Raw genomic sequence first — 54,489 nt, 5'->3', positions numbered from 1 at the left:
CCTCTCGGCGCTGCAGCACCGCTCGAGCGACAAGTTCCTGACCGGCCAGTTCGTCGCTCCGAACTACGGCCGCCCCGAGCGGTCGACACCCGGCATCACCCTGACCACCGTGCAGGACTGCTGGAACTACCACATCGGGCGAGTGCAGACCGCGACGGGCGAGTCCCCCGCACTCGTCGGCTTCGACCTCACGAACCGCACGTTCGACAAGAGCGGCACGGCGACGACCGCCGCCAACATGCCCAGCGACAGCAACATCCTGGCGCCCTCGAAGGCGCACGCGGCGAACGGAGGCGTCGTCACGCTGAGCTGGCACGCCTCGAACCCCTGGACCGCGGAGGACGCGTGGTCGCGCATCCCGTCCGGGCACACCCTGTCCGAGGCGTACACGCCGGGCACCGCCGCCTACCGCGAGTACATGCAGTGGCTCACCGGGGTCGGCGACATCCTCCAGCGCTACTCGGACGCCGGCGTGCCGGTGGTCTGGCGTCCGTTCCACGAGATGAACGGGACCTCGTTCTGGTGGGGCTACCACGCCAGCGGCGCGGCTCCGGCGGCCCAGTACACGGCGCTGTGGAAGCACATGTACGACTACCTGACCGTGCAGCGCGGGCTGACGAACGTCCTCTGGGCGTGGTCCCCCAACAGCGGCACGGCGTTCGGCCGGGCGATCACCGACCGCTACCCGGGCGACGCCTACGTCGACGTGCTGGGGCACGAGCGCTACTGGAGGGAGCTGACCGACACCGCCCGGTACGACTGGATGATCCAGAAGAACAAGGTGATCCTGTTCACCGAGGCGGGGCAGACCACCGGCACGTCCGCACCGTGGGACACCACCCAGATGCTCCGGGAGGTCCGCGGCCGCTTCCCGAAGGTCGTCGGCGCGATGAACTGGATGAAGACGACCGTCGACTACAGCATCATCGGCAACCTCAACGCGTCGGCCTACATGAACGACCCGCTCAGCCTGACCCTGGACGAGATGCCGGGCCGGATCACGGACAGCGCCGCTCCGACGGTCCTCTACAGCGGAGTCTGGACGCACTCCGCCGACGCGGGCTACTACTCCGGCACCAAGTCGGTCTCGAACCGCGCCGGAGCGCGGGCGGCGCTCACCTTCACCGGGACCTCGGTGTCGGTCTGGGGGCGGACGCTCTCGTCGAAGGGCGGGAAGTTCGATCTCTGGATCGACGGCCGCCTCCACCAGGCGAACATCACCACCACCGCTGCGACGACGCAGTTCGGCGTGAAGCTCGCCGAGGTCACGGGTCTGACCGCGGGGACGCACACCGTCGAGGTGCGGCTGTCGAATCCGCTCGGCTACGTCGGCTTCGACTACTTCGGGGTGAAGTGAGGGCGCCGGCACTCATCCGAGCCCGCGGAGCTGCGCGGCGAAGACCGCGAGCGAGCGGTCGACCTCGGGCAGCGACGGCGTGCGGTTGAGGTGGCCGTGCGGCATGCCCGCCGCGAGGTACCCCGTCGCGGCGACGCCCGCCTCGGCCAGCTGGCGCAGGAGCAGCTCGGCCGAGCCGCGGAGCTCGTCGAACTCGCTCACCATCACCGTGACCGGCGGGAGCCCGGCGAGCGGGGCTGCTCCGGGCAGGGCGTCGGCCGGCAGATCGGAGAGGCGGCCGACGTAGTTCTGCACCATGGCCTCGATGCTCGAGGCCGGGAAGCGCATCGCGGCCGGCAGCGTCAGGAGCTCGCGCACGACGTCGTCGTCGACGGTCGGATTCGGGAAGTGCGCGAAGGGGTAGGCGAGGAGGACGTGGTCGGGACCGGGCGCCCCGGCGTCGCGCTCGCGGAGCGCGGTGGCGAGGGCGAGAGCGGCACCGGCGCTGGCCCCGCCGATCGCGACGGGGTGCTCGCGAGGGGTCTCGGCGCGCAGCTGCCGCCACGCGGCGTGCACGTCGTCGAGCGGCACGGGGTAGCGGGTGCTCTCGCCCGCGAGCCGGTAGCCGACCGAGACGACGCGGGCGCCCGAGCGGCCGGCGAGCTCGGCCGAGACGACGTGCGACTCCGGCATGTCGAGGTCGCCCGCGGCGAACCCGCCGCCGTGCACCCAGAGCAGTGCCCGACCCGACGGCTCGGCGGGCTCGTAGACCCGCAGCGGAACGGGGCCGTGCGGGCCCTCGATCCCGGCGTCCGAGACGCTCACGCCCTCCGAGAGCGTCCACGGCGCGGGATCCACGGCGAACTCGGCGAGGCGGGCCGCCTGCTCCGGATCCAGCGGATCGGTGACGCCCTCGAGCAGGTGCACGCGGGCGGCGAGGTACGGGTCGAGCGGCACGGGCGCCTCCAGGTCGTGGGTACGCCGACACGCTACCGAGCGCGGCGCTCCAGCAGGACCACCCCGTCGAGCAGCACTCCCTCGTGGCCGTCGGGCCCGGAGGCGGTGCGCTCGCGCGTCCCGACGACGCGCTCGATCCAGTCGGCGGGGTCGAAGGCGAGTTCGGCGAGCTCCTCCTCGGGCGAGGGCAGGTGCTGCACGGGATGCCTGTGGCCCGACCAGGGCGGAGGGGCGGCGTGCGTGACGATCGCGAGGCGGCCGCCGGGAGCGACGAGGTCGCCCGCGCGCCGCAGGATCGACGTGCGCGGCAGCTCGACCATCGAGTGGAGGAAGCTCGCGCTGACGAGGTCGAAGGCGCCCTCGACGGGCCAGTCCGCGCCCAGGTCGGCCTGGCGGAACTCGACGGCGAGGCCGCGGCGCTCCGCCTCCTCGCGGGCGCGGGCCAGCGCGGTCTCGGCGAGGTCGAGGCCGGTGACGCTCCAGCCCTGCTCGGCGAGCCAGAGGGCGTCGCCCCCCTCGCCGCAGCCCAGATCGAGAGCGCGGCCGGGAGGCAGGTCCTGGACGAGGTCGACGAGCGCGGCGTTGGGCCGGCCCGACCAGATGCGGTCGGAGTCGGCGTAGCGAGCCTCCCAGTGGTCGCGTGCGGTGGTCATCGCGGTTCCTTCCGTCGTCGTCGAGGATGCCGGGTGCGGGGCGGCGGGGCGAGCGGCCGTGCCGGAACAGCAGGAGTCGCCTCCCCGGAAGGGGTTCCCCGACGCCGAGGGCGCCGATTAGCGTCGAGCCATGGCCCTCCGACTCGAAGAGATCATCGTCGACTGCACCGACTTCCGGATGCTCGGGCACTGGTGGCAGGAGGCGCTCGGCTGGGACGTCGTGGACGAGGACGACGAGGGCATCGAGCTGCTCGCTCCGTCCGGCCGCGGGCCGAGCCTGCTGTTCCTGGACGTCCCGGAGCGCAAGAGCGTCAAGAACCGCCTGCACCTGGACTTCGTGCCGGACGACCAGGAGGCCGAGGTCGCGCGACTGATCGCGGCGGGCGCCTCCCGGGTCGACGTCGGCCAGGGCGAGCAGTCCTGGGTCGTGCTCGCGGATCCCGAGGGGAACGAGTTCTGCATCCTCGGCGCGAGGGAGTGACGAGGCCTCACTCCATGCTTCCGCATGAAGAGTTGCTCAGAAGTCAAGGGTAGAACGAGCGTTCTCCGCCCCCTAGCATCGGTGCGAACCACCCCGGACGGGTGGCGCCGAGTCGAGGGAGAGACCGTGAACGCGTACGAAGGGCCCGTGGCGGCCGTGGGTGCGTCGCAGGCGCAGCAGCAGCGCGAGATGCTCGTCGGGCGCGTGCTCGCCTCGCGCGGCGCCGGGCTCTACGCCTACGCCTACCGGCTCACGCTGTCGGAGTCGGCGGCCGGCGCCGCCCTGCAGAACGCGGCCGTCACCCTGCGCAGCGGCTCGCCGCAGGTCGTCGACGAGGCGTCAGCGCTCGAGCTCGCGCGCACCGAGATCGGCCGGGCGAGCCTGGAGCGCGGCGCGCAGACGGCGGCCGTCGTCGCTCCGCCCCGACTGCACGACGAGGACCTGCTCCGCTCGGGCTTCCACCGCCGCCTGCACGCGCTGCCCACCCTGCAGCGGCAGTGCTGGCTGCTGCGCCACACCGGCGGCCACGATCTCGAGGCGATCGCGGCGATCCTCGGGATCGCGCCGGAGCAGGTGCGCTCCTCGCTCGCCGCCGCCGCGTGCGCGCTGGTCGAGGGGGAGCTCGCGGAGGCGGAGGGCGCCGAGTAGGCGCTCCCCCGCCTCCCACGAGGGGCCCGAGAGGCGCCGGGTCGAGCCGGCGGCACCCCTCAGGCGCTCAGGACCCGGGGACGCGCCCCGGGAAGTGCGTCAGTCGAGGTACTCGATGTCGTCCCACGGCTCCTGGACGTCGCCCGTGTCGCGGTCGTCGTCCGGCACGTCGTGGTCCTCGAAGATCACCGGCACACCGGGCGAGACCAGCGCGCTGACCTGACGGTTGCCCACCACCACGAAATCGACCATGCCACCACCGGCCCGGGACGCCTCGGTCGTCGACTGCTTGAGCCCGGCGACATCCGCTCCCTGCGAGAGCCCGTAGGTCTTGCCGTCGATCGTGACGGTGGTTCGGATCATCAGGTGGCGCTCCTCGTATCGGTCGTGTCGAGACTACGAACAGGGCGGAACCCGCTCCAGGCCTTGCGGACGGCGCCCGGGACTGGCACGGGACGCGGGTCGGACGGGCGGCGGCGGGAGGATGAGCGGATGATCCGGCTCCTCCGCCTGCTCCGGCACCTGCTCGCCGCCCGCCTCGGCGATGTCGGCGCGAGTCTCCTCGCCGCCGCTCTCGACCGCGCCGCCGCGCACGACCCGCGTGCGACCGTCGCGCACGATCCGCTCGCGTGGCACTCCGCCGCCCCTCGCGTCAACGGGGGCGCGGCGGGCGAGGAGCGCGACGTAGCGTTGCCCGCGAACCGCACGATCCGACACGACCGCAAGGAGGATCCGATGACAGACAAGACCACGCCCGATGACGCTCCCGACACCGAGACCGTCGACCCGGAGCACGTCGACCCCGAGACCGCGACCGACCCCGAGGGCGACCCGGTCGAGAACCCGTCCGGCTGACGCCCGCTCGTCACGGGAGCCCCGACGCCGCTCCGGCGCCTCGGGGCTTCCGTGCGTCCGGGAGGTGATCACGCCGGTGGGCACTTCCTGCTGCTCCACGGGCCTCGACGCCGCGAAGAGCGCCCGACGGCGGCCCGAGAGGTCAGGCCGACTCGACGTAGCGGCCGAAGCGGCGGTCGCGGGCCAGCAGGGCCTCGCGGGCGGAGTCGCGACGCACGTCGTGCACGCGCAGCACGACGAGCAGGTGGTCGCCCGCGTCGTGCACCTGCTCGAGGGAGCACTCGAGGTGCAGCGCGGCTCCGTCGATCGTCACGGCTCCCGCCTCCGAGGCGGTCCACGCGACTCCGGCGAACCGGCCCGCCCGATCGCGCGACGCGATCCGCAGCACCGCGGCGTCCTGATCGGAGCCCAGCACCGAGACTCCGAGACGCGCTGCGCCGGCCAGGTGCGGCCACGTGCTCGAGGAGCGCTGCACCGCGATCGTGCAGAGCGGCGGATCGAAGCTGACGCCGAGGGCCAGGGTCGCCACGACCATGCCGACCGGGGCGCCGTCGACGAGGGCGGCGACCGCGGCGACCGGAGTCGGGACCGCGCGATGGGGCTGCACCGGTGCGTCCAGGAGGGTCACCGCGCCTCGCCCACTCGGAACGCGGAACCGGGGTGCCCGGCGGGCAGCGTCGGCACGTCGCGTCCGAGGATCCGCTCGCGCATCGATCCGGAGCGGGGCGTCCCGGGCAGCATCCCGCGCTCGCGCAGCAGCGGCATCACCTGCTCGGCGACGTCGCGGTAGGTCTCCCACGAGCCGTAGGTGTACTCGATCAGGAAGCCGTCGACATCGGTGCGGTCGACGATCTCCTGCAGCTGATCGGCGACCGACTCCGCGGTGCCGGTGACCCGCATGCCCCCGATCGAGGAGGTGATCACGTCGAGGATCTCGGCGACGGTCGGGCTGTACTCGGGCTGCTGGAACATCGCCAGCATGGTCTGCCCGACCTCGGTGGTCACCTCGGCGAGGGTCGCGTCGAGCGGGAACGACATCAGGTCGACTCCGCTCCAGCCCATGAACAGCGCGGCGGCGGCCTCGCGCGAGGGTGTCGCGTCGAGCTCGGCCCGCAGGCGCACGGCCTCCTCCTCCGTGTCGCCGACGATGATCGAGACGGAGGGGATGACCGTGATGTGCCGAGGGTCGCGGCCGTTCGCCTCGGCCCGCGCCCGCAGGTCGGCGACGGTGGCGGCGGCCTTGCCGAGGTCGCGGTCCTGGATGAAGACGCATTCGCCGTACCGGCCGGCGAAGGCGCGGCCGGCCGAGGAGGTGCCCGCCTGCAGCAGCAGCGGCGTGCGCTGCACCGACGGGATCGCCGGGAAGTAGCCGTCGTAGCGGAAGTACTCCCCCTCGTGGGTGATGCGGTGCACCTTGGCGGGGTCGGCGAAGGTGCGGGTCGCCTTGTCGTAGACGACGGCGTCGTCCTCCCACGCGCCCTCCCAGAGCTTCAGGCACAGCTCGACGAACTCGGTGGCGCGGCGGTAGCGCTCGTCGTGGGGCGTGATTCCGTCGTGCCCGAGGAGCTTGGTGAGCGCGACCTGGTTGTCGGAGGTGACGATGTTCCAGGCGATGCGGCCCTTGGTCAGGTGGTCGAGCGTCGTGAAGGTGCGGGCGTGAGGTAGGGCTGCTGCGCGGTGGTGGACGCGGTGACGACGAAGCCGAGGCGGTCGACGGTCGCCGCGAGCCCGCTGACGAGGGCGAGCGGGTCGTGCACGGGGACCTGCACGGCCTCGCGGATCACGACCTCGGGCACGTCGTCGCCGCTCATCGGATAGCCGAGCGCCTCGGCGAGGAAGAGGAAGTCGAAGCCGGCGTCCTCGAGCTTCCGCGCGAGGTCCTGCCAGTACTCGAGGGTCGCGAATCCGCTGGTGTCGCCGCGGGGGTGGTGCCAGGCGTTGCTGATGAAGTTCGGCGTGAACTCCTCGAACGCGCCGAGGAAGATCTGCTTGGTCACGGTGCTGCCCTTCGATGGCGATCGGATGCTCCCGATCGGAGGGCTGATAACCTCGCGTTATCAACACGGCGATGATAACCAGCAGTAATCATCCGCCGCAAGAGCGCACCACCCCGGAGGACCGATGAGCGACGACGCCGCGGAGGCACCCGCCCTCGCCTCCGAGATCGGCGCGCTCGTGCGCGCCCTGCGCACCTCCCGCGGCCTCTCGATGCGGGCGCTCGCGGTCGAGGCCGGCGTCTCGCAGCCGTTCCTCTCGAAGCTCGAGAACGGCCGGCTGCTGCCGAGCCTGTCGACCCTCTACGCGCTGGCCGCGGCGTTCGACGTGCCTCCGGCCGAGCTGGTGCCGGCGATCGCGTCCTCCGACGACACGACACCGGAGGCGCACCTGCGCGCGAGCGACGCACCGCACGCCCCGCGCGCGCGGCTGGTCGCGGGGGGACCCGGGCGCCGGACGGAGGCGTACCTCTTCACCGCGCAGCCGGGACAGTCCGACGACGTCGACTTCGCGCATCCGGGCGAGGAGTTCGTCTTCGTGACCGAGGGAGCCGCCGTGCTCACCTACGCCGACGGCGCCTCGCGCACGGTGTCGGCGGGCGAGTCGATCACGATCGAGACGACGAGGCCGCACCGGTGGTCGGTGCCGGCCGACGCGGCGGGGGCGGCGCGCTACCTGCTGGTGACGACGCACTCCGGCTGAGGGCTCCACGCGCGCGAGACCGCGAGATGCCACTCCGGTACGCCTGGGACGGCGTGTCGTGCACCGGAGCGGCATCTCGCGGGGGCTGACCCAGGGGTCAGCGGCAGCGCGTCGCCGCCGACTCGATCGAGATCACGGCGGAGGCGGGCTCGCCGGCGACCGTGCCGCGCACGTCGACCGTGAGCGAGAAGGCCGGCACCGAGCGCAGCGGAGTGGGCACCGTCATCGACGCGGACGTGCCCGCGGACAGCGACGGCAGCGTCGCGCTGCCGTAGGGGGTGCGCACCGAGAGGGCGACCCGGTCGGTGCCGCCGTTGGCGGCCCTCACCGAGATCACGGCCTTGCCCGACGCGCACGTGGCGGTGGCGCTCAGGCCCACGCGCAGCGCGTTCTCGAGGGCGCCGAGGGAGTCGCGGAGGTCGCGCTCGGCGGCGTCCACGTCGGCCTGCGTCGCGGCGGATCCGGCGAGCACGACCGCGGCGATCGCGCGGCTCTCGTCGAGACGCGCCAGCGACTCCTCCGTCCACGCGGCGCGGTCGACCGCATCCGCCTCGGCGAGCGCCGCCTCCAGGGCGGTGGTGTCGGCCGTCGACTCCGCGGTGTCGGCGACGAGGCGCACGTCGTCGAGGACGCCCCACGCTCCGCCGGTCAGCGCGAACTCGGCGGCGATCTCGACCACGCCGTCCTCGCCGACCACGACGGGGACCGTCGTGGTCGAGAAGGAGCTCCACGTCGTCAGCTCCAGCGGGGCGCTGGTCGTGCCCGCGGAGGTGGTCGCGCTCAGGGTGCGGACGTCGCTCGCCGGGCTGTTGGTGCCCTGCGTGGTCGCCTGCAGCGTGTACGCGCCGGCCGGGACCCCGGTGATCGTCTGGCGCGCCGAGGTCTCGTAGGCGGTGCCGTTCCAGAAGGTGACCGCGAAGCCGCCCTCGGCGGCGTCACCGGTCTGCGTGCGCGCGGCGGGGCCGGTGAAGGTCCACGCCGACGTGTCCGCGTCCTCGAAGCCGGGGTTCTGCACGAGGTTCGGAGCGACGACCACGACGGTCGCCGACACGTCGAGTCCCGAGTCCGTGCGGCCGGGGATCGTGTACTCGCCGGGTCCGCGGATCCAGGAGGCGGCTCCGCTCCACGTGACCGCGGGCGTCTCGACCGAGCCGTCGTTGAAGTTCACCGACACGGCGGCCGGCAGCGCGACCGGCTCGCCGTCGACGACGGTCAGCTCGACCGCGTCCACTCCGGTGACCGCGCGGGGCGCGACCGCTCCGGTGTCGACGTAGCGGAAGGTGCTGAGCGACTCCAGCGGCGTGCCGTCGGCGGCGAAGAGGGCCTGGTTGTCCCAGCCGGAGCCGCCGAAGTCGTCGCCCACGTGCACGGGGTCGTAGGGGGCGGCGAAGCTCGTGGCCCAGCCGGAGCCGTCGCGCTCCCAGAGCACGCGGTTCTGCTCGACGTCGCTCGCGGGGCCGACGGGCAGCCAGGCCGGCTCCCAGTAGTAGACGCCGATGCCGGCGTCGCCCACCGCGTGCACCGCGGCGATCACGTCGCGCAGCGCGGTGGCCTGGCCCTGCACGCTGATCGGGTAGTCGTCGGTGACGGTGCTCTCGTCGATGACGTTGGGGTAGCCGTCGCCGTCCTCGAGGGTGTGCGCCCACGAGGTCTCGGCGACCATGACCTTCTTGCCGTAGGTGTCGGCGATCTGCGACAGCGAGGCGGTGAGGTTCTCGGGGCTGCCGTGCCAGAACGGGTAGTAGGAGCTCGCGAAGACGTCGTAGTCGACGTCGAAGCGGTCCAGGCCCGCGGCGACGGCGGAGTAGCGGCCCGGCGTCTCGGGGTTGGTGAAGTGCACGGCGACCTGCGCCTCGGGCAGCACTTCGCGGACCGCGGAGCTGCCGGCCGAGAAGAGCCCGGCGAGGGTCGCGTCCATGTCGGTCGCGCGCGGGTGTAGCCGGCCATGCCATTGTTGGTCTCGTTGCCGATCTGGACCATGTCGACGTCGACGCCGGCGTCCTCGAAGCGCTGCAGCGACTCGGCCGTGTAGTCGTGCAGCGCGGTGGTGAGCTCGGGAGCGGCGAGGCCGGCCCAGGCCTTCGGCGCCAGCTGGCGAGCGGGGTCGGCCCAGAAATCGGAGTAGTGGAAGTCGACGAGCAGGCCCAGGCCCGCGGCCGTGGCGCGCTCGCCGATCTCGATCGCGCGGTCGACGTCGACGTCGCCGGCGCCGTAGCCGTTGCCGTCGGCATCGAACGGGTCGTTCCAGACCCGGACGCGGACCGAGGTGATGCCCTCATCGGCGAGGACGTCGAAGACGTCGGCCTCCTGACCCGACCCGTCGCGGAAGACGACTCCGCTCTCCTCGAGCGACAGGATGCTCGAGATGTCGGCGCCCTTGATGAAGTCGGCCGGGAGGCCGTCGACCTTCTCGACGAAGATCCCGGCGTCGACCGGGCCCTCCGCGGCGGAGGCGCTGGTCGCTCCGACGCCGGCGAAGGTGCCGAGGAGCGTGGAGACCGCGGCGACGGCGGCGGTGCCGACGGCCCTCCTGGTGCGTGCAGACATGCGTGTCCTTTCGTGGTGCATCCGCCGCCGGGCCCTCGTGCCGACCGCCGCGCACACGGAGGCGGAGGGAGGGAGGGGCCCGGTCGGGCGGGGTGGGATGGTGGCGCTCGGAGCGCTCACGGGGCCTGCGGAGCCCGCAACGGCGGGATCGAGGCGGATCAGTGCGGCGTGGTTCTCCTTTGAACTGTGTGCGCTCCCAGTCTGCGGAGGCGCTCAGGAGCCGTCAAGACGGTTCGGCACAACCGGCCTGCGTCAATTCGCCTGTGCGTGACTGGGAGCGAGCACAGGTCGACGGGTCGAGCGCCGGGGCGCCGCCCACCCGGCTCATGGGATGATCACCCCGGGGCGGCGAGAGGGATGACGATGGGCCAGCTGATCTACGGAGTCGCTCCGGCGGTCGAGATCGACGACCGCGCACTGCGGCACGTCGAAGCGGTCATCATCTCGAAGCTGCGCCGCAACGAGAGCTTCTCGTTCCACTGGGACGGCGAGCCGGACGTCGGCGAGGACGTCACGCGCGCCGAGAGCGGCCGCCACGGCAGCGTCTGGGTGTCGAAGAGCTCCTCGCTCTACTTCAGCTACGACTCCCCCGGGGGGGAGCCGCTGAACCGCGCGTGGATCGACCTGCTGCTGCGCTCGGCACTGTCGCCGGCCGGACTGCGCGTACTGCCCGAGCCGAAGGCCTGAGGCGGGTCGCCTCGCCGCCGCTTCTCCAGAAGTCGCGGTAACGGCGCGCGTTCACCGCAACTCGCGCGGGAACGGAGGCGGCCCTCCCCGCCGCTTCTCCAAAAGTTGCGGTAACCGCGCGCGCTCACCGCAACTTCTGGAGGAGCGCGGGGCGGCCTGCGCCCTCGGCGCTTCTCCGTGAGTTGCGGTGAAGGCGCGCGCTCACCGCAACTCGTGCAGGAACGGCGCGGGCGGACCGTCCGTGCAGTCCCTCCGAGAACCCGCCGCAGTGCGCGGCGACTCGCTTCTCCGAAAGTTGCGGTGACGGCGCGCGCTCACCGCGACTCGCGCGGGAACGGAGGCGGCCCTCGCCGCCGCTTCTCCAGAAGTTGCGGTGATGGCGCGCGCTCACCGCAACTTTTGGAGGAGCGGGAGCGGGAGCGCGAGCGGAGGCGGGAGCGAGGGCGGGAGCGGAGCGAGGCGGGCGGGACGGGCGGCGTCAGCGTGCTGGTCCGGCTCGGCGACGACCTGCAGGCCCGACTGCGAGCTGGCCGACACCATCAGCGCGTCGACCCAGGCGCGGTTGATCGCCGGCTGGCGTCCGCCGAAGAACTTGTACGAGAGCGGCACCGACGGGTGCAGCCAGATCTTCATCCGTCCGCCGCCCGTGTCCTGCGTCTGCGTCCACGAGAAGGCGAAGGACTCGTCGCGCCGCAGCTTCGCCGTGATCACGATCTCGAGGTGCGCGAGCAGCCGGTCCTCGAAGTCGGCCTCGATGCCGCCGGGGTAGATCAGCAGTCCCATGGGGTGCTCCGCTCCGGCCGCGAGGCCGCCGTGCGCGCCGGAGGATCCGGAGCCGCACCCGATCATCCCAGCATCCGGCGCCCGCGCCCAGCCGCACCCGCCCCCGCGTCACCGCAGCGCCGGCTCCCTCCGCGTCGCCTCGGCGGCCGCGGCGAGCACCGCCCCGACGTCCCCGGAGCGCTCCCAGACCGCCCGCTGGAACTGCGCTCCGGTGCCGCGGGCGAGCACGCGCCGGATCCCCTCCCGTGCCACCTCCTCCTCCCCCGACTCCTCCAGCGCGGCGCCCGCGTGCACGAGGAGCCGCGCGAGCATCTCGGCGGCCGGGACCGCGCGGCAGCTCACCGGATCGACCAGGTCGCCGCACACTCCCCACCGGCTCGCGAGCCACGCCGACACGCCGATCACCGGCGTCGGGACGGGCAGCGGAGGGATCCCCTTTCGCCACTCGCGGGCGGCCGTCGCGACGAGAGCACGGGTGAGCACGCCGATCAGCGCCGCGTCCTCGGGGTGCAGCGGCACATCCGCGAGGCGGACCTCGACGGTCGGATGGCTCCGCGACAGCCGCGCGTCGAAGTACACCATCCCCTCGTCCAGCAGCACTCCGGAGGCGACGAGGCAGTCGGTCACGCGGCGGTACCGCTCCGGGTCGCCCCAGATCTCGGACGGACCCGACGTGGGCCAGCGGCCCCACGCCTGGTAGCGGTAGCTGGCGTAGCCGGTGTCGGCCCCCGCCGCCAACGGCGAGTTCGCGCTGAGCGCCAGCAGCGCGGGCAGCCAGCCGCGGATCCGGTCGAGCACCGCGACGCCCTCCTCGGGCGAGTCGATCGCGACGTGCACGTGCAGTCCGCAGGTGAACTGCTCGCGGGCGACCTGGCCGAAGCGGTCGAGGATCCGCCGGTAGCGCACGTCGTCGGTGAGGTGCGGCTCGAACGAGGCGGGGCTGGTCGCGGTGGCGACGGCCCTCGCTCCGACGAGGCGAGCGGCGGAGTCGGCGAGCCGACGGCCGTCGAGGACGGCCTCGAGCAGCTCGTCGGCGGTGCGCTGCGGCGCCGCGACCGCCTCGATCTGCTCGGCCTTGAGCTCGGCGGCGAGCGTGCTGCGCCCCCGCACCGCGCCCGTCGCGAGCAGCGCGGGAGCCGCGGGGACCGGAGTGAAGGTCTCGGCGTCCACGAGCAGGAACTCCTCCTCGACGCCGAAGGTCCTCATGACGCACCGTCGGCGAACGAGCACCAGAAGCGGGCGAGGACGGCGGCGCCGCGCACGACCACGTCGAGGTCGACGCTCTCGTCGCTGTCGTGCCAGTGGTCCTCCGGCAGACCGGTGCCGAAGAAGACGACGGGCGCGTCGAAGAGCCGGGCGAGGAGCTCCGCGGGCCCGCCGCCGGCGTTGCCCATCCGGCCCGCCTCGTCCACGCCGTGCACCGCGCGGACCGCCGCGTCCAGGGCGTCGAGAGCGGCCGAGGGCGGAGTCCGGTACCCCTCCTGCGCGCTGTCCTCGGAGATGTCGACCACGTACTCCAGCTCGGGGTCGGCGTGCTGCTCGACGAATTCGCGCATCCGCCGTGCGACCGCGTGGATCGGCTGCCCGGGGACGGTGCGGATGCTGAGGTCGGCGCTGGCGGAGGAGGGGATCACCGCGCGGGGCATGCCCGTGGGGTCGCCCGTGAGCAGACCGACGACCTCGAGCGCCGGGCGCTCCCAGAGGCGCTCGAGCACCGACCAGCCCTCCTCGCCGCGGATGGCGCGGGTGCGGGTGCGCCGCAGCCAGTCCTCGTCGGTGTAGCCGAGCGCGGCGAGCTCGGCCCGGCGCTCGAGGGTCGGCTCGGGCACGTCGTCGTAGAAGCCGGGGAGGAGGATCCGGCCGTCCGCGTCCTGCAGGCGCGCGAGCAGCTCGGCGAGGACCAGGCCGGCGTTCGGAGCCGGACCCGAGACGGCTCCGCTGTGCACGTCCTTCTCGGTGCCGTGCACCTCGAGGTGGATCGGCAGCATGCCGCGGACGCTCGTGCAGATCGCGGGCTCGCCGGCGCGCCACTGCAGGGTGTCCGAGAACACGACGGCGTCGGGACGGAGCCCGTCGAGGCGGTCGCGGATCAGGTCCTCGAGCCCCGGCGAGCCCAGCTCCTCCTGCCCCTCGATCAGCAGCACGAGCGAGACCGGAGGGGTGCCGCCGGTGACCTCGCGCAGCGCCGCGACGGAGAAGAGGTGCGCCAGGACCTGCGCCTTCGCATCCGAGGCGCCGCGGCCGTAGAGCCGGCCCTCCCGGTGGACGGGCTGGAACGGCGAGGTGACGGTCCACTCCTCCGCCTTCGCCGCGCGCACGTCGTGGTGGCTGTAGACCAGCACGACGGGGGCGTCCGGGTCCTCGGCGGGCCAGCGCGCGATCACGGCGGAGGACTCGCCGGTCGGGTGCACCGCGACCTCGGGGAAGCCGGTCTCGGCGCAGAGGCGGGCGAGCCACTCGGCCGAGCGGCGGACGTCGTCGACGTGCTCGGCCATGCCGGCGACCGACGGGATCGCGACCCACTCGGTCAGGCGGGAGCGCAGGAGCTCGCGGCGGGCGCGGAGGACGGCGAGGAGTCGGCCGGTGTCGACCCGCGTCGCGGCGCGGGGAGCAGTGCTGTTCATGCGCTCATCCCAGCCGCCGCGACCCGGGACGCGGAGGAGGCTTGACAGCGGGACGGAGCGGGCCCGTCTGCTTGGATGAGGGGGTGAACGAGGATCTCGAGCCCGCCGCGGAGCTGTTCAAGGCGCTGTCGTCCTCGTCGCGCCTCACGCTGCTCCGACTGCTCGCCGGCGGAGAGGCGACCGTGAGCGATCTCGTCGTGCGCTCGGGGCTCTCGCAGCCGCTCGTCTCGCAGCACCTGCGGACGCTCCGCGCGGCGGGGCTCGTCTCGGTCGAGCGGGTCGGCCGGGAGGCGCACTACGCGGTCTCGGACACGCACGTGACGCACATCGTCGACGACGCGGTGAAGCACGCGCTGGAGACGGCCTGAGGGCTCCCGACTGTTGAGGATGAGTGTCATCCTCGATTGGACGCACGTATTGCAATGCGTTTATGCGTGTGGTCGACTGGGTCCGCGGCGGACAGCCGTCCCGACTCCGATCCTCCGAGAGGCACGACCATGAGCACCACCGAGACCCACGCCGAGCACGCCGTCGCCGAGCACAGCCACGGCACCGACTGCGGTCATGAGAGCGTGCAGCACGGAGACCACGTCGACTACGTGCACGGCACCCACCGCCACGCGCTGCACGACGACCACTACGACGAGCACGAGGCCGAGGCCGAGCACTCGGCCGACGAGCACGCGCACGGCGCCGACTGCGGCCACGAGGCCGTCGCCCACGACGACCACACCGACTACGTCCACGACGGGCACAAGCACGCGGCGCACGAGGGCCACTACGACGAGCACTGAGCCGAGCGGGCGCCGACTCGGGGCGATCGGGCTGCGGCCCGGTCGCCCTCCCGCGCCCCCGGGCTCCTACGCTCGACGGATGCATCTCGAACGCCGCGCGCTCGTCGCGCCGGACGGAACCCGGCTCTCGCTCCTCGACTCCGGAGGCACGGGCCGGCTCGTCGTGATCCTGCACGGCCTCGCCGGCAGCGCCGAGGAGTTCGCCCCGACCGCCCGGGCGCTGCCGGATCATCGCGTCGTGCTCCTCGATCAGCGCGGGCACGGACGCAGCGAGCAGCGTCCCTCCGACGTCTCGCGCGAGGCGTTCGCGGCCGACGTCGCCGCCCTGCTCGAGCGCGAGGGGCCCGCGATCCTCGTCGGCCAGTCGATGGGGGCGCACACCGCGATGCTCGTCGCGGCCGCGCATCCGGAGCTCGTCGACCGGCTCGTGCTGCTCGAGACCGCGGAGGGCGGCGACGGGGGCGAGGGAGTCGCGGACTGGTTCCGCTCCTGGCCGCTGCCGTTCGCCGACCGGGACGCGGCACGCGCGTTCCTGGGCGACGGGGCGCTCGCACACGCGTGGATCGCCGACCTCGTCGAAGCTCCGGACGGACTCCGCCCGCGCTTCGACCCGGAGGTGATGGCGCGGGCGATCGAACCGCTCGCCGCGCCGCGCTGGGCGGAGTGGGAGGCGGTCGCCGCTCCGACCCTGCTGGTCTACGGCGAGCACGGGATGTTCGCGGACGACGTGCGCGACGCGTTCGCCGCACGGGGACACGACGTGCGGCGGGTGGACCTGCCGGGCGGATCGCACGACGCGCACCTCGACGCGTCCGAGGGCTGGATCGCGGCGCTCCGCGAGTTCATCGGGGCCCGCCCGTGAGCTGCGTGTTCTGCGATCTGATCTCGGGCGAGGGCCGGACGACGTGGGTCGAGCAGGAGGAGGAGGCGGTCGCGTTCCGGCCGCTCCCCTCCTCCGAGCTCGCCCCCGGGCACACGCTGGTCGTCCCGCGCGAGCACAGCGCGGGGCTGCTCGACGCCTCTCCCGCGGCGCTCGCCGCGACGATGTCGCTCGCGCAGCGCGTCGGCCGGGCGATGCGGGCTGCTCTCGGAGCGACGGGAGTGGCCGTGCTGCAGGCGAGCGGCGCCTCCGCGGGGCAGAGCGTGCCGCATCTGCACCTGCACGTGGTGCCGTCGTGGGACGGCGACGAGGTGCAGTGGCCCGCTCACCGCTCGACGCACGTCGTCGACGGGGAGCCGTGGGCGCTGCTGGCCGAGATGTTCGAGTAGCGCGCCTCGGTCATACTGGCGGGCGTGCAGGACGAGGACGACGAGCGCAGGGATCTGGAGCGTGCGCTCTTCGCGCGGCCGAGCGGGGACGCCGAGGGCGAGAGCCGGCGGATCGACGCCGAGCGGCGGCTCCGCCTGGAGCAGGAGGCGGTGCGGATCGAGGCGGCACGGATCGAGGCGGCGCGGGACCCGCGTTCCGTTCCGGCGAGCGCGACGGCCGCGACTCCCGGAACCGCGACCAGGGCGGGTGCAGCTCCCGCGCCGACGGCTCCCGCACCCGCCGGAACCGCGCCGCGTCGGGCCGGGCGCGCGGCCCTGCCGCTGATCGGCGCGCTCGCGGTCGGACTCGTGCTCGGCGCGGTGGCGGTCGAGCTGCTGCCGGGAGGCGCAGGAGCCGCGACCCCGACTCCGACGCCGACCCCGCCCCTCGAGGACCGCTACTCCGCTCTCATCGAGGGCTGGGTCGTCGCTCCGGACCTCCCCGTCGGCATGGAGCTGATCGCCCGCGGGACGGACGTCTACACGCCGCAGTTCGAGACCGTGCAGGACGACCGCCTCCTGGTGACCTCGCCGGGCGGAGTGTCGCTCTGCATCGCCCTCCAGCGCGGCGACGGCTCCCTCTCGGCCGCGTGCACCGGACTGGAGGCGTTCTTCACCGCCGGGTCCCTCGACGTCGTCGGCACCGATCCGGCCGACGGCACCCCCGTCTACACGCGCGTGTCACTGCGCTCGGACGGCTCGGTCGAGGGCGGGTTCCAGCTCGTGCAGGACGGCGCGCCCGAGGCCTGATCCGGCCGCTGTCAAGCCTGGACCGTTCTTCAGAGAACCCCCGGCCGCACGCGCCAGGATGCGGGGACATCCACTCGACCGGGAGGCCGCCGTGCCCGACAGCATCCAGCACTACGACGTCGCCGTGATCGGCGCGGGGCCCGCGGGCACCGCCGCCGCACTGCGCGCCGCCGAACTCGGAGCGCGCGTGGTCGTGCTCGAGGCCGCCCGCGTGGGCGGGACCTGCGTGAACACGGGCTGCGTGCCCACCCGCGTGCTCGCGAAGACCGCGCGGATCATCCGCGAAGCGCGCACCGCCTCCGACTACGGGGTCGACGTCGGCACGCCGCGGATCGACTGGGACGCCACGGTGCGGCACGTGCACGAGCGCGTCGACAAGGTGCGCTCGATCAAGCGCGAGGCTCAGCGCTTCGAGGAGGCGGGCGCGAGCTGATCCACGAGGGGCGCGCGCGGTTCGAGGACGAGAGCACCCTGGTGCTCGACAGCGGGCGCCGGCTGACGGCCTCCTCGATCCTGATCTGCGTCGGCGGGCACTCGCGCCGCCTCCCGATCCCGGGCGCCGAGCTCGCGACCGTTCCCGAGGACGTGCTCGGGCTGCCGTCGCTGCCGCGCCGGGTCGCGGTGATCGGCGGAGGGAACACGGGCGCGCAGCTCGTGACGGTGTTCAACGCCTTCGGGTCGGAGGTGACCCTGCTCGACGTGGCGCCGCGGATCCTGACGACCTCGGACGCGAGCATCTCGGCGTACGTCTCGGCCGCCTTCGAGCGCCAGGGCGTCCACGTGAGCACGGGCATCGAGACGGTCGAGGGCATCGAGCGCTCCGACGACGCCCTGACGCTGCGCTGGAAGGACGCGGGCGAGTCGCACGCGGAGCAGTTCGACGCGGTGATCATGGCGACCGGCTGGCCCGCCGACGTCGAGGACCTCGGTCTCGAGAACGCGGGCATCGAGGTCGTCCGCTCGGCGATCCCGGCCGACCAGTACTTCCGGACCGTCGTGCCGCACGTCTTCGCGGTCGGCGACGCCAACGGGCGCGACATGCTCGTGCAGGCGGCGCAGTTCGAGGCGGAGGCGGCGGCCGAGAACGCGGTGCTCGGCGCCAACCGGCGGACGCCCCAGCACCTCCTGCCGGCGGGCGGGTTCACCGACCCGGACTACGCGGGCGTGGGGTTCACGGAGGAGCAGGCCCGCGAGCGCGACCCGCAGTGCGTGGTGGCATCGGTGGCGTTCTCGGGCGTGGACCGCGCGGTGATCGACGACCGCGAGAGCGGGTTCCTGACGCTGATCTCGGACCGGCGGCGCGAGCTGCTGCTGGGCGCGCACGCCGTGGGCGAGAACGCGATCGAGGTCGTGCAGTCGGTGACGACGGCGATGGCGGCGGGGGTCGATGTCGCGACGCTGGCGAACGTGCGGTTCGCGTATCCGACGTACAGCGCGGTGATCGGCATGGCGGCGCGGGCGCTGCTGAAGGAGCCGGCGCGGCCGACCGAGCTGGACTGACGGGCGGGCTGGGCTGCGATCTTCGGCGGTCGGGCTGCAGAGACAAGGTTCAGCGCGCCGATCCGGGGGATTTCCCGCGATCCGCGGCTCCTGGCCTTTGTTCTGCAGGTCGCACGGTTCGCAACCGAGGGTGAGGCCCTCCCGCGGACGCTTCTGGGCCGATTCCGCCGTCTCCTCCTCGGTTACGAACGGCGCCAGCGGTAGGGCGTCGTGGTCGACACCTTCACGAGGCCCGCGCGCTCGAGGATCGGGCGCGAATCCTCGGTGGAGTCGCTGTGCACGAGTCGCTTGCCGAGCGCGAGCGCGGACGCGGCTCTGGCCGCGGTGAGGGCCCGGTAGATCCCGCGGCCGCGGAAGTCCGGCAGCATCGCACCGCCCCAGATGCCCGCGAACTCGGTGCCGGGAACGGGCTCGAGGCGGCCGCCGCCGACCATCCGGCCCTCGACCTCGGCGACCCACAGCTCCATGCCGTCCCCGCGCGCGAGCCGGGCGACGAGCGCATCGGCGATCCCGACGTCGACGCTCTCGCCGAAGGCTCGTCGATCACGGCGCTCATCGCGCGCACGTCCGCCTCCGCCACGACCCGGCGGAGGGTCGTCCCGACCGGGACCTGCGCGGTCAGGGCGAGCGCCTCGAGCGGTCCGATCATGATCGACTCGGGCTCGTCGGGCGCGAAGCGTGCGCGAGCAGGGCGTCGTGCAGACCGGGCGCGGAGTCGTGCCCGCGCGTCTTCCACTCCACGGCCCGGATCGCGGGGTCGGCGGCGAAGTGCGCGAGGGCCGCCGGGACGAGCTCGCGGATCGCGGCCTCGTCGGCGCCGCCCAGGTCGCGGTAGGTGACGAAGCCGCGACCGCCGGCGAACGTGACGAGGCGGAGCGGACCCCGGCGCGCGACCGAGACGGCGCTCGGCGTCTCGGCGTCGGAGCGGAGCTGCTCGTCGTAGGCCTGCAGGTACCCGGCGCTCGTCGTCATCCGCGTCACGGTACCAGACGCCGCGTGTCGGGGGCGGTCGCTACGGTGGCGGCATGAGCTTCGCGAACGTGGGGACGCTGGGCGTCCTGTCCGGGAGGCGCGACGAGCTCGTCGCGATCCTCGTCGAGTCGAACGAGGCGCTCGCGCGGGTCGGGTGCCTGGCGTACGAGGTCGGTGTCAGCGACGAGCAGCCCGACACGGTCTTCGTGGTGGAGCTGTGGACGAGCGCCGAGGCGCACCGGGCCTCGCTCGAGCTGCCGGAGGTGCGCGACGCGATCGCACGGGCGCGGCCGCTGCTCTCGGGGGAGTTCGGCGGGTTCCGGTTCGACGTGGTCGGGTCGCCGCTGCGCTGAGGCGCCCGGGACGGCGCGCCGCGCAGCGGCCTCGAGGGGACGCGGAACGGGCCGCGAGGGGCGGTCACGGCCCGTTCCGCGTCGTCCGGACGGAGCCGGGTGGCCCGAATGGACCCGGAGCGGGCTCCAGCGGACGAGCGCACCCCGATCCGCGCCCACTCGGCGGCGCCGCGGGCCCGACCCGGCGGCACCGCCGGGGTCAGCCGCCGATCCGGCCGATCAGGTCCTGGATGAACGGGACGACGTCCTGCGCCTGGTCGACGCTGGCGAGGGCGGTCGCGACGAGCGGCCAGACCGAGCCGACCAGGGTCGCGACGACGGCGGCCACCGCGGCGACCCACGCGACCGCCGGCTTCCGCGCCACGAAGGCGAGGAAGAGGAAGGCCAGCCCGACCAGGAAGCCGATGACGATCGATGCGGTGATCGCACCGACGGGGACGTCGAGAGCGCCGGCGATCGATCCGTCGGCGGCGGCGATCAGCCCGAGGACGGGCAGCAGGACGCCGAGGACGACGAGAGCCGAGACGACGACACCGGTGGCGAAGGCGATCCAGGCGGCGCGGGGGCGGCGGCGACCACCGTAGCTGCGCAGGCGGGCCACGGGACTACTCCTCGGTCTTCGCGGGCGCGGAGGCGGGCGGGACGGAGTGGCTGCGCTCGGCGTCGCCCTCCGACTCAGCGGACTCGGCGGGCTCGGCCGGCTCGGTGGGCTGTGCCGACTCGACGGACTCGGCGGCCTCCTCCGACGGCTGCTCGACGACGACGACCACGACGGGCGCGGTGCCGTCGGTCGGAACCTCGATGATCTGCGCGGGAGCGGATCCGGCGTCGTCGCGGTCGGAGCGGGGCGCCTCGGTCTCGGAGGCGGCGTCCTGGTCGGCCGCGTCCGGGACGGCCCGCTCGCGCTCATCGGCGCGGTCCGCCTGCTCGTCGATCGCGTCGGCGGCGGAGTCGATCGCGTCGGCGGCGGAGTCGATCGCGTCGGCGGCGGAGTCGGCGGCCGCGCCGGCGGCGTCGGAGATCCGGTCACCCGCGTCCGAGAGGCGCTCGCGCGCGTCGTCGGCGAGGTCGCCGGCCTTCTCGACCAGCGAGTCGCCCTCCGCTACGGGCTCGGGCTCGATCGGATCGAACGGACCGTGCACGTCGGTGACCGTGATGTTCACGGCGATCGGCGACGCGTGGACCTGCGCGGCGGCCTTCAGCACCTGCGTGCGCGCCTCCTCCATCACCTCGGCGACGGTGCGCGGGTACTCGACGACGAGGTCGAGGTCGATGATCGTGCGGCCCTCGTCCTCCGAGATCGTGACTCCGGGGATCGTGCTGGTGCCCAGCACGGCGCGCGAGGCGCGGTCGAGACTGCGGGCGACCGGTCCACCCAGGTGGTGCACGCCGGTCACGCCGAGCGCGGTCTCGGCGACGGTCGTCGCGAGCAGGCCGTCGGGCGATCCGTCGTCGGCGCGCGCGGTGCCGAGGGCGCCGAGGTCGATCGGACGGGCGTCGTCGAGCGACACGTCCGGGTCGAGACGGAGGTCCTCGAGGCGGGCGTCGTCGAGGCGGGCGGCGGGACGGCCACCGTCGGGACGGCCACCGTCGGGACGGGCGGCGTCGATGCGGGGTTCGTCGGTCATGGGGTGCTCCTAGCGTTGCGTGCGGATGCCGGGGCGCGGGTCACGCGCTCGGGGCGAGGGTTCTGGCGCCGGTCCGGACCTGCGCGAGGCGGTGCGCGCCTCCGGCGATCGCGGCCCCGAGCAGGGGTGCTGAGACGAACACCCACAGCTGCGCGAGCGCGTCGGGACGCCGTAGACGGCGGCGGCGAGCGAGCGAGCGGGATTCACGGACGTGTTGCTGATCGGGATCGAGACCAGGTGGATCAGCGTGAGGGCGAGGCCGATCACGACGGGCGCGAGGGCCGCGGCCCGGGCCGTGACCGAGAGGATCACGGTCACGAAGACGGCGGTCAGCAGGGTCTCGGCCAGGAGGACGGCGCCGAGGCCGAAGCCGCCCGGGGAGTGCTCGCCGTATCCGTTGGAGGCGAATCCGCTCTGCTGCGCGGAGGCGAGGAAGCCCTCGGGACCGTCGGCCGCGATCGCGACGAGCGCCGTCGCTCCGAGCAGGCCGCCCGCGAGCTGCGCGAGGACATAGCCGGGCACGTCGCGCCACGGCGTGCGGCCGGCGACGGCGAGGCCCACGGTGACCGCGGGGTTGAAGTGGCCGCCCGACAGGTGGCCCACCGCGGCGATGCCGACGAGGACGCTCAGCCCGAAGGCGAGTGCGACGCCGAGGAAGCCGATGCCGAGCGTGTTCTGCTCGGTGGGGAACGCGGAGGCGAAGACGGCCGCGCCCACGCCGCCCCCCACGAGGAGGGCGGTGCCGAAGACCTCGGCGAGCAGGCGGAGGACGACGGGGACGGGTGCGTCGGCGGTCCGCTCGGCGGCGGGGGCGGTGCTCGTGCGGCTCATGGGAGCGCCTTCCGGAGGAGAGAGGGTGGGGGACAGTGGCGGTCCGCCGACGCGCACGCCGGGCGGAGGGGGGTCCGGCCCTCCGCGGGGAGGCGGAGGGGGTCCGGCCCTCCGCGGGGAGGCGGAGGGCCGGAGGGGTCAGCGGCGCGTCACTCCACCCGGGAGGCGGAGCTCATCCGGCTGCGGAGGCCGCTGACGATCTGGACGACGACGGGGGTCTCCTCGCCGAGGACCGCGTCCCAGCGGCGCACGGCGGTGTCGACCGTGCGACGCGTCTGCATGGGCGACACCCCGCGGCGGGTGTGCGCGGTGATGCGCAGCACCCGGCGGTGCCGGATGTCGAACGCGGTGACGTCGACCGAGACGATGCCCGGATCGCGCGTCAGCGCCTCCTCGAGCACCTGCTCGGCGACCTTCGCGTCGAGCGTGAGCGTGCCGCCGGTCGGAGTGGATCCGCCGGAGCCCGCCGAGACGCGCAGGAGCGTCGACGTGCGTCCGCGCCCCTGCCGCACGATGAAGCGCAGCAGCAGCAGGATCAGCACGAGCGCCACGGCCGCGGTGACCCAGAGGATCCAGGGCTGCGATCCGGACAGCGCGTCGGACGCGGGTCCGCTCGCGTCGTCCGCGGCGCTCGACACGGTCTGCTGGACGTCGGGGAGCAGCGCGCCGACGGCGACCGCTCCTCCGACCGCGAGCAGCACGAGACCGACCAGCAGCAGGAGCAGGCGGTTCAGGGCGCGGTTGGTGGTGGTCATCGGACCGATCCCTTCTCCAAGACGCGGATGCGGGCCTTGAGCGCGGGACTGACGTCGTAGCTCCCGAGCTCGGCGTCGACGGCCTCGCGGATGCTCGCCGTATCGGTCGAGACACCGCTGGTGCGCTGGACTGTGACGCCGACTCCGCGGCGTCCGACCGAGACCTGGACCTGGTCGGGATCGACACCGCCGGCGTAGGCGGCGGCGCGGGCGACGCTCTGCGCGATCACCCGGTCGTCGACCACGGCGGCCGTGCGGTCGATCCCGGCGCTGCGGCGACCGCGGCGACCGGGGGCGAACGACAGCACGACCAGCACGAAGCCGATCGCCGCGAGCACGGCTCCGGCCGCGGCGGTCAGCGCGATGGGGGCGCCGGCCGCCTGGAGCAGCGAGGACGCGCCGTCCTGCGGGGCGACGAGCAGCGCGGGCTGTCCGAGGACCGCCAGCACCGCCTCCGTGCCCAGCCACGCGAACAGCAGGATCAGGAGGATCGCCAGGGCGATCGCCGATCCGGAGCGGGACGAGTGGGTCTCGCGCCGCACGAGACGCCGGTAGAGGGCGTCAGGCGACGGATGAGCGGGAGTCGTCACGACACCCTCCTTCGTTCTCGGAGGTCGACACCGGTGATCCGGAGGTCGACGCGGCCGATGCTCGAGCCGGTCAGCTCGAGGCAGCGGTCGCGGATGGTGGTCTGCGCCTCGGCGAGCCGCTCGAGCAGCGTCCCGGAGGAGCGCCGATCGGTCTCGCCGAGCGGGGACACGCGGATCGGAGCCTGGGCGACGACGTGCAGCGAGCCGCCGTCGTCGTCGAGGTCCACCGAGACGTCGGACGGGCCGACGTCGAGCGCGTCCGCGGTGACGGCCGACACGATCCGGCGCACCGCGCGCGAGGAGATCGTCGTTCGGCCGTGGCGGGCCGGGTCGGCCATCACCGCCGCGGTCACGACGACGCCGCCCGCGGAGGGTGTCGCCGAGCGAGCGCAGATCGAGCCTGCCCTCGACGACGCGGCCGACTCCGAACCCGATGCCCATGCCCAGAGCCACGACGACGAACGCGCCGAAGCCGAGGACGATCGCCGTCAGCGCGAGGACCGCGCCGAGGACGAGGCCCGTGGTGGACGGACTCACTGAACGCGGCTCTCGGCGTCGTCGTCCTTGTCGTCCGAGGGGATGTGCACGTCGGCGACGGTCACGTTGACCTCGGTGACCTCCATGCCGACGACCGAGGAGATCGCCTCGGAGACGGCGGTGCGGATGCTGTCGGCGAGCTTCTGCAGCGCGACGGGGTACTCGGCGACGACGGTGATGTCGGCGGCGACCTGCTTCTCGCCGACCTCGACCGAGATGCCCTGGCCGCGGTCCTGCGCGTTGATGGCGTTGCGGATGGCGCCGAGGGCGCGGGCCGCTCCGCCGCCCAGGTCGTGCACGCCGGGGACCTCGCGGGCCGCGATGCCGGCGACCTTCTCGACGACGCCGTCGGCGATCGTGTTCTTGCCGGTCGAGGTGGCGGTGCCGTGCTTGGCCGAGCCGGTGGCGAGGGTGCCGGGGGTGACGTTGCTCATGATCTTCTCCTGTGACGACGGGGTCGCGGCCCGGAGACCGCGGTGCCGGCGAGGTGCGGCACACGATGAAGACGTGCGCCCGGCGGTGGTCGTCCTGCCGCATCAGGTGGTGCGCAGGCTTCGGGGGTGCGGGGCGCGTTCCGCGGCCAGCGGCCTCCACACCCCGTGCCGGGGTGCTCGCTCGGCGGCCAGGGCTCTCCACAGGCGCGGCGGGGCTGCCGGCGGGTGCCGGTTCGATCCGCAGGGGATGCGCGGGGTGGGCAGCGGAGGCGAGCGGAGGAAGGGGCTCACCCGGCCGGATCCCCTGCAGACCGTGCGTGCACCTGCAGACCGTGCGAGCACCTGCAGATCGCCGCCGTCGACGGGAGCACGCCTCGCCGCGGCTCCTGGTCGAACCGAAGAGGGGGGATCACGGGAGGCCGCCGGCGGATAGCGTTCTCGCGCGGTGACGGTCCTGCGACAGGCGGACCGGCGCCGGGCGCCCCCTCGCGCTCGTCGACCGCGGACCCCCCTCTCCCGCGCTCCGCGCGGCGCACACGGAAGCAGTCACGTGACCCGCAGAAGAACGGTCCCCGCCTGGAGCGCGGTCGTCACGGCACTCGCCCTCATCGCCCTCGGCGCTCCCGGTGCGACGGCGGCCGAGGCGGGGTCCGCCTCGTACAGCCGCTACCTCGTGCGCACGGCGGCGGGGACGACCGCGACCGGCTCCGTGCCGCTCGATCGGATCCTGCACCGCTACAGCCGCGCGCTGACCGGCTTCGCCGCCGAGCTGACGAGCACCGAGGCCGCCGCTCTGCGCCGGCTCCCGTCCGTCGTCGACGTCACGGCGGACGTCGTGTCGCGGGCGAGCGCCGAGCAGACCGATCCGACCTGGGGTCTCGACCGCATCGACCAGCGCACGACGACCGGCGACTCCGCGTACCGATACGCGACGACAGGGTCCGGAGTGACCGCCTACGTCCTCGACACCGGTGTGCAGGCGAGCCACGACGAGTTCGGCGGACGGGTGGGCGGCGGAACGGACCTCGTCGACTACGACGACGACGCCCGGGCCGACTGCAACGGCCACGGCACCCACGTCGCAGGCACGATCGGAGGAGCGTCCTCCGGCGTCGCGAAGGACATCCGGATCGTCCCGGTCCGCATCTGGGACTGCTCCGGCCAGGGCTGGATGAGCGACATGGTCGCGGCCCTCGACTGGGTCATCGGCGCGCGGACCGGCCCGTCCGTGATCAACATCAGCGGCGGCGGCGGCGAGTACGCCCCGCTGGACGAGGCCGTGCAGCGGGCCGTCGACAGCGGGATCCCGGTCGTGGTCGCGGCGATGAACGACGCCGTCGACGCCTGCGCCGTGAGCCCCGCCCGCGCGCCCGCCGCCCTCACCGTCGGCGCGACGCAGCAGGACGACGGGCCCGCCTACTACTCCAACCACGGACCCTGCCTCGACGTCTGGGCGCCGGGATCGTCCGTGCTCTCGGCCGCGCCGTGGTCGGACTCGGCCACCGCCGTCCTGAGCGGGACGTCCATGGCGGCCCCGCACGTCTCGGGCGTCGTCGGCCGGCTCCTCCAGGCCGAGCCCTCGGCGACCCCGGCGCGCCTGACCGCGCTCGTGACCTCGACCGCCACGTCGGCGATCCAGGACCAGCACGGATCGACGAGCCGGCTCCTGTACGCCGCGGGCGCCACGGCCCCGCTGTCACCGACCTCCGTCCGCGCGACCACGGGAACCGCGGACCGCACGGCGACGCTGACCTGGGCGCCCCCGACCTCCGACGGCGGCTCGCCCGTCACCGGCTACCGGGTCTCGCGCACCGGGACGGACGCGGCGGGCAACGGCCCGTGGTCGACGGTCGTCCCCGCGACGGCGCGCTCGCAGCGCTTCACCGACCTGGCCGCCGGGTCGTCCTACGAGCTGAGCGTCCGGGCGATCAACGCCGTCGGGAGCGGAGCGACCGGATCGGCCGCGGTCACCGTTCCGCGCGTCACCGTCCCGGGAGCGCCGACCGCCGTCACCGCGATCGCGAACGCCGGGGCGCGGTCCGCGACCGTCAGCTGGTCGCCGCCCGCGTCGGACGGCGGCTCGCCCGTCACCGGCTACCGGGTCGCGCGCGACGGCACGGACGCCTCCGGCGCAGGACCGTGGTCCACCGTCCTGCCGTCCTCGGCGCGCTCGCAGACGTTCACCGACCTGCGGACGGACGCGGGCTACGCCTTCACCGTGCAGGCCGTCACCGCGATCGGGACGGGACCCGGCGCGACCGTCCGCCTCGCGCCGAGCACCCCTCTCACCTCCGCCGTCCCGACGATCACGGGCAGCGCGCGAGTGGGCTCGACCCTCACCGCGGACCCGGGGGTCTGGGGTCCCGCTCCGGTGGCCCACGCCTACCAGTGGCGGGCCGACGGCTCCCCGCTGAGCGGGGCGACCGCCGCCACGTACAGGCCCTCGAGCGCGACGCTCGGCAAGGCGATCACCGTCACGGTCACCGGGACGAAGACCGGGTACGCGGCGGCGAGCCGCACCTCGTCGGCGACCGCGGCCGTCGCCTCCGGCACTCTGACCGCGGCGACGCCGACCGTCTCCGGCACCGCGAAGGTCGGCTCCGTCCTCACCGCCGTCCCCGGCGCGTGGGGGCCCGCTCCGGTCTCGTTCACCTACCAGTGGAAGGCCGGCGGAACGGCGCTGACCGGCGCGACGGGCAGCACCTACACGCCCTCCAGCGCCACCCTGGGGAAGACGATCTCCGTCACCGTGACGGGAGCGAAGACGGGCTTCACGACCGCCACCCGCAGCTCGGCGCCCACCGCGGCCGTGGCGGCCGGCACGATCGTCGCGTCCGCACCGACGGTCACCGGCACGGCGAAGGTCGGTGCGCTGCTCACGGCGAGTCCCGGCGCCTGGGGTCCGGCGCCGGTCACCGTCTCGTACCAGTGGCGGACGAACGGGACCGCGATCAGCGGCGCCGTCTCGTCGACGTACCGGCCGACCAGCGCCACCGCCGGCACGAGGATCACCGTCACCGCGACCGGGAAGAAGGCCGGCTACACGACCACCGCCCGGACCTCGGCGACCACGGCCGCCGTCGTCCGGTAGCGGGCGGCGTCCACGACTCCCGACCGCCGCGCCTCGGAGGCCTTGTGCTATTGTAAGGACATAACCAGCCCCTCTCGAGGAAGTCGTACACCGTCGTATGAGCAGAGCACTCCCGCGCGCCACCGCCCCTCACCGGGGCGACCGATGAAGGCGTCCGTCGCCGGGGCCCCCGTCAGCTTCGGCGTGTTCGAGCTCACCCCCGAGGGCGCCGAGGTCGTCGGCCCCGACGAGCTGGTCGACGTGCTCGCCGAGACCGGCTACACCGGAGTCGACCTCGGCCCCGTCGGCTACCTCGGCCGCGGCGCGGAGCTGCGCCACCGCCTCGAGCGCGGCGGACTCGACCTCGCCGGCGGCTGGATCCAGCTCCCCTTCTCGGACGACGAGGCCTTCACCGCCGCGCTCCCCCAGCTGCACGAGACGCTCCGGATCTTCTCCGAGGCCTCCGAGGGCGGGCCCGCGCGGCTCCCCCTGCCGACCTTCGCCGACGACGGCTCGGACGCGCGACGCGCCTCCCCCGGTCGCGGCGCCGAGACCGATCCGCTCGGCGAGGAGCGCTGGTCGACCCTCGTCGCCAACGTGGAGCGCGCCGTGGAGCTCACCCGCGCGGCCGGCTTCGAGCCGACCTTCCACCACCACGCCGGCACGTTCATCGAGTCGCCGGAGGAGATCGACCGCTTCCTCGGCGCGGTCGACATCGGCCTCACCCTCGACACCGGCCACCTCTTCATCGCCGGCGGCGACCCCCTGCTCGCCGTCGAGCGCTGGGGCTCGCGGATCAACCACCTGCACCTCAAGGACGTCGACCTCGCCGAGCTGCAGCGCGTGCTCGCCGCGGGCGGAGGGATGCGCGAGGTCTGGTCCTCCGGCTCCTTCGTCGCGTTCGGCCGCGGCGACATCGACCTCGCCGCCGTGATGACCGAGGTCGACCTCCTGGGCTACGACGGCTGGATCGTCGTCGAGCAGGACGTCCTGAACGCGCCCGACGCCGTGATCTCCGAGTTCCGCGACGAGCGCGGCGCCGACCAGCGCGTCAACCGCGACGCGCTGCGCGACTGGGCCTGACCCCTCCTCCCGCCCTCTCCCGGGCACCCGACGCCCTTCGGGGCAGCAAGGACAAGTGACGTGACCACGACCCCGCTCCGCTTCGGACTCATCGGCACCGGCCGCATCGGCCAGGTGCACGCCGCGAACATCGCCGCGGACCCCGAGGCCTCCCTCTCCTGGGTCTGCGACCCGTTCGTCGACGGCGCGAACGCCGTGTCGGCCCGCTACGGCGGCACCGTGACGACCGACGCGGCCGAGATGTTCGCGTCCGGCGGCATCGACGCCGTGCTGATCGCCTCGCCCACCGCGACCCACGTCGACCTGCTCGAGGCCGCGATCGAGGCCGGGATCCCGGCGCTCTGCGAGAAGCCGATCGACCTCGACATCTCCCGCGTGGACGCTCTGCTGCCCCGCGTCGAGTCCTCGGGCGTTCCCATCGCCCTCGGCTTCAACCGCCGCTTCGACCCCGCCTTCGCCGAGGCGCGGGCGCGCGTGGCGGCCGGCGAGATCGGCGAGCTCGAGCAGCTCTCGATCATCAGCCGCGACCCGGCGGCGCCGCCCGCCGCGTACATCGGAGTGTCGGGCGGCATCTTCCGCGACATGACGATCCACGACTTCGACATGGCCCGCTTCTTCCTCCCCGACATCGTCGAGGTCACCGCCACCGGCACCACGACCTTCGACCCGGGCGCCCGCGAGCACGGCGACTTCGACACCGCGATGGTGACCCTCCGCTCCTCCTCCGGAGCCCTGGTCTCGATCACCAACTCGCGCCACAGCGCCGTCGGCTACGACCAGCGGATCGAGGCGTTCGGCGCGAACGGCTCGCTGCAGGTGTCGAACTCGCTCACCAGCCTCGTCAGCCTCTCGACCGCGTCGAGCGTCGAGGCGAAGCCGCCGTACCAGGACTTCTTCCTGGAGCGGTACTCCGCGGCGTACATCGCGGAGCTGCGCGCGTTCATCCGCCTCGCCCGCGGCGAGGAGTCGACCAGCCCGACGTTCGCCGACGGACGCGCGGCGCTGATCCTCGCCGACGCCGCGGCCCGCTCGGCCGTCGAGCGCGTCTCCGTCGCCGTCGAGCTCTGAGACCGCGATGACCGTGCGCCTGGCCGCCTCGGCCGAGATGCTCTTCCGCGAGCTGCCCGTCGTCGACCGCGTCCGCCGGCTCCACGAGCTCGGCTTCGAGGTCGAGATCTGGGACTGGTCGACGAAGGACCTGCCCGCCCTCGCCGCCACGGGGGCGACGTTCTCGTCGATGACCGGGTACCTCACCGGCGATCTGATCACTGCCGACGGCATCGCGGAGCTGCTGCGCACCGCGGAGCTGTCGCTCGCCGCCGCCGAGACGATCGACTCCCCGCGGCTCAACCTGCACGGCACGGGGCTCGACCCCGACGGGCTGCCGGTGCGCCCCGGGACCGATGTGACGGCCCAGGAGCGGGAGCGGGCGGTCGACACCCTCGCCCGGCTCGCCGCGCTCGGCGAGCGGCACGGGCGCGTCTTCACCCTCGAGAACCTCAACCTCGCCGTCGACCACCCGGGCGTGCCGTTCGCCCGAGCCGAGGACACCCTCGCGCTCGTCAGCGCCGTCGACAGCCCGGGGCTGCGCCTGAACCTCGACCTGTACCACGCGCAGATCGGCGAGGGGAACCTGATCGAGCTCGTGCGCCGCGCCCTGCCGTGGATCGGCGAGATCCAGGTCGCGGACGTGCCCGGGCGCTGCGAGCCCGGCACGGGCGAGATCCGGTACTCCGCGATCGCGGACGAGCTGCGCGCGCTGGACTACGACGCGTCGTGGGCCTGGAGGCGTGGCCCTCGGGCGACTCCGACACGGCTCTGGAGCGCTTCCGCGCGGCGTTCGCCTGACGACGTCTCGGGGTGCGCCTCCCGGGTGCGGGGGTCTCGATACGCCCCTGCGGGGCTACTCGACCAGCACGAGCGGCCCTGCTGATCGAGCAGGCCGCGCAGCGGGCGTATCGAGATCCACCGACGACGGGAGGGGGGCGGGGCGCCGAGCGCTCCCGCCCCCCTCCGTCGTCTCAGAGGTCGTACGTCGTGTCGCCCTCCACGCGCCCGACGCTCTCCCACGCCCGCGCCCGGTCGCTCCGCACCGCCGCCTCGACGATCTCGGCGGCCGACCAGGCATCGGCGGCCGACGGCGCCAGCTGGCGCCCCTCCAGCACCGAGCGCAGGAACAGCTGCGCCTCGATCGTCTTGAGGTCGTCGAAGCCCATGCTCGTGCCGGCTCCCGGCTGGAAGCGGGCGAAGTCGCCGAAGCCCGGCTGCGCCATGATCGTGCGGTAGCCGCTCGTGTCGTCGGCGAACTGCAGCTCGTTCAGGCGCTGGAAGTCCCAGCGCAGCGAGCCCCTCGTGCCGTACACCTCGAGCGCGTACTCGGCGCGGGGGCCGATCGCGACCCGGCTCGACTCGAGCACCACGACGGCGCCCGACTCGAAGCGGCCGAGGAGCGCGGCGTAGTCCTCGTTCTCGACGGGACCGGTCGCCCCGCCCTCCTCGCCCTTGCTGAAGTGCCCCGCCGCGCCGGAGCCGGGCAGCGGCCGCTCGCGGATGAACGTCTCGGTGAGGCCCGTGACGGAGTCGATGCGCCCGGCGACGAACTGAGCGAGGTCGGCGCCGTGCGACAGCAGGTCGCCCAGCACGCCGGAGCCCGCCCGCTCGCGGACGAAGCGCCAGGTCAGAGCGCCGAGCGGATCGGCGGAGTAGTCGGCGAGCAGGCTCACCCGGACGTTGGTCACGGTCCCGATCGCGCCGGAGCGCACGAGCTCGCGGGCGCGCGCGACGGCGGGCGCGTGGCGGTAGTTGAAGCCGACCGAGGTGACCACGCCGGCCGCGGCGGCGGCGCGCGCGATGTCGGACGACTCCGCGGCGGAGCGCCCCATCGGCTTCTCGATCCAGAACGGCTTGCCCGCCGCGGCAGCGGCGAGCGCCACCTCGCGGTGCAGGAAGTTGGGAGCGCAGATCGACACCACGTCGACCTCGGGATCGGCCAGCACCTCGCGGTAGTCCGCGGTGGTGCGGCGGTAGCCGAGGACCTCCTCGGCGCTGCGGCGGACTCCTGGGTCGGTGTCGGCGGCCGAGACCAGCTCCACGGTGGCGGGCAGTTCGGGATAGTGGTCTCGGACGGCGCGGTACGCCCGCGAATGCAGGCGCCCCATCCATCCCAACGAGACCAGGCCTACTCCGATGCGGGGCGTTGAGGACACGATGCTCCTGACGTACTCGACTCTGAACAGCCCCAGCCTAGCCCAATGACAGAATGTATTGACATGACGGATCCTCTCGCCCATACTCGACCCGACACCGACGTCACCCCGGACCGTCCTGCACGACGTGATCCGAACCGAAGGGACTTTTCAATGAAGAAGCGATTCCTCGCCGGCCTCGGCCTGGCGGCGGCGACCGGAGTGCTCCTCACCGGCTGCACCGGAACGGGCCAGGAGACCGCGGCGACCACCACCGAGGGCGGCGACCTCACCTACGCGGTCGTCACCCACTCCGGACCCGGCGACGCCTTCTGGGACCGCGTGAAGTCCGGCGCCGAGGCGGCCGGAGCCGACTACGCCGCCACCGTCACCTACAACTCCGACCCCGACCCGGCGAAGCAGTCGCAGCTCATCGACAACGCCGTCGCGCAGGACGTCGACGGGATCGTCGTCTCGATGGCCAACCCGGACGGCGTCCGCGACAGCGTCGAGAAGGCCGTCGCGGCGGGCATCCCCGTCGTCACGATCAACTCCGGCATCGAGCGCTCGGCCGAGTTCGGCGCCCTCACGCACATCGGCCAGAGCGAGTCCGTGGCCGGCGAGGCCGTGGGCACGCGGCTCGCCGACGCCGGTCTCACCAACGCGCTGTGCGTGATCCAGGAGGCGGGCAACGTCGGCCTCGAGGAGCGCTGCGCCGCCGCCGCCAGCACCTTCGGCGGCACGATGACCAACCTGCAGGTCGACGGCACCAACGACGCCGAGGTCAAGGCGACCATCAAGTCGAAGCTGCAGGCCGACCCGTCCATCGACGGAGTGCTGACCCTCGGCGGCCAGTACGCCATCGACGCGGTCGGTGCGGTCGAGGAGTCGGGCAGCAGCGCGCAGATCGGCACCTTCGACCTCTCGGAGGACGTCGTCTCGGCGGTCGAGGCCGGCAGCGTCCTCTTCGCGGTCGACCAGCAGCCCTACGTCCAGGGCTTCCTGGGCGTGACCGCGCTCGAGCTCTACGCGACCAACGGCAACATCATCGGCGGCGGCCAGCCCGTCTACTCCGGCCCGGCCTTCGTCACCGAGGACAACGCGGCCGAGGTCGCGGAGTTCGCCGCCAACGGCACCCGCTAGAGCGCGACCCGCTCCAGACCCCCACGGGGGCCGGTGCGCCCCGCGCCCGGCCCCCCGCTCGTCCCACGAATCAGGAGTCCCCGTTGACGACGACAGACATCGTGACGATCGCGACGAGGCCCCGCCTCGAGCGGCGTCCCATCCGCAAGATCCTCGCCAGGCCCGAGACCGGCGCCTTCGTCGCGGCCCTCGCCGTGCTGGTGTTCTTCTCCCTCTACACCCCGCAGTTCCTGAGCCTGGCCGGAGCCGGCGTCTGGCTCGAGTCGGCCTCGACCTTCGGCATCATGGCCGTCGCCGTCGCCGTGCTCATGATCGGCGGCGAGTTCGACCTCTCGGCCGGAGTGATGACCGGGTTCTCGGCGCTGATCGTCGGCATCCTGACCACCCACTACGGACTGAGCATCTGGGTCGCCGTCCTCGTCTCGCTCGTCGTCTGCCTCGGCGTCGGCGCGCTCAACGGCGTCCTCGTGATGAAGACCGGGCTCCCCAGCTTCATCGTGACCCTCGGCACCTTCTTCGCCCTCGCGGGCATCGACCTCGCCGTCACCAAGCTCATCACCGGGCAGGTCGCGATCCAGGGCATGACCCAGGTCCCCGCGTACGACTCGATCCAGCCGCTCTTCGGCGCCTCCCTCCAGATCGGCAACGGCACGTTCTACGTCTCGGTGCTCTGGTGGTTCGTCGTGACCGCGGTGGCCACCTGGCTCCTGCTGCGCACCCGCGCCGGCAACTGGGTGTTCGCCGTCGGCGGCGCCCTCAACTCCTCGCGCCAGGTCGGCGTCCCGGTCTTCAAGACCAAGATCGGCCTGTTCATGGGAACGGCCGGAGCGGCGTGGCTGGTCGGCATGATCTCGCTCTTCCGCACCTCGACGGTGCAGGCGAACACGGGCGTCGGCCAGGAGTTCATCTACATCATCTGCGCGGTCGTCGGCGGCTGCCTGATGACCGGCGGCTACGGCTCCGCGATCGGCGCCGCCCTCGGCGCGCTGATCTACGGCATGGTCTTCCAGGGCATCACCTTCGCCCAGTGGGACACCAACTGGCTCCGGACGGTCCTCGGCGGCATGCTGCTCGCCGCGGTCCTCCTGAACAACTTCGTCCGCACACGAGCAGGAGGCGGGCGATGAGCACCGACACCGCAGGACCCTCGACCGGGCGACCGGCCACCCCGAAGACCCCGGTCGGCACGACCATCGTCGAGGTCAGGGACATCGGCAAGAGCTACGGAGCCGTCAACGCGCTCGCGGGGGTCTCGACCACCGTGAACGCAGGCCAGGTCACCTGCGTGCTCGGCGACAACGGCGCGGGCAAGTCGACCTTCATCAAGATGCTGGCCGGCGCCCACACGCCCACCGAGGGCACGCTGCTGCTCGACGGCCAGCCGATCACCTTCGCCTCGCCGCGCGCCGCCCTCTCGGCCGGCATCGCGACGGTCTACCAGGACCTCGCGGTCGTGCCGCTCATGCCGGTCTGGCGGAACTTCTTCCTCGGCTCCGAGCTGACGACGGGCGTCGGTCCGTTCCGCCGCCTGGACGTCAAGTCGATGAAGCAGATCACCTTCGACGAGCTCGCCCGCATGGGCATCGACCTCCGTGACGTCGACCAGCCCATCGGCACCCTCTCGGGCGGCGAGCGCCAGTGCGTCGCGATCGCCCGCGCCGTCCACTTCGGCGCCCGCGTGCTGATCCTCGACGAGCCGACCGCCGCGCTGGGCGTCAAGCAGTCCGGCGTGGTGCTGAAGTACATCGCCCGCTCGCGCGACGAGGGCCTCGGAGTGGTGTTCATCACCCACAACCCGCACCACGCGTACCCGGTCGGCGACCGCTTCCTCCTCCTGAACCGCGGCACGAGCCTCGGCAACTTCGAGAAGAGCGAGATCTCGCTGGCGGAGCTCACCGGCCTGATGGCCGGCGGTGCCGAGCTCGACTCGCTGGCGCACGAGCTGCAGCGCGAGATGCCGGACTCCCCGGTGGCCCGCGAAGTCGCCGCCGAGGCCGGGGTGGCCACGACGCCCGCGGGTGCGCCCCGGGCCTGACGAACCACCCCTCCGCGATCCGTCGCGATCCGCTCCCCTCCCCTGCCCGGGAGGAGCGGATCGCGGCGGATCGTTCTCGTGGGGGCGGCGGGCGCTGTCTGTGCAGGGCGTCGGCGCGCGGCCGCGGGGTGCGCGGCGACCTTTGCGAGACGGCCACGACGGTTCCGACCTCGACGGCATCGATCCGTCACAGACGGCCGGCCGCCCCGCCCCGCAGCGGCCACTCACGCCGGATCAGTCGGCGGATTCCCGGCGACGACCGTCTGCGCCGTCTCCACGACCCCAGCTCACCCGTCCGTCACGAAAGGCCGGTCGAACCGCTCCGCGACGACCGATCACGCCGGATCAGCGAGCGCTCACGGAGACGACCGTTCGCGACGGATCGACGACACCGACCCGCCCCTCCGTCACGGACTTCCCGCCGAACCCCTCTGCAGAGATCGCGGCGGATCGCTCTCGTGGGGACGGTGGCTGGGGCCGGATCCCTGCGGAGCGCGTCTCGGCCGGGTCCCCGCGTCACCGCACCAGCATCAGGCCGACCGCGGCCGCCATCAGCGCCGGCTCGAGGACGGCGATCCGCTGCCGCGGCGTCGTGCTCGACCGCACCCGCGCCCCAGTGAGCAGCGCACCTCCGACCACGACGACGACGCACAGCACCACGATGACGGACGAGGCGTCGAGCGCCGCGTGCGCGTGGCCTCCCGCTCCGGAGTGACCCACGAGGAGAGCGCCCATCGCGACGGCCGCGAGACCGCGGTGCGCGCTCATCGTCGCCTCCCACGGCTCGGTGGAACGGCTCGCGGACGACGCGACGCCCGAGACGACGACCGCGACCGCCCAGAGCAGCGGCAGCACGGTGCCGAGCAGGGCGACGTCGATCATCGCGGCCAGCATGACGAGGGACGCCGCCCGCGTCCGGGCCTGCCCGCGGGGTTCTGCGAGCGTGCAGCAGGTCGCGAGCACCGAGGAGGCGAGCATCGCGAGAGTGACGAGCGGCACGTCAGCCGATGCGCGCCGCGGTCAGCAGGTCGACCGCCCGCTCGGCCACCGTCATGACCGTGCCCACGGGGTTCAGCGCCGGCAGCGTCGGGAAGACCGACGCGTCCACGACGCGCAGGCCCCGGACGCCGCGGACCCGCAGCTGGCTGTCGAGGACCGCGAGCGGATCGTCGTCGGCGCCCATCCGGCACGTGCACGACACGTGGTAGACGGTCTGGTGCGTCGCCCGCAGCACGGCGGAGAGATCGGCGTCGGTCTGCACGTGCTCGCCGGGGAACACCTCGCGCACGAGGTGCGAGGCGAACGGCTCCTCCTGTGCGACGCGGCGTGCCAGGCGCACTCCCTCGACGAGCATCCGCTCGTCCCTCCCCTCGAGGTCCGTGAACGCGCGGTAGTCGATCGACGGCGCGGCATCGGGATCGGGCGAGGTGATCCAGACACGCCCTCGGCTGCGCGGCTTCGCGACGTTCGGCGCCAGCGAGACGTTGTCCACCGGGATCTCGGCACCGGCGGCCTCGGCGTGCACGGTCCAGGACTGCAGAGGGATGTGCGTGGAGATGTCGGGCACCGTGCTGTCGGCGTCGACGCGGAGCACGTAGCCCGCGTCCCAGCCGGTGGCCGACACGTCGCTGCGGACGCCCCGCGACTCCCAGACGATGAGGCCCTCGGCGTGGTCCTGCAGGTTCTCGCCGACACCCGGCAGATCGACGAGCACGTCGACTCCCGCATCGGCGAGCACGGACGTCGGCCCGATGCCCGACCGCATCAGCAGCGCCGGCGAGTCGATCGCTCCGCAGCTCACGAGGACCTCTCGGTCCGCCCGGACCTCGCGCCACTGCTCCTCCACCCGGGCGCGAACGCCGACGGCCCGCCCCGACTCGATCAGCACCGTGTCGACCAGGGCACCGAGCAGCAGGGTGAGGTTCGGCCGCTCGACACCGTGGAGGTAGGCGCGCGAGGTGGAGGAGCGCAGGTTGGTCGCGGGGTCGTAGCCGATCTCGAAGAACCCGGCCCCCTCGGTGAATTCGACATCGTTCCACGTCGCCCGGCGCGGCAGGTCCAGCGCGGAGGCGGCGGCCTCGACCGCGTCGGCGATGGCGGGATTGCGGTCGGCGGGAGCGACCGGGGAGATCGGCGTGGCGAGGCGATCGAAGTACGGCGCCACGGCGTCGTAGCTCCAGCCGTCGACTCCCAGGGCCGCCCACTCGTCGAGGTCCCCCCGCAGCGGGCGCCAGCTGATCATGGTGTTCGCCGTCGAGCAGCCGCCGAGGATCCGCAGACGGGCCTGCCGGATGGCGGAGTTGCCCCGTGGCTGCTCGACGCTGCGGTAGTCGCGGTCGTACTCGCCCTCGAGCATCTCCGCCCAGCGGCGGATGGAGCCCGCCCGCGGCTCGTGCTCGTCGCTCGGGCCGGCCTCGATCAGGCACACCGAGACGTCGGGGTCCTCGCTGAGCCGCGCCGCGAGGATGCAGCCGGCCGTCCCGCCGCCGACCACGACGTAGTCGAACGCCTCCGGCTCAGCCATGGTGGATCAGCCCGAGGATCTCGCTGTAGTAGTGGTGGAACTCGGGGCTGCCGATCACCTCCGGGTCGCGCGGTCGGGGCAGGTCGATGGCGAACTCCGCGCGCACCTTCCCGGGGCGCGGGGTCATGGCGACGACGCGGTCCGAGAGGAAGACGGCCTCCTCGATGTCGTGGGTGATCAGCATGACCGTCATGCGGTTGCGCTCCCACACGGTGGTCAGCAGCTCCTGCATCGTGCGCCGCGTCAGCGCATCCAGGGCGCCGAACGGCTCGTCCATGAGGAGCACCTCCGGACCGTAGGCGAGAGAGCGGGCCAGCGCCACCCGCTGCTGCATGCCTCCGGAGAGCTGGGCCGGGAACGAGTCCTCGAACCCGGTCAGACCGACCTGCGCGAGCACGTCGCGGGCCCGGTCGACCCGCTGCCTGCGCGACATCCCCTGCTCCCCGCGCAGGGCGAAGACGACGTTGTCGATAGCGGTGAGCCAGGGCAGCAGAGTCGCCGACTGGAACACCACGCCGCGGTCGCGTCCGGGACCGTGGATGGGGGCTCCTCCGATCGACGCGACTCCGTCGGTCGGCGCCTCGAGCCCGGCGATGATCGAGAGGAGGGTGCTCTTGCCGCATCCGGACGCGCCGACGACCGAGACGAACTCCTGCTCGCCGAGCGTGAGGGTCACGTCGCTCAGGGCGTGGACGTCGCCGAACCTCTTGTCGACGCCGTCGACACGGACCTTGGGCTGGACGAGGGTGGGCGACGACATCAGGAGCGTCCCTTCAGGTAGCGGAAGAAGCGCCGGCCGAGTGCGCGCATGAGCTGGTCGAACACGAGACCGAGGACGCCGAGCACGATGACGTAGGCGATGATCAGGTCGGTCTCGAGGAAGCGCTGCGCCTGGGTGATGCGGTACCCCATCCCGGAGGTGGCGGCGACGAGCTCGGCCACGACGAGCCAGGTCCAGGCCCAGCCGAGGCTGATGCGCAGCGCGTCCCAGATGCGGGGCAGCGCCGCCGGGAAGACGATGCGGATCAGGATCTGCTCGCGGGAGAGTCCGAGGGTGGCCCCGAGGTTGCGGTAGGACGCGGGGACCCGGCGCACGGCGTCGGCGAACAGCAGCACCTGCTGGAAGAACGTGCCGAGGAAGATGATGAGGAACTTCTGCGTGTCGTCCGTGCCGACCCAGAGGATGGTCAGCGGGACGAACGCCACGACGGGCATGTAGCGGATGAAGTCGATGATCGGCTCGACGGCCGCCTCCACACGGGCGATCGAACCGCAGAGCACGCCGATCGGGATCGCCAGCACCGTGCTCGCGAGGAAGCCGACCATGACGCGGTAGGTGCTCACTCCCATGTCCGACCAGAGCTCGCCGTTGACCGCCTGCTCGCCGAGCTTTCCGACGACAGCCGCCGGCGACGGCAGGAACAGCGGGTTCACGAGTCCGGAGAGGGTGACGGCGGACCACAGGACGAGGAGTGCCAGGAAGCCGAGCACGGCGGTGGTGATGTACTGCCGCCGAGTGAGGGCCGAGTCGATGACGGGCCGGGCCGGGCCGGCGGCGCCCTTCTGCCGCGCGAGGGGCGCGGTCTGGGGGGAGATCGTCATGGGCGGGCCTCCTGCCCGAGGGCGGTGATCACGATGCGGCTTCGACGAACGTGTCGTCGATGAGGCCGGCGAGGTCGGCGCCGCCCTCGAGCAGACCGATCTGCGCGGCGACCTCCTCGACCGTGGGCAGCACCGACTCGGAGTAGTCGCCGCCGAACCGGGTCTTGTTCTCCTCGAGCGAGTAGAACTCGACGCCGTCGAACGCGCTCGAGAGCGCCTCGACGTCGCTGCCGACGTTCTCGGCGATGATGGCGCGCGCCTCGTCGGTGTCGGACCGGTAGAACTCGATCGCGGGGCCCCAGGCGTTCACGACCTTCTGGACGGCGTCGGGGTTCTCGGCGAGGTAGTCGTTGTCCACGATCAGCACATCGCTGATGAGCCCCGTCTTCTCGGCGGCGGTGTAGACGACCTCGAAGTCGCCGGCGTTCCGCGCCTCCGAGATGTAGGGCTCGTAGGTGACGGCGGCCGGCACGCTTCCGCCGATCAGGGCGGTGGCGGCCTCGGACGGGTCCATCGGCACCGGGGAGATGTCATCGAGGCTGAGGCCCGCCTCCTCCAGGGCGTAGCGAGGAGGAGGTTGCTGACCGAGCCCTCCTCGAACGCCACGTCCTTCCCCGCCAGGTCGGCCACGTCGGTGATCGATCCGTCGGTGAGGATCGCGTCCGCGGTGAGCGAGGCGTCCAGGAGCAGGACGATCGAGATGTCGAGGCCCTGCTCCGCCAGCTGCAGGGCGGTGTGGCTCGCGACGTTCGCGACCTGGATGCGGTCCGAGGCGAAGGCGGCGCTCATGTCGGCGTCGTTCATGAAGCTCGTGATGGACACGTCGACGTCCTCGTCCTCGAAGTAGCCCTTCTCGTCGGCGACGTACCAGGGTCCGTATCCGAGCCAGGGCTGGATGCCCATGCCCACCGTCTCGGAGCCGGAGGAGGAGGGGGACGAGGCGGAACCACCCGCGCAGGCGGTGAGGCCGAGGAGGGAGGCGCCGGTGAGGGCGAGGGCCGTGCGGAGGGGGGCTGAGGAGCGGAGCATGATGTCCTTCCGGAACTGAGGAGCGGCGGGTGGGTCCAGCATCCGGACCTCGGACGATCACGTGCAAATAGCCGCCCGCGACACCGTACATCGATTATTTAGATGCAACTCGCCGGTAATATCGCCGTTACAAATGCGAAACACGGGCGACCGACGGTGGGAGCCTCACATTCCGCTCGCGAAGGGTCCCCATGCGCACGACGCTGTACACGAACGGCCTGCTCTACCTGGGGGCCGGAGAGTTCCGGCGCGGACACGTCGTCACCTCCGGCGACCGCATCGTCCGGGTCGCGTTCGACGACGACGCCCCGCGGCGGGCGGACTCCGTGGTCGACCTCGGAGGCGGCACGCTGCTGCCCGGGTTCCAGGACGCGCACGTCCATCCGCTCCTGGCCGGCCTGCAGCTGCTCGGCATCGACCTGGCCCCCGTCCACGACCGGGACGCCTACCGGCGCATCATCGGCGAGCACGCGGCGGCCGACCCCGACGCCCCGGTGCTCTCGGGCGGAGGCTGGTTCGGGGACGTCTTCCCCGGCGGCTTCCCCACGGCGCAGGACCTCGACGACATCGTCCCCTCGCGCCCGGTGGTCCTGCACAGCCACGACGCGCACGGCGTCTGGGTCAACAGCGCCGCGCTCGCGGCGGCCGGGATCGACGCCGCGACCCCCGATCCGGACGGGGGCCGGATCTTCCGGGACGCCGACGGCGCGCCCACGGGGGTGCTCGTCGAGGGCGCGGTCGGCCTCGTCGGCGGCCTCCTCGCCGACCCCGCTCCCGGCGTGCTCGTCGACGCCCTCCTCGCTGCGCAGCAGCATCTGCACTCGGTCGGCATCACGGCCTGGCAGGACGCGGCGGTCGGAGTGTCGGACCTCGGCCCGGACGCGCTGCCCGTGTACGAGGAGCTCGACCGCCGCGGTCTGCTCACGGCCCGGGTCGTGACAGCGCTGTGGTGGGACAGGACGCGGGGAATCGATCAGATCGGCGACCTGGTGGCGATCCGGGAGCGGCTCCGCGGGAGCGGCCGGCTGGACGGGGGCACGGTGAAGGTGATGGTCGACGGGATGGTCGAGAACCGGACGGCCGCGATGCTGGAGCCCTTCGACGGCACCGACGGGGACCGCGGCGTGACCTTCCTCGCTCCGGACGAGCTGGAGCGGGCGACCGCGGCCCTCGACGCCGCCGGCTTCCAGATCCACTTCCACGCCGTCGGCGACGCCGCGGTCCGCAGCTGCCTCGACGCGCTGGCCGCGGTGCGCGAGCGCACGGGCGTCTCGGCGAACCGCCATCACCTGGCCCACCTCGACCTCGTCGACGGCGACGACGTCGTGCGCTTCAGCGCGCTGGACGCCACCGCGAACGTCACGGCGCTCTGGGCGAGGAGCGACGATGAGATCAGGACCCGCAAGCTGCCGCTCCTGGGCCCGGAGCGGGCCCGGCGGCACTTCCCGTTCGCCGACCTGCGCCGCGCGGGGGCGCGGATCGTGGGCGGGAGCGACTGGCCGGTCACCGATCCGAACCCGCTCTGGTCGGTGCGCACGGCCGTCACGCGCACGGGCGTGCCCGAGGATCCGCACGCCGTCGGCGCCGTGGTCCTGACGGAGCCGCTCCTGCCGGAGCAGGCGCTGCCGCTGGCGGAGGCGCTCGACGCGTACCTCGCGAACGCCGCCTACATCAACCGCCTCGAGACGATGACCGGGACGCTCGCCGAGGGAATGCTGGCCGATCTCGTGTGGGTCGACCGCGACCTCCGGGAGGTGGACGCTCTCGGCTCCGCCCGGGTGCTGCGGACCGTCGTCGGCGGGGAGACGGTCTACGAGGCCGGCTGAGCCGCCTCCGCACCGCCCGCGCCCATGATCCGCGCGACGGCGAGGCGCGCCTGCTCGGCGAACAGCCCCGCCTTGCGCGTCATCGGTGACGAATCCGTGCGGCGCGCGAGCACGATGTCGAGCGGCCTCGTCGGCTCGATGATGCTCAGGCGGTGCAGCTCGCCGCCGGAGTAGGTGTAGCTGAGCTTGGGCTGCTGGTTGAGCAGCGTGAAGCCGTGGCCGCTGGCCACCATCGCGCGGACGCCCTCGAAGTTGGCGAAGCGGTACCGGACCGACGGTCGGAGCCCCTGGTCGGTGAAGGCCTGCAGGAAGTAGTCGCGGCTCACGGGCAGATCGAGCAGCACCATGGGCTCGTCGACGAGGTCGGCGAGCCGCACGGCCGAGCGGCCCGCGAGCGGATGCGTCGAGCCGACGGTCACGTAGAGCGGCACCTCGGCCAGCACCTCGCGCGTGATGTCGACGTCGAGGCCGAGGTCGTAGGTCAGGGCGATCTCGATGGCCTGGTGGTGCAGGGCGTCGTTCACCGCGTCGGCGAGCAGCTCGGTGACGTCGAGCTGGAGCTCGGGATGCGCCTCCTCGAGCGCGCTGACGATGCTCGGGAGGTAGAACGGCGCGAGCGTGCGGAAGCAGCCGACGTTCACCCGCCCGGCGGTGTTCTCGGGTCGCAGTGCACTGACGGCGTCGTCCACCGCGGCCAGGATCCCGCGGCTGCGCTGCAGGAAGTCGATCCCCTGCGTCGTGAGCTGCAGACCCTTGGCGCGTCGCCGGATCAGCAGCTGGGTGCCGAGCGACTTCTCGAGATTCGCGATCGACGTCGAGATCGCCGACTGCGCGACGAACAGCTCCTCGGCGGCCCAGGTCATGCTGCCTCGTTCCGCCGCCGCGACGAAGTAGCGGAGCTGGGTGAGCGAGATGTCCGGCTTGTGGGTCGGCCGCATCGGAGCCCCTCGTTTCGAATGTGTTTCGGAGATATTGCGGACTGCTTTCATCTCGATAATAGATCTCCACGTCCGGGTTCCGCTATTTGCTCCGCCGCCCGACGCTTCACAGACTCGTGTTGTCTCCCTCCCCCGATCGAAAGCCGCGCAGTCACCCATGGCGTCCTCTCCCTCCCCCACCCCTCCCGACCTCCGCGACACGGAGGTGATCGTCGTCGGCGCCGGTCAGGCGGGGGTCGCCATGAGCGAGCACCTGACCCGGTCCGGGATCCGCCACGTCGTGCTCGAGCGCGGCCGCGTCGCCGAACGGTGGCGGTCGGAGCGGTGGGACTCGCTGGTCACGAACGGACCCGTCTGGCACGACCGCTTCCCGGGGATGGAGTTCCCCGACGTGGATCCGGACGGATTCGCGACGAAGGATCAGGTCGCGGAGTACATGAGCACCTACGCGGCACGGTTCGGCGGTCCGGTGCGCTGCGGCGTGGAGGTCACGGCGGTGCGCCGGGTGCCGGGAGCCGCCGGTTTCGACGTCGAGACGACCGACGGCCGGTACCGGGCCCGGTACGTGGTCGCCGCGACCGGGGCGTTCCAGAACCCCGTGATCCCCGCGCTGGTCCCGGCCGATGCGGGTGTGACCCAGATCCACTCGTCCAGCTACCGGAACCCGCAGCAGCTCCCCTCCGGCGCGGTGCTCGTCGTCGGAGCCGGCTCGTCCGGAGTGCAGATCGCCGCGGAGCTCCAGCGCGCCGGGCGCCGGGTCCACCTCGCCGTCGGTCCGCACGACCGTCCGCCGCGCAGCTACCGCGGGCGCGACTTCGTCTGGTGGCTGGGCGTGCTCGACAAGTGGGACGCCGCGACTCCTCCCCACGGTGCCGCGCACGTCACCATCGCCGTCAGCGGCGCCGACGGCGGACGCACGGTCGACTTCCGGCGGCTGGCCGCCGAGGGTGTCGTCCTGGTGGGCCGCGCGAACACCTACGAGGACGGTGTCGTCGGCTTCGGCGACGACCTCGCCCGCAACATCGCCGCCGGGGACGCGAACTTCCTCAGCGTCCTCGACGAGGCCGACGCCTACATCGAGCGGCACGGCCTCGACCTCCCCGAGGAGCCCGAGGCCCGGGTGCTCGACCCCGATCCCGCCTGCCTCACCGACCCGATCCGCGAGCTGGATCTCGCCGGAGCGGGAGTGACGTCGATCGTCTGGGCGACCGGCTTCACGTCCGACTACGGCTGGCTGCCGGAGGGCGCGCTGGACGAGGACGGGCGGCCCCGCCATCGGCGCGGCGTCTCCCCCGAGACCGGCGTCTACTTCCTCGGCCTGCCCTGGCAGTCGCGGCGCGGGTCGAGCTTCATCTGGGGCGTCTGGCACGATGCGAAGCACGTCGCGGATCACATCGCGATCCAGCGCACCTACGCCTCGTACCGGCCCTCGGTGACCGCCGAACCGCTCGCACCCCTGGCACTGGAGGCCTCCCGATGACCGCGCACACCCGCATCCGCCCCTTCAACACCAAGGCCACCTATCCCGAGCAGTCCCTCGACAACGACCTCTGCCAGGCCGTCGTCGCGGGCGGAGTCGTCTACCTGCGGGGTCAGATCGGGCAGGACCTCGACACCCGCGAGAGTGTCGGGATCGGCGACGTCGAGGCCCAGGCCGAGAAGGCGATGGCGAACATCGACCTGCTACTCCGGGAGGCGGGCTCCCGCCTCGAGGACGTCGTGAAGGTCGTGGTCTACCTCACCGACATCCGCTACCGAGAACCGGTGTACCGGGTGATGGGGCGGTGGCTGAAGGGGGTCCACCCCGTCTCGACCGGTCTCGTGGTCGACGCCCTCGCCCGACCCGAGTGGCTGGTCGAGATCGACGCCACCGCGGTGATCAGCGATCCCGCCGACGACGCCGAGGTGATCCTGTGACGCTCTCGCTCGTCGCCGGCGCCGACGGCGCCTTCGGCGTCGTGATCTCGTCGTCGAGTCCCGCGGTCGCCTCGCGGTGCGCGCATCTGCGTGCCGGAGTCGGTGCGGTGGCCTCGCAGAACGTCACCAACCCGGCGCTCGGGGCGCTCGCGCTCGACGCCCTCCAGAGCGGCGCGAGCGCAGCCGACGCGATCGCGGCGGCGCTGGCGACCGACGGGTACGCCGACTACCGGCAGGTGACCGTCGTCGATGCGGGCGGCCGCGTCGCCGTCCACTCCGGATCCCAGGCCCTCGGTGTCCACGGCGAGTCCGTCGGCGACGGGTGCGTCGCCGCCGGCAACCTGCTCGACAACGACGGCGTGCTCGACGCGATGGTCGACGGCTACTCGGTGGCGGCCGGCGCCCTCGAGGAGCGGCTGCTCGCCGCTCTCGAGGCGGCCGCCGCCGCCGGCGGCGAGGCGGGTCCGCTCCGCTCCGCGGGCCTGTCGGTCGTCGAGCAGGCCTCGTGGCGGGTCACGGATCTCCGGGTCGACGATCACGACGACCCCGTGAGCGAGCTCCGCCGCCTCCTCGAGCTGTGGCTGCCGCAGAAGGACGCCTATCTGACCCGCGCGCTCTCCCCCGGCGCGGCGCCCTCGTACGGCGTCCCCGGCGATGAGTGACCCGGCGGCCCGGGCGGCCGGCCTCAAGGGACGGGTCGCCGCGACGATCCGGGACCGCCGCGACGGGATCATCGCAGTGAGCCGCGCGCTCCACGCCGCCCCCGAGACGGCGTGGAACGAGCACGCCTCCGCCGCTCTGCTCGCGGACGAGCTGGAGCGCCTCGGAATGACCGTCACCCGCGGCGCGGGAGGACTCGAGACCGCGTTCGTGGCCTCGGCCGGCAGCGGTGCGCGCACCGTCGCGGTCGTCGCCGAGTACGACGCGCTCGCGGGGCTCGGCCACGCGTGCGGCCACAACATCATCGCTGCGGCTGCGGTCGGCGCGGCCGCGGCGCTCGTCCCCCTGGCGGGAGCGCTCGACGCCGTCGTGCAGGTGATCGGCACGCCTGCGGAGGAGGGCGGCGGCGGCAAGATCCACCTGCTCGAGGCGGGAGTGTTCGACGACGTCGAACTCGCGATGATGATCCACCCCGGCCCGGCCGACGCGCTCTTCGCGCGGCCGCTCGCCGTCGCGCACTTCGACGTGGAGTACACGGGACGCGCCTCGCACGCGTCGGCCTACCCGACGCTGGGGATCAACGCGGCGGACGCCTTCACCGTCGCGCAGGTCGCGATCGGGCTGCTCCGCCAGCATCTCCCGTCGGCAGTCCGCGTGCACGGCGTCGTCCGTGAAGCGGGCACGGCCCCCAACGCGGTCCCCGGCTCCTCGCTGGGCAGCTGGTACGTCCGCGCGGCGACGCTCGAGGAGCTGGAGACCGCGTTCGGCCGGGTCACCGCCTGCTTCGAGGCCGGCGCCCTCGCCACCGGCTGCACGATCGACATCCGCGAGACGAGCCCCCGCTACTCGGAGTTCCGCACCGACGACGCCCTCGCCGCCGCCTTCGCCGCGAACGCCGCCGCGATCGGCCGCGACATGGACGCCGACGAGACGCGTCCACCCGGGATGAACACCGCCTCGACCGACATGGGGAACGTGTCGCGCAGGATCCGCGCCCTGCACCCCTACCTCGGCATCGACTCCGCTCCCGCCGTGAACCATCAGGCGGAGTTCGCGGAGGCGACGGTCCGTCCGGCGGGCGACCGCGCCGCGCTCGACGGAGCGCTGCTCCTGGCGCAGACGATCGTCGACGCCCTCCTCGACCCGCCGCATCCCGACCCGCTCGACCTCGACCAGGAGACCGCACATGCACACGCACGCTGACTGGCAGCGCCTCGCCGAGACCCTCGAGCCGCGCACCCGCGCCTACATCGACGGAGCCTTCGTCGACGCCTCCGACGGGGAGACGTTCGACACCGTGAACCCCGCGACGGGAGCGGTGATCGCCCGCGTCGCCCGCGGGCGCGCGGCCGAGATCGACCGGGCGGTGACGGCCGCACGGCGCTCGTTCGAGTCCGGCGTGTGGTCGCGAGCCGCTCCGGCCGAGCGCAAGCGCGTGCTGCTCGCGGTCGCCGAGGCGATCCGCGACGCGTCCGACGAGCTCGCCCTCCTCGACTCCCTCGACGGCGGCAAGCTCATCTCGGACACCACGAGCATCGACGTCCCCGGCAGCGCCGCGATCCTGCAGTGGTACGCCGAGGCCGTCGACAAGGTCTACGGAGAGGTCGCCCCGACGGGCGGTACGGATCTCGCCGTCGTCACCCGTGAGCCGGTCGGAGTCGTCGGCGCGGTCGTGCCGTGGAACTACCCCCTCGAGACGGCGATCTGGAAGCTCGCTCCCGCGCTGGCCGCGGGGAACAGCGTCGTGCTGAAGCCCGCCGAGGAGACTCCGCTGTCGGCACTGCGCCTGGCCGAGCTCGCGACGGCCGCCGGGCTGCCCGCCGGAGTGCTCAACGTGGTGCCGGGCTACGGCCACGAAGCCGGTCAGGCCCTCGGCCTGCACGACGACGTCGACGTGATCGCGTTCACCGGATCGACCGCGATCGGCAAGAAGTTCCTCGAGTACTCGAGCCGGTCCAACATGAAGGCGATCCAGCTCGAGTGCGGCGGCAAGAGCGCCAACCTCGTCTTCGACGACGTCGCCGACCTGGACGCGGTCGCCGACGCCGCCGTCGCCGGGATCTTCACGTGCAGCGGCCAGGTCTGCTCCGCGAACTCCCGCCTCCTGGTGCAGCGCTCGATCGTCGACGACCTCACGGACCGCATCGCGGCCCGCGCCCGCGCGATGAGCGTCGGCGATCCGCTCGACCCCGGGACGGCCATGGGGCCCCTGGTCAGCGCGGGGCAGCTCGCTCGCGTGCGCGAGCACCTCGACGCCGCCCGCTCCGTCGCCCGCCTCGTCACCGGAGGAGGCGCGCCGGCCGGAACATCCGGAGGCTTCCACCTCGAGCCGACCGTGTTCGCCGACGCCCCCTTCGACAGCGCCCTGTGGCGGGAGGAGATCTTCGGCCCCGTGCTGGCGATCGCCGCGTTCGACGACGAGGACGAAGCCGTCCGCCTCGCCAACGACAGCGTCTACGGCCTCGCCGCCTCGGTCTTCACGGACAGCGTCCACCGGGCGCTCCGCGTCTCGAAGGCGCTCCGAGCGGGCACCGTCTCGGTCAACACCGTCGATGCGCTCGACGTCGTGACTCCCTTCGGCGGCACCAAGCAGTCCGGGTCCGGGCGCGACCTCTCGCTGCACGCCCTCGACAACTACACCGCCCTCAAGACCACCTGGTTCGCCGGGCGCTGAGCCCGACACCCTTTCCGGAGACACCATGACGCATCCGCTCGACCGACTGACCGCCGATGAGATCGACCTGAACCGCCGACTCGTCCTCTCCGACGGCTTCGACGAGGACGCCACGGCGTTCATGCTCGTCAACCTCATCGAGCCCGAGAAGTCCTCCGTCCTGGACGGGACGGCCACCACCCGACGGGTGGGCAGCGTGCTGCTCGACCGGAGGGACGGCACCGTGTCGGAGGTCACCACCGACCTCACCGCGAGCCGTCTCGAGTCCCGGCGCACCGTCGACGTCACCGAAGAGGGTCAGCCGCCGATCGTCCTGGAGGAGTTCGACCGGATCGAGGAGCTGCTGCGCGCCCACGAGGGCTGGGTCGCCGGCATGCGCCTGCGCGGCATCGAGGACGTCTCGCTCGTGCGCATCTCGGCGCTGTCGGCGGGGCGCTTCGGCCTCCCCGGCGAGGACGGTCGGCGGATCGTGCGCTGCCTGGCGTTCCTCCAGCTCGACGCCGACGACAACGCGTGGGCGCATCCGATCGACGGGATCGTCGCGTACGTCGACCTGGTGACCGGCGAGGTGGTGAAGCTGATCGACGACACGGTCTTCGACATCCCCCGGGAGCGCTACAACTTCCACCGCCCCGAGGAACTGCCGGAGCCGCGCCGCACGCAGAAGCCCCTCGTGATCACCCAGCCCGAGGGGCCGAGCTTCCAGGTCGACGGCGACGTCGTCGAGTGGGAGAAGTGGCGCTTCCGGATCGGCTTCAACCAGGTGGAGGGCCTGACGCTGCACGAGATCGGCTTCACCGACGGCGAGCGCCACCGCCCGATCGCGCACCGGGCGTCGATCGCCGAGATGGTCGTGCCCTACGGCGATCCGAGTCCCGTGCGGTTCTGGCAGAACTACTTCGACGCGGGCGAGTACTCGCTCGGCAAGTCGGCCAACTCGCTGGCGCTCGGCTGCGACTGCCTCGGCGAGATCCGCTACTTCGACGCCACGATCGCTGCGACCGACGGCCGACCGCAGACGATCCGCAACGCGATCTGCATGCACGAGGAGGACGCCTCGATCCTCTGGAAGCACACGGACGAGTACTACCACTCGACCGACGTGCGACGGAATCGTCGCCTGGTCGTGTCCTTCTTCATCACCGTCGGCAACTACGACTACGGCTTCTACTGGCACTTCTACCTCGACGGCCGCATCGAACTGGAGTGCAAGGCGACCGGAGTCGTGTTCGCCTCCGCGTATCCAGGAGCGCAGCCCGACGGCAGCGACTACCCCTGGGCCTCCGAGATCGCTCCCGGCATCGGCGCGCCCTACCACCAGCACCTCTTCTCGGCCCGGCTCGACATGACGCTCGACGGCGTGCGCAACGCCGTCGACGAGCTCGAGGCGAAGCGCGTGCCGATCTCGGACGCGAACCCGTACGGCAACGGGTTCACCCTGGCGACGCGCCGGCTGACGACCGAGCAGGACGGAGTGCGCGACGCCGACGGCAAGAAGGGCCGCGCCTGGCACATCGTGAACCCCGAGGTGCGCAACGTCGTGGGCAAGCCGGTCGGATACATCCTCCGGCCGGAGGGGCAGCCGAGCCTCCTCGCTGATCCGGAGTCGTCGATCGCACGCCGCGCCGCCTTCACGACGCACGACCTGTGGGTCACGCGGTACTCGCCCACCGAGCGGTACCCGTCGGGCGAGCTCGTCAACCAGAACGACGGCTTCGGGACGATCGACCGGTGGATCGAGCGCGACGCCGACATCGACGGTCAGGACATCGTCGTCTGGCACACGTTCGGCCTCACCCACTTCCCGCGGACCGAGGACTGGCCGATCATGCCCGTCGACAGCACGGGTTTCTCGCTCGTGCCGCACGGCTTCTTCGACACGAACCCGACCCTCGACGTGCCCGCTCCCGTCCCCGCGCACGGCAGCTGCCACTCGGGCGCCGCGAGCTGCCACTGCGGCGACGGGCACGACTCCTGCGCGTGCTGACCCGGCGCGGCGCGTGACCGCCGACCTCCGAGGGCCCGGCGTCAGACGCGTCCGAGGCTGACGATGTCCTCCAGGAACTCCGCGGCGACCTGCGGCGACACCGTCGCCCGGGTCGAGGCGATCGCCGCCGCGTAGTCGTCGGTCGACGGGCCGGAGTCGTCGGCGCCCGAGTAGACCGCCGACTCCAGTGCCGTCTGCGACGCCTTCCGCGCCGCGTACTCGATGTCGGCCGGCGAGAAGCCCTCGGTGCGCTCGACGAGCACGTCGACGTCGACGACCGCGGCGGCGGGGATGTAGCGCGCCCAGATGGCGCGGCGGGCCTCGGCGTCGGGCAGGCCGATCGGGATCACGTAGTCGAAGCGGCCGTGGCGCAGGAACGCCGAGTCGATCGCGCGGATGAAGTTCGTGGCGCAGATCAGCAGCCGGTCGGGCTGCTCGCGGAAGGCGGGGATCAGCTTCAGCAGCTCGTTCGTCACGCCCTGCATGGGCGAGGGCGGCTCGCCCTGCCGGTGCGAGGCGATCTCCTCGACCTCGTCGAGGAACACGACCGCGCGCTCGAGTCCGGCGATCGCCTCGAAGGTCTGGCGGAGGCCGCCCGCGAGACCGGCCGGATCGGCGGCGAGCCGCGAGGGGAACACCTCGACGAACGACCACTCCAGGCGCGAGGCGATGGCCTTCGCGAAGGTGGTCTTGCCGGTGCCGGGCGGGCCGAAGAGGACCACGGAGCGCGGCGGGGCGACTCCGTAGCGCTCGGCGAGACCCGGCCGCGCCAGAGGCATCACCAACCGGCGCTCCAGCAGCTCCTTCTCGGCGGTCATGCCGCCGACCGCGTCCCACAGGCCGCGCGGCAGCACGCGGCCGCCGAGCTCGGCGAGCAGCCGCAGCTCCTCCCCCTGCACCGGCACGCGCCGCTCGAAGTAGTGCAGGTTCTGCCCCACCTCGAAGCCCTGGCGGAGGAACGCGCCCACGCGGGTCTCGGCCGCGGGCATCAGCGCCGACAGCTTCGAGATGCCGGCGGGCGCCATCCGCGACTCAAGTGCCGCGAGCAGCGCGGAGCCGATCCCTCGGCCCCGGTGCTCGGGAGCCGTCGCCAGGAACACCACCCAGCCCTGGGCGTGCGCGGCGCGGCCGACCGCCGCCCCCACCACCCGGTCGTCGACCAGCGCGACGACGGCGTGGTCCTTCGCGCACGACGCCAGCACCTCGGCGAGGTTGTAGACGGGCCTGGCCTCGGAGGCGTTCACCTGCTCCCAAAGGCGCAGCACGCCGTCGACGTCGTCGGAGTGGTGGTCGCGGATCCGCCAGCCGGTCACGCGGCACCCACCGGCAGCCGGTCGCGGTCGTAGGTGATCGTGTCGTAGCCGTGCGGAGCGGGCCGGCCGTCGTCGCCGAGGCTCACGAACACGAGGCGCTCGATGACGAGGATGCTGCGCCGGGTGATCATGTTGCGCACCTCCGCGCGCATCGTCAGAGAGGTCCGGCCGAAGGACGTGGCGCGCAGGCCCATCTCGATCAGGTCGCCCAGCACGGCGGAGGAGACGAAGTCGATCTCGGAGATGTACTTCGTCACGGCGCGCGGGTTGCCGAGCTGGAGGATCGCGTAGATCGCGGCCTCCTCGTCGATCCAGCGCAGCAGGCTGCCGCCGAAGAGGCTGCCGTGCGCGTTCAAGTCCTCCGGACGCACCCAGCGGCGCGAGCGGAAGGTGACGCTCTCGTCCTGGTGGTCCGGCACGACGGCTCAGATCACCGGGAGCAGGATGTCCCGCACGAGCGCGTCGAGCTGCGCGTCGGCGTCCAGGAACTGGCGGAGGGTCCGGCGAGTGGCTCCGAACGAGTCGAACTCGTCGATCGTCATGCCGTCCTCGAGGTAGGCGCGGCGGAACTCGGGGAGGCGCTCGAGCAGCGTCGCGAGGATCTGCGGCGGCACCGGGACGTCGATGCGGTCGGGCTCGGCTTCGATGCCGTTCTCGTTGATGAGCAGCTGCCACTCGAAGGGCGGCGAGACCACGAGGTCGCCGCCGACGAGCTCCGACCACTGCAGGTGGTTGCGGAACGCGGCCGACAGGATCCGGGAGCGGTAGCCGCGCTCCTGGAAGATCCGGTACGCCTCCTTCAGCGCGGCGACGCCGCCCCACTCGAGGTAGCCGGGGTCGAGGAGCAGGCGGTCGGCGGCGGCCGAGGCCTTCAGCCAGTCGTCCAGGCGCCCGCCCATGATGGTGACGACGCTGCCGAACTCGCGCTCGGGCTCGCCGTCGGAGGCGCGGGCGTCGAGACCGCGCTCGATCGCCTCGGCCACGGCGACCGCCTGGGCGACGGTGAACGAGACGGTCGCGTTGATGCTCACTCCGCGGCGGGTGGCCTTCTCGATGGCCTCGATGCCGACCTTCGTCGCGGGGATCTTCACGATGATGTTCTCGGCGAGGTGCGAGAAGTGCACGGCCTGCTCGACGAGGGCGTCGGCGTCGCGGTGCAGGCGCGGGTCGGTCTGCACCGAGAGCCGGCCGTTGCGGCCGCCGCTCTCGCGGAAGGCGGGGAGGAGCAGCTCGGCGGCCTGGACCGACATCTCCTCGATCGCGAGCCAGCCCAGAGCGCTCTCGCCCAGCGTGGGGTGCTCGGCGGCCAGCTCGGCCAGGCGCGGGCCCCAGACGTCGAGGTTCTTCCGGATGGTCGTGTAGGCGATGACCGGGTTGCAGGTCGCGCCGACGGCGCCGAACCCGATCGACCGGGTCAGCTCCGAGAGGTCCGCCGAGTCGTTCCAGAGACTCGTCGGACTCGCCTGCGCCGCCCGGGCGAGCGGGGTGCTGGTGTCGCTGGTGGTCCGGACGGTGCTCATGGAGGCTCTCTCTCGACGGGGCAGGAGGACCAGAGCGGGGCGCCTTCGTCCTTATGTCCTAACATACTGTCTTTCTGATGCTCGCGCGACCCGACAATCGGCCGATATGTCAGGATGGGACACCGACGAGCGAGAGCGGAGCCCATGCCCCAGGACGAGCAGATGCTGCCCCCCGACTTCTTCCTCGGGCTCGACCGCTCCGGTCCGGTGCCGCTCTACTACCAGGTCTCGAACCTGCTCGAGAAGGCGATCCTCGACGAGACGCTGCCGGCCGGCGCCCGCCTCGAGAACGAGGTGGCGCTCAGCGCCCGACTCGGCCTGTCGCGGCCCACGATCCGCCGCGCGATCCAGGAGCTGGTCGACAAGGGCCTGCTCGTGCGCCGCCGCGGCATCGGCACTCAGGTCGTCCACGGCCGGGTCACCCGCAACGTCGAGCTGACCAGCCTCTACGAGGACCTCGAGCGCACGGGGCAGAAGCCCGAGACGACGCTCCTCTCCTTGTCCGTCGAGGGCGCCGACGAGAAGGCGGCCGAGGCGCTCGGCGTCGCGGCCGGCAGCCCGACCCTGCACCTCAAGCGCGTGCGCTCGGCCGACGGCGTCCCGCTCGCGATCCTCGACAACGTGCTGCCCGAGGCGTTCGTCGATCTGGACGAGGAGTCGCTCGCGCGCCACGGGCTGTACCAGCTGCTGCGCGGACGCGGAGTCACGATGCGCGTCGCGAAGCAGCGGATCGGCGCGCGCTCGGCCACCGCCTCCGAGAGCCGCCTGCTCGACCTGCCCAAGGGCGCGGCCGTGCTGACGATGGGGCGCACGGCCTTCGACAGCTCGGGCCGCGCGGTCGAGTACGGCCAGCACTGCTACCGCCCGGACCTGTACTCGTTCGAGATCACGCTCGTCGAGCGCTGACCCCGGGTCTGCCGCCGATCCGTCGCGAACGGCCGCCGCAACGCGCGCGCAGCGGCCGTCCGTGACGGATCGACTCGTGCGACAGCACACTCGCCGAGCGACGAACCACTCCCGCGTCTGGCTTCGATGATCCGTCAGGGAAGGCCGTCGAGCCGAGCGCGAAGCGGCCGTACACGACGGATCAACGCCGCGGGCGAGGAGACCACATGCCTCGAGCGGCGGATCAGTCGCGGTCAGGCGTCCATCCGTCACGAACGACCGCCGAGCCGGGCGCGAAGCGGCGGTACGTGACGGATCAACGCTGCGGGCGAGGAGACCATGCGCCTGGAGCGGCGGATCAGTCGTGGACAGGCGCCC

At 72.9% G+C, this 54,489-nt stretch carries 58 protein-coding genes and 2 pseudogenes (1 of these 60 only partly in view); 30 read left to right on the top strand and 30 right to left on the bottom strand.

The genetic code is table 11. The features are described from left to right. Positions 1-1,357: the 3' portion of a glycosyl hydrolase gene (locus tag B0T42_RS01125; RefSeq protein WP_077221599.1), read on the top strand. 179 nt of this gene lie to the left of the window's left edge; only the last 1,357 of its 1,536 coding nucleotides appear in the window; its start codon lies beyond the left edge, outside the window; the stop codon is at positions 1,355-1,357. A gap of 12 nt (positions 1,358-1,369) precedes the next feature. Here the strand turns inward: B0T42_RS01125 and B0T42_RS01120 are convergent, their stop codons facing one another. After that, the gene (locus tag B0T42_RS01120; RefSeq protein ID WP_077221598.1) at positions 1,370-2,293 is read right to left on the bottom strand and encodes an alpha/beta hydrolase fold domain-containing protein; all 924 of its coding nucleotides are present in this window, start codon (positions 2,291-2,293) and stop codon (positions 1,370-1,372) included. A 32-nt stretch (positions 2,294-2,325) separates the two neighbouring features. Further along, complete coding sequence (locus tag B0T42_RS01115) at positions 2,326-2,946, bottom strand: class I SAM-dependent methyltransferase (RefSeq protein ID WP_077221597.1); 621 nt, start codon at positions 2,944-2,946, stop codon at positions 2,326-2,328. A gap of 130 nt (positions 2,947-3,076) precedes the next feature. Here B0T42_RS01115 and B0T42_RS01110 point away from each other — a divergent pair, with 130 nt between their 5' ends. Together B0T42_RS01110 and B0T42_RS01105 are read left to right on the top strand one after the other, a co-directional pair. Continuing rightward, entirely contained in the window at positions 3,077-3,427 is a 351-nt protein-coding gene (locus B0T42_RS01110; RefSeq protein ID WP_077221596.1) for a VOC family protein, read from the top strand. Between the two features lie 126 nt (positions 3,428-3,553). Next, on the top strand, positions 3,554-4,075 hold the full coding sequence (locus B0T42_RS01105; protein WP_139344371.1) for a sigma factor-like helix-turn-helix DNA-binding protein: 522 nt from the start codon (positions 3,554-3,556) through the stop codon (positions 4,073-4,075). Positions 4,076-4,174: 99 nt separating this feature from the next. Here B0T42_RS01105 and B0T42_RS01100 read toward each other — a convergent pair whose 3' ends face one another. Continuing rightward, positions 4,175-4,438 carry a hypothetical protein gene (locus tag B0T42_RS01100; RefSeq protein WP_077221594.1) on the bottom strand — a complete coding sequence of 88 codons (264 nt, stop codon included), beginning with the start codon at positions 4,436-4,438 and terminating at the stop codon, positions 4,175-4,177. A gap of 129 nt (positions 4,439-4,567) precedes the next feature. Between B0T42_RS01100 and B0T42_RS01095 the strand changes: the two genes are divergently transcribed. Continuing rightward, positions 4,568-4,930 (top strand): hypothetical protein, encoded by a 363-nt coding sequence (locus tag B0T42_RS01095; RefSeq protein ID WP_077221593.1) that lies wholly within the window; start codon positions 4,568-4,570, stop codon positions 4,928-4,930. 142 nt (positions 4,931-5,072) lie between these two features. Here the strand turns inward: B0T42_RS01095 and B0T42_RS01090 are convergent, their stop codons facing one another. Genes B0T42_RS01090 through B0T42_RS22160 form a run of 3 tightly spaced genes read right to left on the bottom strand, consistent with a single transcriptional unit; the run spans position 5,073 to position 6,927 of the window. Further along, positions 5,073-5,558, bottom strand: a complete 486-nt coding sequence (locus B0T42_RS01090) for a flavin reductase family protein (protein ID WP_158078001.1) — start codon at positions 5,556-5,558, stop codon at positions 5,073-5,075. Continuing rightward, positions 5,555-6,532 carry an NtaA/DmoA family FMN-dependent monooxygenase gene (locus B0T42_RS01085; protein ID WP_342418187.1) on the bottom strand — a complete coding sequence of 326 codons (978 nt, stop codon included), beginning with the start codon at positions 6,530-6,532 and terminating at the stop codon, positions 5,555-5,557. The genes B0T42_RS01090 and B0T42_RS01085 overlap by 4 nt, the downstream gene beginning before the upstream one ends. A 23-nt stretch (positions 6,533-6,555) precedes the next feature. After that, on the bottom strand, positions 6,556-6,927 hold the full coding sequence (locus B0T42_RS22160; RefSeq protein WP_158078000.1) for an LLM class flavin-dependent oxidoreductase: 372 nt from the start codon (positions 6,925-6,927) through the stop codon (positions 6,556-6,558). A gap of 124 nt (positions 6,928-7,051) precedes the next feature. On the opposite strand from B0T42_RS22160, the gene B0T42_RS01080 reads away from it, so the two are divergent. Further along, complete coding sequence (locus tag B0T42_RS01080; RefSeq protein WP_077221590.1) at positions 7,052-7,627, top strand: helix-turn-helix domain-containing protein; 576 nt, start codon at positions 7,052-7,054, stop codon at positions 7,625-7,627. 97 nt (positions 7,628-7,724) lie between these two features. Here the strand turns inward: B0T42_RS01080 and B0T42_RS21805 are convergent, their stop codons facing one another. Beyond that, positions 7,725-9,545 carry a glycosyl hydrolase 53 family protein gene (locus B0T42_RS21805; RefSeq protein ID WP_269087478.1) on the bottom strand — a complete coding sequence of 607 codons (1,821 nt, stop codon included), beginning with the start codon at positions 9,543-9,545 and terminating at the stop codon, positions 7,725-7,727. Between the two features lie 53 nt (positions 9,546-9,598). Then, a pseudogene (locus B0T42_RS21800) lies at positions 9,599-10,174 on the bottom strand (glycosyl hydrolase 53 family protein); the annotation flags it as partial. Between the two features lie 363 nt (positions 10,175-10,537). On the opposite strand from B0T42_RS21800, the gene B0T42_RS01070 reads away from it, so the two are divergent. Beyond that, the gene (locus tag B0T42_RS01070; protein WP_077221655.1) at positions 10,538-10,861 is read left to right on the top strand and encodes a DUF7882 family protein; all 324 of its coding nucleotides are present in this window, start codon (positions 10,538-10,540) and stop codon (positions 10,859-10,861) included. Positions 10,862-11,248: 387 nt separating this feature from the next. Here B0T42_RS01070 and B0T42_RS01065 read toward each other — a convergent pair whose 3' ends face one another. From B0T42_RS01065 to B0T42_RS01055, 3 genes are read right to left on the bottom strand one after another with little or no spacing between them, the layout of a single operon-like run. After that, positions 11,249-11,710: a DUF7882 family protein gene (locus B0T42_RS01065; RefSeq protein WP_342418186.1), complete on the bottom strand. Its 462-nt coding sequence runs from the start codon at positions 11,708-11,710 to the stop codon at positions 11,249-11,251. A 42-nt stretch (positions 11,711-11,752) separates the two neighbouring features. After that, a complete protein-coding gene (locus B0T42_RS01060) occupies positions 11,753-12,850 on the bottom strand; it encodes a carboxylate-amine ligase (protein WP_077221589.1) in 1,098 nt (365 codons plus the stop codon). Next, positions 12,847-14,268: a M20/M25/M40 family metallo-hydrolase gene (locus tag B0T42_RS01055; RefSeq protein WP_077221588.1), complete on the bottom strand. Its 1,422-nt coding sequence runs from the start codon at positions 14,266-14,268 to the stop codon at positions 12,847-12,849. The genes B0T42_RS01060 and B0T42_RS01055 overlap by 4 nt, the downstream gene beginning before the upstream one ends. Positions 14,269-14,351: 83 nt before the next feature. Between B0T42_RS01055 and B0T42_RS01050 the strand changes: the two genes are divergently transcribed. From B0T42_RS01050 to B0T42_RS01025, 7 genes are all read left to right on the top strand, one after another. Beyond that, entirely contained in the window at positions 14,352-14,636 is a 285-nt protein-coding gene (locus B0T42_RS01050; protein ID WP_077221587.1) for an ArsR/SmtB family transcription factor, read from the top strand. Between the two features lie 129 nt (positions 14,637-14,765). Further along, positions 14,766-15,062 carry a hypothetical protein gene (locus B0T42_RS01045; protein WP_055785068.1) on the top strand — a complete coding sequence of 99 codons (297 nt, stop codon included), beginning with the start codon at positions 14,766-14,768 and terminating at the stop codon, positions 15,060-15,062. A 79-nt stretch (positions 15,063-15,141) separates the two neighbouring features. Further along, on the top strand, positions 15,142-15,924 hold the full coding sequence (locus tag B0T42_RS01040) for an alpha/beta fold hydrolase (protein ID WP_077221586.1): 783 nt from the start codon (positions 15,142-15,144) through the stop codon (positions 15,922-15,924). Positions 15,925-15,929: 5 nt separating this feature from the next. Then, a complete protein-coding gene (locus tag B0T42_RS01035) occupies positions 15,930-16,331 on the top strand; it encodes an HIT family protein (protein WP_201788460.1) in 402 nt (133 codons plus the stop codon). Between the two features lie 24 nt (positions 16,332-16,355). Next, positions 16,356-17,120 (top strand): hypothetical protein, encoded by a 765-nt coding sequence (locus tag B0T42_RS19805; protein WP_077221585.1) that lies wholly within the window; start codon positions 16,356-16,358, stop codon positions 17,118-17,120. Positions 17,121-17,211: 91 nt separating this feature from the next. After that, positions 17,212-17,553 (top strand): FAD-dependent oxidoreductase, encoded by a 342-nt coding sequence (locus B0T42_RS22110; RefSeq protein ID WP_274703328.1) that lies wholly within the window; start codon positions 17,212-17,214, stop codon positions 17,551-17,553. Positions 17,554-17,594: 41 nt separating this feature from the next. Then, complete coding sequence (locus B0T42_RS01025) at positions 17,595-18,620, top strand: FAD-dependent oxidoreductase (protein ID WP_158077999.1); 1,026 nt, start codon at positions 17,595-17,597, stop codon at positions 18,618-18,620. A gap of 182 nt (positions 18,621-18,802) precedes the next feature. Here B0T42_RS01025 and B0T42_RS22530 read toward each other — a convergent pair whose 3' ends face one another. Both B0T42_RS22530 and B0T42_RS22525 read right to left on the bottom strand, forming a co-directional pair. After that, positions 18,803-19,087 (bottom strand): GNAT family N-acetyltransferase, encoded by a 285-nt coding sequence (locus B0T42_RS22530; protein WP_446737341.1) that lies wholly within the window; start codon positions 19,085-19,087, stop codon positions 18,803-18,805. A 178-nt stretch (positions 19,088-19,265) separates the two neighbouring features. Next, a complete protein-coding gene (locus tag B0T42_RS22525; RefSeq protein WP_446737340.1) occupies positions 19,266-19,592 on the bottom strand; it encodes a hypothetical protein in 327 nt (108 codons plus the stop codon). Positions 19,593-19,645: 53 nt separating this feature from the next. Between B0T42_RS22525 and B0T42_RS01015 the strand changes: the two genes are divergently transcribed. Then, complete coding sequence (locus tag B0T42_RS01015) at positions 19,646-19,945, top strand: putative quinol monooxygenase (RefSeq protein WP_077221584.1); 300 nt, start codon at positions 19,646-19,648, stop codon at positions 19,943-19,945. A 199-nt stretch (positions 19,946-20,144) separates the two neighbouring features. Here B0T42_RS01015 and B0T42_RS01010 read toward each other — a convergent pair whose 3' ends face one another. The 6 genes from B0T42_RS01010 to B0T42_RS00985 all read right to left on the bottom strand — a co-directional run bounded on the left by B0T42_RS01010 (position 20,145) and on the right by B0T42_RS00985 (position 24,027). Continuing rightward, on the bottom strand, positions 20,145-20,546 hold the full coding sequence (locus B0T42_RS01010; RefSeq protein ID WP_077221583.1) for a hypothetical protein: 402 nt from the start codon (positions 20,544-20,546) through the stop codon (positions 20,145-20,147). Positions 20,547-20,550: 4 nt separating this feature from the next. Next, a complete protein-coding gene (locus tag B0T42_RS01005; RefSeq protein WP_077221582.1) occupies positions 20,551-21,573 on the bottom strand; it encodes an Asp23/Gls24 family envelope stress response protein in 1,023 nt (340 codons plus the stop codon). A 9-nt stretch (positions 21,574-21,582) separates the two neighbouring features. Then, on the bottom strand, positions 21,583-22,404 hold the full coding sequence (locus B0T42_RS01000) for an aquaporin (protein ID WP_342418185.1): 822 nt from the start codon (positions 22,402-22,404) through the stop codon (positions 21,583-21,585). A gap of 149 nt (positions 22,405-22,553) precedes the next feature. Continuing rightward, positions 22,554-23,159, bottom strand: coding sequence for a hypothetical protein (locus B0T42_RS00995; RefSeq protein WP_077221581.1), 606 nt, complete (start codon positions 23,157-23,159; stop codon positions 22,554-22,556). Continuing rightward, positions 23,156-23,749, bottom strand: coding sequence for an Asp23/Gls24 family envelope stress response protein (locus B0T42_RS00990; protein ID WP_077221653.1), 594 nt, complete (start codon positions 23,747-23,749; stop codon positions 23,156-23,158). The genes B0T42_RS00995 and B0T42_RS00990 overlap by 4 nt, the downstream gene beginning before the upstream one ends. Next, a complete protein-coding gene (locus tag B0T42_RS00985) occupies positions 23,746-24,027 on the bottom strand; it encodes a hypothetical protein (RefSeq protein WP_236720047.1) in 282 nt (93 codons plus the stop codon). The genes B0T42_RS00990 and B0T42_RS00985 overlap by 4 nt, the downstream gene beginning before the upstream one ends. Here B0T42_RS00985 and B0T42_RS22155 point away from each other — a divergent pair. After that, on the top strand, positions 24,014-24,289 hold the full coding sequence (locus tag B0T42_RS22155) for a hypothetical protein (RefSeq protein WP_173892270.1): 276 nt from the start codon (positions 24,014-24,016) through the stop codon (positions 24,287-24,289). The two genes, B0T42_RS00985 and B0T42_RS22155, sit on opposite strands and share 14 nt — an antisense overlap. Here the strand turns inward: B0T42_RS22155 and B0T42_RS00975 are convergent. After that, positions 24,283-24,720: an Asp23/Gls24 family envelope stress response protein gene (locus B0T42_RS00975; RefSeq protein WP_077221580.1), complete on the bottom strand. Its 438-nt coding sequence runs from the start codon at positions 24,718-24,720 to the stop codon at positions 24,283-24,285. The genes B0T42_RS22155 and B0T42_RS00975 overlap by 7 nt on opposite strands. Before the next feature lie 550 nt (positions 24,721-25,270). Here B0T42_RS00975 and B0T42_RS00970 point away from each other — a divergent pair. The 4 genes from B0T42_RS00970 to B0T42_RS00955 all read left to right on the top strand — a co-directional run bounded on the left by B0T42_RS00970 (position 25,271) and on the right by B0T42_RS00955 (position 30,806). After that, a complete protein-coding gene (locus B0T42_RS00970; protein WP_158077998.1) occupies positions 25,271-27,811 on the top strand; it encodes a S8 family serine peptidase in 2,541 nt (846 codons plus the stop codon). A gap of 144 nt (positions 27,812-27,955) precedes the next feature. Further along, the gene (locus tag B0T42_RS00965) at positions 27,956-28,873 is read left to right on the top strand and encodes a sugar phosphate isomerase/epimerase family protein (protein WP_077221578.1); all 918 of its coding nucleotides are present in this window, start codon (positions 27,956-27,958) and stop codon (positions 28,871-28,873) included. 60 nt (positions 28,874-28,933) lie between these two features. Next, the gene (gene iolG, locus B0T42_RS00960; RefSeq protein ID WP_077221577.1) at positions 28,934-29,941 is read left to right on the top strand and encodes an inositol 2-dehydrogenase; all 1,008 of its coding nucleotides are present in this window, start codon (positions 28,934-28,936) and stop codon (positions 29,939-29,941) included. 7 nt (positions 29,942-29,948) lie between these two features. Continuing rightward, positions 29,949-30,806: a TIM barrel protein gene (locus B0T42_RS00955; RefSeq protein ID WP_236720039.1), complete on the top strand. Its 858-nt coding sequence runs from the start codon at positions 29,949-29,951 to the stop codon at positions 30,804-30,806. A gap of 88 nt (positions 30,807-30,894) precedes the next feature. On the opposite strand, the gene B0T42_RS00950 is transcribed toward B0T42_RS00955, so the two are convergent. Continuing rightward, positions 30,895-32,079, bottom strand: coding sequence for a Gfo/Idh/MocA family protein (locus tag B0T42_RS00950; RefSeq protein WP_269087477.1), 1,185 nt, complete (start codon positions 32,077-32,079; stop codon positions 30,895-30,897). A 153-nt stretch (positions 32,080-32,232) separates the two neighbouring features. On the opposite strand from B0T42_RS00950, the gene B0T42_RS00945 reads away from it, so the two are divergent. From B0T42_RS00945 to B0T42_RS00935, 3 genes are all read left to right on the top strand, one after another. After that, positions 32,233-33,201 (top strand): substrate-binding domain-containing protein, encoded by a 969-nt coding sequence (locus B0T42_RS00945; RefSeq protein ID WP_077221575.1) that lies wholly within the window; start codon positions 32,233-32,235, stop codon positions 33,199-33,201. 83 nt (positions 33,202-33,284) lie between these two features. Then, positions 33,285-34,328: an ABC transporter permease gene (locus B0T42_RS00940; protein ID WP_077221574.1), complete on the top strand. Its 1,044-nt coding sequence runs from the start codon at positions 33,285-33,287 to the stop codon at positions 34,326-34,328. Next, positions 34,325-35,236 (top strand): ATP-binding cassette domain-containing protein, encoded by a 912-nt coding sequence (locus B0T42_RS00935; protein WP_077221573.1) that lies wholly within the window; start codon positions 34,325-34,327, stop codon positions 35,234-35,236. The genes B0T42_RS00940 and B0T42_RS00935 overlap by 4 nt, the downstream gene beginning before the upstream one ends. Positions 35,237-35,752: 516 nt before the next feature. Here B0T42_RS00935 and B0T42_RS00930 read toward each other — a convergent pair. The 5 genes and pseudogenes from B0T42_RS00930 to B0T42_RS21790 all read right to left on the bottom strand — a co-directional run. Next, complete coding sequence (locus B0T42_RS00930) at positions 35,753-36,235, bottom strand: hypothetical protein (protein ID WP_077221572.1); 483 nt, start codon at positions 36,233-36,235, stop codon at positions 35,753-35,755. Between the two features lies 1 nt (position 36,236). Next, positions 36,237-37,760 carry a GMC family oxidoreductase gene (locus B0T42_RS00925; protein WP_077221571.1) on the bottom strand — a complete coding sequence of 508 codons (1,524 nt, stop codon included), beginning with the start codon at positions 37,758-37,760 and terminating at the stop codon, positions 36,237-36,239. Further along, entirely contained in the window at positions 37,753-38,520 is a 768-nt protein-coding gene (locus B0T42_RS00920; protein WP_077221570.1) for an ABC transporter ATP-binding protein, read from the bottom strand. The genes B0T42_RS00925 and B0T42_RS00920 overlap by 8 nt, the downstream gene beginning before the upstream one ends. After that, on the bottom strand, positions 38,520-39,362 hold the full coding sequence (locus B0T42_RS00915; protein ID WP_077221569.1) for an ABC transporter permease: 843 nt from the start codon (positions 39,360-39,362) through the stop codon (positions 38,520-38,522). The genes B0T42_RS00920 and B0T42_RS00915 overlap by 1 nt, the downstream gene beginning before the upstream one ends. Positions 39,363-39,660: 298 nt before the next feature. Further along, positions 39,661-40,391 (bottom strand): annotated as a pseudogene (locus tag B0T42_RS21790) (ABC transporter substrate-binding protein); the annotation flags it as partial. Between the two features lie 191 nt (positions 40,392-40,582). Between B0T42_RS21790 and B0T42_RS00900 the strand changes: the two are divergent. After that, positions 40,583-42,217, top strand: a complete 1,635-nt coding sequence (locus tag B0T42_RS00900; protein WP_077221567.1) for an amidohydrolase — start codon at positions 40,583-40,585, stop codon at positions 42,215-42,217. Here the strand turns inward: B0T42_RS00900 and B0T42_RS00895 are convergent. Next, a complete protein-coding gene (locus B0T42_RS00895; protein ID WP_158077997.1) occupies positions 42,202-43,155 on the bottom strand; it encodes a LysR family transcriptional regulator in 954 nt (317 codons plus the stop codon). The two genes, B0T42_RS00900 and B0T42_RS00895, sit on opposite strands and share 16 nt — an antisense overlap. 157 nt (positions 43,156-43,312) lie before the next feature. Between B0T42_RS00895 and B0T42_RS00890 the strand changes: the two genes are divergently transcribed. The 6 genes from B0T42_RS00890 to B0T42_RS00865 are packed head-to-tail and all read left to right on the top strand — an operon-like array spanning position 43,313 to position 50,393. Continuing rightward, positions 43,313-44,635, top strand: a complete 1,323-nt coding sequence (locus B0T42_RS00890) for a flavin-containing monooxygenase (protein ID WP_077221565.1) — start codon at positions 43,313-43,315, stop codon at positions 44,633-44,635. Then, a complete protein-coding gene (locus B0T42_RS00885; RefSeq protein WP_077221564.1) occupies positions 44,632-45,072 on the top strand; it encodes a RidA family protein in 441 nt (146 codons plus the stop codon). The genes B0T42_RS00890 and B0T42_RS00885 overlap by 4 nt, the downstream gene beginning before the upstream one ends. Next, complete coding sequence (locus tag B0T42_RS00880; protein ID WP_077221563.1) at positions 45,069-45,734, top strand: DUF1028 domain-containing protein; 666 nt, start codon at positions 45,069-45,071, stop codon at positions 45,732-45,734. The genes B0T42_RS00885 and B0T42_RS00880 overlap by 4 nt, the downstream gene beginning before the upstream one ends. Then, on the top strand, positions 45,727-46,935 hold the full coding sequence (locus tag B0T42_RS00875) for an amidohydrolase (protein ID WP_077221562.1): 1,209 nt from the start codon (positions 45,727-45,729) through the stop codon (positions 46,933-46,935). The genes B0T42_RS00880 and B0T42_RS00875 overlap by 8 nt, the downstream gene beginning before the upstream one ends. Continuing rightward, the gene (locus B0T42_RS00870) at positions 46,919-48,406 is read left to right on the top strand and encodes an aldehyde dehydrogenase family protein (protein WP_077221561.1); all 1,488 of its coding nucleotides are present in this window, start codon (positions 46,919-46,921) and stop codon (positions 48,404-48,406) included. Before B0T42_RS00875 ends, B0T42_RS00870 begins: the two co-directional genes overlap by 17 nt. Positions 48,407-48,431: 25 nt before the next feature. After that, entirely contained in the window at positions 48,432-50,393 is a 1,962-nt protein-coding gene (locus B0T42_RS00865; RefSeq protein WP_077221560.1) for a primary-amine oxidase, read from the top strand. A 41-nt stretch (positions 50,394-50,434) separates the two neighbouring features. Here the strand turns inward: B0T42_RS00865 and B0T42_RS00860 are convergent, their stop codons facing one another. Genes B0T42_RS00860 through B0T42_RS00850 form a run of 3 tightly spaced genes read right to left on the bottom strand, consistent with a single transcriptional unit; the run spans position 50,435 to position 53,226 of the window. After that, positions 50,435-51,706: an ATP-binding protein gene (locus B0T42_RS00860; protein WP_077221559.1), complete on the bottom strand. Its 1,272-nt coding sequence runs from the start codon at positions 51,704-51,706 to the stop codon at positions 50,435-50,437. Continuing rightward, complete coding sequence (locus B0T42_RS00855) at positions 51,703-52,125, bottom strand: acyl-CoA thioesterase (protein WP_077221558.1); 423 nt, start codon at positions 52,123-52,125, stop codon at positions 51,703-51,705. The genes B0T42_RS00860 and B0T42_RS00855 overlap by 4 nt, the downstream gene beginning before the upstream one ends. Positions 52,126-52,131: 6 nt before the next feature. Continuing rightward, a complete protein-coding gene (locus B0T42_RS00850) occupies positions 52,132-53,226 on the bottom strand; it encodes a transaldolase family protein (protein ID WP_077221557.1) in 1,095 nt (364 codons plus the stop codon). A 144-nt stretch (positions 53,227-53,370) separates the two neighbouring features. On the opposite strand from B0T42_RS00850, the gene B0T42_RS00845 reads away from it, so the two are divergent. Then, on the top strand, positions 53,371-54,132 hold the full coding sequence (locus B0T42_RS00845) for a GntR family transcriptional regulator (RefSeq protein ID WP_077221556.1): 762 nt from the start codon (positions 53,371-53,373) through the stop codon (positions 54,130-54,132). Positions 54,133-54,489: the final 357 nt, after the last annotated feature.

The sequence above is a fragment of the Rathayibacter rhapontici genome (assembly GCF_001995175.1).
GTDB lineage: Bacteria > Actinomycetota > Actinomycetes > Actinomycetales > Microbacteriaceae > Rathayibacter.
This window is presented reverse-complemented; position numbering and strand designations above follow the sequence as displayed.

What these genes read in the sequence shown, in the direction of transcription:
- B0T42_RS01000 (WP_342418185.1), bottom strand. Translation starts at nt 22,404, where the DNA reads ATGAGCCGCACGAGCACCGCCCCCGCCGCCGAGCGGACCGCCGACGCA.
- B0T42_RS00850 (WP_077221557.1), bottom strand. Translation starts at nt 53,226, where the DNA reads ATGAGCACCGTCCGGACCACCAGCGACACCAGCACCCCGCTCGCCCGG.
- B0T42_RS01040 (WP_077221586.1), top strand. Translation starts at nt 15,142, where the DNA reads ATGCATCTCGAACGCCGCGCGCTCGTCGCGCCGGACGGAACCCGGCTC.
- B0T42_RS22525 (WP_446737340.1), bottom strand. Translation starts at nt 19,592, where the DNA reads ATGACGACGAGCGCCGGGTACCTGCAGGCCTACGACGAGCAGCTCCGC.
- B0T42_RS00955 (WP_236720039.1), top strand. Translation starts at nt 29,949, where the DNA reads ATGACCGTGCGCCTGGCCGCCTCGGCCGAGATGCTCTTCCGCGAGCTG.
- B0T42_RS01110 (WP_077221596.1), top strand. Translation starts at nt 3,077, where the DNA reads ATGGCCCTCCGACTCGAAGAGATCATCGTCGACTGCACCGACTTCCGG.
- B0T42_RS01060 (WP_077221589.1), bottom strand. Translation starts at nt 12,850, where the DNA reads ATGAGGACCTTCGGCGTCGAGGAGGAGTTCCTGCTCGTGGACGCCGAG.
- B0T42_RS00945 (WP_077221575.1), top strand. Translation starts at nt 32,233, where the DNA reads ATGAAGAAGCGATTCCTCGCCGGCCTCGGCCTGGCGGCGGCGACCGGA.
- B0T42_RS00900 (WP_077221567.1), top strand. Translation starts at nt 40,583, where the DNA reads ATGCGCACGACGCTGTACACGAACGGCCTGCTCTACCTGGGGGCCGGA.
- B0T42_RS00895 (WP_158077997.1), bottom strand. Translation starts at nt 43,155, where the DNA reads ATGCGGCCGACCCACAAGCCGGACATCTCGCTCACCCAGCTCCGCTAC.
- B0T42_RS01100 (WP_077221594.1), bottom strand. Translation starts at nt 4,438, where the DNA reads ATGATCCGAACCACCGTCACGATCGACGGCAAGACCTACGGGCTCTCG.
- B0T42_RS00845 (WP_077221556.1), top strand. Translation starts at nt 53,371, where the DNA reads ATGCCCCAGGACGAGCAGATGCTGCCCCCCGACTTCTTCCTCGGGCTC.
- B0T42_RS00915 (WP_077221569.1), bottom strand. Translation starts at nt 39,362, where the DNA reads ATGACGATCTCCCCCCAGACCGCGCCCCTCGCGCGGCAGAAGGGCGCC.
- B0T42_RS21805 (WP_269087478.1), bottom strand. Translation starts at nt 9,545, where the DNA reads ATGGACGCGACCCTCGCCGGGCTCTTCTCGGCCGGCAGCTCCGCGGTC.
- B0T42_RS00925 (WP_077221571.1), bottom strand. Translation starts at nt 37,760, where the DNA reads ATGGCTGAGCCGGAGGCGTTCGACTACGTCGTGGTCGGCGGCGGGACG.
- B0T42_RS01080 (WP_077221590.1), top strand. Translation starts at nt 7,052, where the DNA reads ATGAGCGACGACGCCGCGGAGGCACCCGCCCTCGCCTCCGAGATCGGC.
- B0T42_RS22530 (WP_446737341.1), bottom strand. Translation starts at nt 19,087, where the DNA reads ATGGAGCTGTGGGTCGCCGAGGTCGAGGGCCGGATGGTCGGCGGCGGC.
- B0T42_RS01095 (WP_077221593.1), top strand. Translation starts at nt 4,568, where the DNA reads ATGATCCGGCTCCTCCGCCTGCTCCGGCACCTGCTCGCCGCCCGCCTC.
- B0T42_RS01065 (WP_342418186.1), bottom strand. Translation starts at nt 11,710, where the DNA reads ATGATCGGGTGCGGCTCCGGATCCTCCGGCGCGCACGGCGGCCTCGCG.
- B0T42_RS01045 (WP_055785068.1), top strand. Translation starts at nt 14,766, where the DNA reads ATGAGCACCACCGAGACCCACGCCGAGCACGCCGTCGCCGAGCACAGC.
- B0T42_RS01015 (WP_077221584.1), top strand. Translation starts at nt 19,646, where the DNA reads ATGAGCTTCGCGAACGTGGGGACGCTGGGCGTCCTGTCCGGGAGGCGC.
- B0T42_RS01005 (WP_077221582.1), bottom strand. Translation starts at nt 21,573, where the DNA reads ATGACCGACGAACCCCGCATCGACGCCGCCCGTCCCGACGGTGGCCGT.
- B0T42_RS00890 (WP_077221565.1), top strand. Translation starts at nt 43,313, where the DNA reads ATGGCGTCCTCTCCCTCCCCCACCCCTCCCGACCTCCGCGACACGGAG.
- B0T42_RS00920 (WP_077221570.1), bottom strand. Translation starts at nt 38,520, where the DNA reads ATGTCGTCGCCCACCCTCGTCCAGCCCAAGGTCCGTGTCGACGGCGTC.
- B0T42_RS00875 (WP_077221562.1), top strand. Translation starts at nt 45,727, where the DNA reads ATGAGTGACCCGGCGGCCCGGGCGGCCGGCCTCAAGGGACGGGTCGCC.
- B0T42_RS00870 (WP_077221561.1), top strand. Translation starts at nt 46,919, where the DNA reads ATGCACACGCACGCTGACTGGCAGCGCCTCGCCGAGACCCTCGAGCCG.
- B0T42_RS01115 (WP_077221597.1), bottom strand. Translation starts at nt 2,946, where the DNA reads ATGACCACCGCACGCGACCACTGGGAGGCTCGCTACGCCGACTCCGAC.
- B0T42_RS00995 (WP_077221581.1), bottom strand. Translation starts at nt 23,159, where the DNA reads ATGACCACCACCAACCGCGCCCTGAACCGCCTGCTCCTGCTGCTGGTC.
- B0T42_RS01055 (WP_077221588.1), bottom strand. Translation starts at nt 14,268, where the DNA reads ATGAACAGCACTGCTCCCCGCGCCGCGACGCGGGTCGACACCGGCCGA.
- B0T42_RS00965 (WP_077221578.1), top strand. Translation starts at nt 27,956, where the DNA reads ATGAAGGCGTCCGTCGCCGGGGCCCCCGTCAGCTTCGGCGTGTTCGAG.
- B0T42_RS00935 (WP_077221573.1), top strand. Translation starts at nt 34,325, where the DNA reads ATGAGCACCGACACCGCAGGACCCTCGACCGGGCGACCGGCCACCCCG.
- B0T42_RS01070 (WP_077221655.1), top strand. Translation starts at nt 10,538, where the DNA reads ATGGGCCAGCTGATCTACGGAGTCGCTCCGGCGGTCGAGATCGACGAC.
- B0T42_RS00975 (WP_077221580.1), bottom strand. Translation starts at nt 24,720, where the DNA reads ATGAGCAACGTCACCCCCGGCACCCTCGCCACCGGCTCGGCCAAGCAC.
- B0T42_RS00885 (WP_077221564.1), top strand. Translation starts at nt 44,632, where the DNA reads ATGACCGCGCACACCCGCATCCGCCCCTTCAACACCAAGGCCACCTAT.
- B0T42_RS00865 (WP_077221560.1), top strand. Translation starts at nt 48,432, where the DNA reads ATGACGCATCCGCTCGACCGACTGACCGCCGATGAGATCGACCTGAAC.